Origin of the sequence: Amycolatopsis sp., from assembly GCF_035546795.1 — a bacterium.
Classification (GTDB): Bacteria; Actinomycetota; Actinomycetes; order Mycobacteriales; family Pseudonocardiaceae; genus Amycolatopsis_E.
Genome location: NZ_DASZWC010000059.1, coordinates 55,624 through 98,790 on the forward strand (window position 1 = coordinate 55,624; position 43,167 = coordinate 98,790).

A 43,167-nucleotide genomic window follows, 5' to 3' on the forward strand; every position below is an offset into this window, starting at 1 on the left:
ACAATGGACACTCCGGCGGCCGCCAGCGCGGCGACGTCGTCCCGCCCCGTCGCGACGCGGGAATGGGAGTCGACGTAAATACCGTGCGGGATCAGCAGCCGCTCGCCGAGCAACCCGGTGCGCCGCAACACCGCCAGCGGTGACTCACCCAGCTTCGCGCGTTCGCCGAGGCCCTGCAGGCAGTGTAGCCGCACCGGCACGTTCAGCTCCGCGGCCGCCGCGGCCGTGGCCTTCAAGATCTCCTCGGTCACGGTCTCGATGCGGCAGGGCAGGAATACCGGCCGCAGCAAGGGATCCGCCTGCTCGCGAGCCCACCGCGCGAACCGGACCGCGTCCGCGAAACCCGCTTCACCCTCGGCCTCGTCCCACAGCACCGCCGGGGTGCCGTCGTCGAGCACGACGTTGACTCCACTGCGGTAGCTGGGCCCGAGGTACGTCCGCAGGCCCAGTTCCCTTGCCGCGGCCGCCATGTCGACGGTTTCGTCGAAGGTCTCGGCCCAGCGGCTGTGTGTTTCCGCCGCTATCGGCATCGCCGTGGTGACGCCGTGCAACAGCAGCTGTGTGAACGCATACCGGCGCACGAAAGCCTTGTCCTGCCGGGAAAGCACGTCGAACCGGCCGTACCGGAAATGGTGCTGCGACCAGTCCAGCTCGCTCGCGCCGAAGGAGTCGTAGATCGCGTGGTCGATGTCGGCCAGCGCGTCGAGGTCGATCAGGCCCGGCATCAGCAGCGCGGTACCCAGGTCGGTCGCCGGGGCACCGGTGGCCGGCCCGGCCGACACGATCCGGTCGCCCTCGACCACCACCTCGCCGTCGTGCAGCAGGACGTGGTCGCCGTCGCGGTAGGCCAGCACCCATTCCGCGCGCAGCCGCATCACACCAGCTCCAGGTCGTGCGCGACGACGCGGCCGGCGTGGAGCACCGTGCGGTGCGGCAGGCGGTCCATCACGGCCGCCGCGGGCGTCTCGCCCGCGAGCAGCACGAGGTCCGCCGGGTCGCCCACCGCCACCCCGGGCCGGTCGCCGACCCCATGCAGCGCACGGAATTCCGGGCTGAACACCGAGGCGCCGCCCCACGTGCCGACGGCCAGCGCGTGTTCCACGACCTCGTCGTTGCGGAAGCCGTTGGTGAACGCCAGTTGCCAGGTGCGGTCGAGGAGATCCGCGTTGCCGTACGGGGACCAGTAGTCGCGCTGGCCGTCGTCGCCGAGGCCCACGCGGATGCCCGCTTCCGTCAGCTTCAGCAGCGGCAACGTGTTCGGGCCTGGCGGGGCGACGGTCGCGACCGAGATGTCCAGCTCGGCCAGTTCCGCCAGCACCGGGTCCAGCCGGGGCGCGGGGGTGTGGGCGAGGGTGAAGGCGTGCGAGATGGTGACCTTGCCGTGCATGTCCAGGGCGCGCGTGCGTTCGATGATCTTGCCGAGGCTGAACAGGCCCAGCTCGCCTGGCTCGTGCAGGTGCACGTCCACCGCGACGCCGTACTTCTCGGCCAGGCCGAACACGACGTCCAGATGCCGCACCGGATCCCCGTCCACCCCGCACGGGTCGAGGCCGCCCATCACGTTCGCGCCGGTGCGCAGCGCCTCTTCCATCAGCTCCGGCACGCCCGGCTCGCGCAGCAGCCCGGCCTGTGGGAAGGCCATGATCTCCACGTCGGCCCGTCCGGCGTGCGCCTCGCGGGCGGCGGCGACGGCCTCGAACCGCTCCAGCTTGCAGTCGGCGTCAATCTGCGCGTAGCCGCGAACGCGGGTGACGCCTCGCGCGATCAGCAGCTCCAGCATGCGGGTGGACCGCTCGGTCATCGGGACTTCGGCGTCCCGCCAGTGCGCACGGTCGTGCAGCATGTTGGCCCAGACCCCGCCGGGGGAGTCGTTGGGCCGCCACGGCAGACCGAGCCGGGTCGAGTCCAGGTGCACGTGGACATCGGAGAACGAGGGGATCAGCAGGCGGCCCTCGCCGTCCAGCGCGCCCTCCGGAACGACGCCGCCCGCCGGGCGGACCGCGGCGATCCGGCCGTCCTTGATGTCCACATCGGACAGATCGCCGCCCCAGGGCCGGACCCCGGTGAGGTGCAGCTCACTCATGCGGCCTCCTCTCCGGACGCGGCAAGCCGCGGCAGTATCACTACGTCGGCCGGCATGGCGCTGGATGATTCGCTCGCAAGCTCGCTCATGTCAGCTCCGGAAACGCTTGCAGGGTCGGGATCCGGCCACGTTCGATATGCGCGTAGGCCACCGCCTCGGCGACCCGCTCGTTGCCCGAGCAGATCGCGTCGAACAGTTCGTGGTGCTCCTGGCACGCGAGCTCCTGGTCGCGGCCGGAGGTGAGGTAGAACAGCCACACCATCCGGCTGGTCACCGCGCCGCCGAGGGAGGTGAGCAGCTCGTTGCCGGTGGTGCGCATGACTGCCTGGTGGAACGCCGTACTGGCCTCGGCGATGCCCAGCGGCGAGTGTTCGTCGAGCGATTTGTGCTGGCGGGAAAGCGCTTCCTCCATCGCCGTCACATCCGCGCCGGCGCCGACCCGGCGGGCCGCCAGCGCGGCGGCCGACACCTCCAGCGACAGCCGCACGTCGAACAGATCGTGGATGGCCTGTGTGGTCCAGGTCCACACGATCGCGCCGCGCCGGGGCAGGCTCTGTGCGAGCCCGTCAACCTCCAGTTGCTGGATCGCCTCGCGCAGCGGGATCCGCGACACCGACAGATCGATCGCGAGCTTCTGTTCCGGCAGGCGGGAGCCCTGCGGATAGGTGCCGGTGATGATCCGCTCGCGCAGCGTCGTGTAAACCTGCGCCGACAACGACTCCGCGATGTCCACTTCGGACGATCTCATGTCAGCCTCGCGATCAGCCGGTTGTCGATGATCGTGCGCAGCTCGCGGCGCGCGGTCTCCAGTTCGGCCTCGGCGCCGCCGGCCAGGCGGGTGTGCAACCGCGCGAGCACGTCGTCCGGACCGAGCCCGGTCGTGGCGAGCACGAAGCGGAACCCGAACCGCCGCTCGTACTCGGCTGCCAGTTTCGTGATCTCCGGCGCCTCACCGACGCCCGCTTCTTCGGCCGCCGAAGCTTTCGAGCGTGCACTGTCGTCGGGGACGGCCTCGCCCAGCGGATTGCAGTGGGCCAGCATCGACGGCAGGTCTTCGATCATCGAGACAGCATTCCACGCATTCTGGATCAGCGCGGCGGTATCGGCGTCGACGAGGGCGGCCTCGATCCAGGGCTCGTGCTGATTGGCGAAGGCGAGGGCGGCGCGCAGTTCTTCTCGCGTGCGCGGGGTGCGCAGCCCGGCCAGCAACTCGTGGAACCGGGCGGTGGCCTGGGCGGCGGTCAGCCAGCGGGGATACCGGGGCACGGCGGCGACGGTCGCGTCCATCGCCCGCCGCAGCACCAGGACCTCGTCCGTGGTGACGTCGACGCCTTCGTGTGCGGCCAGGGCACGCACCATCCCTTCCGAGCTGAGCCCGCTCCACACCCAGGTCAGTTCCTGCCCCAGCGCGGAGGGCACCAGCCCGTGACTGATCGGCGGAAAAGCGTGCTGTCCCTGGGAAATCGCGGCGGCCACGTCGCCGGGCATGTTCTTGAGGTACGCGTATCGGCCAGTCAGCGGTTTCAGCGCGGGCAGCTCGACACCCGACTCGCGCTCGACGACCCGCGCGACGTGCTGGATGCGGCCGAGGTTGATCCCGGTGTCCACGCCGTAGAGGGTTTCCAGCGCCAATACCACTTCCTCCAGCGGCGCGAACCCGCACCGGTAGGACATCCCGTTCATCGCCACGTCCGGCGCGGCCCCGGCGGTGGCGGCCGCGATCGCGCCCGCGGTGGCCAGTCCGAACTCGTCGTGGACGTGCATGGTCAAGGGCACTTCGCGGGCCAGCGCCGCGCGGAACCGGCGGACGAACACCTTCATCGCCTCGGGGGTGAGGCTGCTGGTGGAGTCCATCAGGTCCAGGCGGGTGGCGCCGAGGCGCACGGCGTGATCGACCATCGTGACCATCCGGCCGAAATCGCGGCGGCCCACCTGCGCGAGGGTGATCGTGGTTTCCAGGCCCGCCTGCGCCGCGTACTCGAAGTACTCTTCCAGCTCCTCGATCTGGCGCGCCTGCGCGGCGTCGTCGGGCGCTTCGAGGATGCCGGGCGCCGCGATCCGTACCCCGGCGGCGGCGAGTTCGCCGACGGTCTGCCGGGCCGAGACCGGCTGGTGGTCGCGACCGTTGCTCAGCAGTGTGTCGGTGTACACGTTGAGGCGGAAGGGAAACCCGCCTTCGACGATCGCCTCCAGCAGCGCCCACTCCTGCGGGCCCGGATGCGTGGCACCGCTCCAGTTGATGTTGATGCTCTCGTCCTCGATGCCGAGATCCACCAGTGCCTCGGCGATACGCTGGAACCCCAGCCGCGAGGTGGCGTGCCCGGCGGTGAACAGGGTCTTGCGCAGGGTGGAGTCGATGACGCGCAACGGTTCGGGGAAGTCGAACCCGTCGGTGACCTCGGGTTCGAAGTCGACGGGGCTGACCCAGTGGCTGCCTTCGACCAGGTGCTGACGCTGCGGATTGAGCACGAAACGCTCCTCGGTTAGCGGGATTCCAGCCGGGACAGGCCGGACACCGGCCAGCCGGGCCGGTGCTTGACGGACGAGGGCGGCGCGTACGGGCCGGTCTTGCCGGTGCGTTTTCCCAGGCATACCAAGGCTTCGCACAGTTTCACGGCGGCGGCGACCCCGTCCACCACGGGCACGCCGAGCGCCTTTTCCATTTGCACGTCCAGGCCGCCCATCCCGGCGCAGCCGAGCACGAGCACGTCGGCGCCCTCGGCGAGCAGCCGCCGGCCTTCGACGGTGAGCGCCGCGGCCGTCGCGTGCGGGTCTTCGTGCAGGTCCAGCACATCGACCTCGCACGCGCGCACCCCGGCGCAGCGCGCCAGCAGCCCGGCGGTGCGCAGGCTCTCCTCGATCGGTATCACCGCGGCGCCCACGGTGGTCACCACCCCGAACCGGCTGCCCAGCAGGCAGGCCAGCTGCGCGGCCGCCTCGGTGATGTCCACGACCGGCACGTCCAGCAGCTGCCGGGCGCCTTCGCGGCCGTGCTCGCCGAAGCCGGCCATCACCACCGCGTCGAAGGTTTCCGTTGTGGTGCTGAGCAAATCCAGGACCGCGGCGGCGGAGATGAAGCTTTCGTAGTACCCCTCCGCGGAGACCGGCCCCCAGGACGGCCGGGCGCCGATCACCGTGGTGCCCGGCGCGGCGGCGGACCGCGCGGTGTCCGTGATCGCCACGGTCATCTCCGCCGAGGTGTTGCAGTTGACTACCAGCACTCGCATGTGTCGCCTTGTCTCGCGATCGAACCCTGCCTTCCTGATTTGTATACCATTTTGCGGTTCTGGTCCCAAGTGAAATCCAAGGTCAGGGTGTTAACAGCGGATTTACAGAAGAGGCCTGGCGTTCTGATCGGAACGGTATACCGTCACGGCAACTTCTCCCAGACGGCGCCGTTGTGGTACCGCGCGCCCCGTGCCCCACCTCCCGAGGAGGACTTCGATGTCTCAGCGCCACCGCGCATTCCGGCGATGGAGCCTCGCCGCGCTCGCCGTGCCGTTGCTCGCCGCGACCGCCTGCACCGCCGGCACGGCGGCGGGCGGGCCGCCTGCGAAGCAGGACAGCCTCGTCTACGCCTACCGCAACGAGGTCACCACCCTGGACCCGGCGCGCGCCAGCTACCTGCAGGTGGACACCGCCGACCAGCTCTTCTACGACACCCTCGTCGGCTACGACAAGGGCGTGATGGTGCCCGCGCTCGCCGGCGAGTTCACCTACAGCGCCGACCTCACCAGCATCGACCTCACGCTGCGGACCGGGGTCGCCTTCCACAGCGGGAACCCGTTCACCGCCGACGATGTCGCCTACAGCCTCGATCGCTACCGTGACCTCGGCGTCGGCATCGCGAGCCTGATCAGCAGCTACGCCTCCAGTACCGTCACCGACGCCCAGCACGTGAAGATCAAGCTCAAGCACGCCGATCCGCTCTTCCTCGGCGCGCTCAGCCGCGTCTACATCCTCGATTCGGTGCTGGTGAAGCAAAACGCGGGCACCGACAAGGCGCAGTCGTGGCTGCTCAACCACGACGCGGGCTCCGGGCCGTACTCGCTCAGCTCCGCCGCGGCAGGTACCTACACCGCCACCCGGTTCGCGAAGTACTGGCAGTACAACGAAAAGCGGCCGCGGACCTTCACACTGCGCCGGATCGACGAGTTCGCCACCGCCCGGGACGAGCTCAAGGCCGGGAGTGTCGACGTCGGGCAGATCGACGCGCAGTCCGCGGCGGACGTCACCGCCGCCGGGCGCACCACCACGCAGATCCCGGGCGGCCAGGCGATCATCTACTTCAACACCTCGCACGGGCAGTTGGCGAACAAGGCCATCCGCGAGGCCGTGCGGCTGGCGTACGACTACCAGGGCGGGCTCGCGGGCATTCGCTCCGGGCTCGGCACCATCGCGAACGGGCCGTTGCCCACCAACATGACCTGCCGCCCGAACCTGCCCACCGCGGCGCGGAACCTCGACCAGGCGAAGCGGATTCTCGCCGGCGCCGGGCTTTCCGGGCTGACGCTGACGATGCGCTTCCAGCCTGCTTTCGCCGAGCAGGCCAGGGAAGCGACGCTGCTGCAGTCGGACCTGAAGGAGATCGGCGTGACGCTGAACCTGCAGCCGATCGCCTTCGCCGACTACCTGACCACACTGTCGGACCCGGCGACCGTGCCGGACATCATGCTGCTGACCGAATCCGCGCAGTATCCGGACGCCGGCGTGATGGTCACCCAGACCTACTGGTCGCAGGCCACCGGCACGAACAAGTCGGCCTACCACAACGACCAGGTGGACGCGCTGATCGAGCAGGCGAGCCGGACCCCGGACGCGTCCGTCCGATGTGGACTGTACTCCCAGGCGCAGACGATCATCGACGGGGACGCGGCCTCGATGCCGCTCTACACCACCAACAACACCTACGGAGCGCGCTCCGACGTGCGCGGGGTGGACGTGAGCGCGCCCGCGGGCGGTGTCGACCTCGCCGCGCTGACCGTTGGCAACTGAGGAGATCCGGATGCGATCGCAGGCGTACTTCCTGCTGCGCCGGTTACTCGGCGCCGCGGGCACCCTGCTCACGCTGGCCACCGTGGTGTTCTTCCTGCTCAAGCTCGTCCCCGGGGACGAAGCCCGGGTCGCCGCCGGCCCCGGCGCCACCCCGGAGCAGGTCGAGGCGATGCGGCACCAGCTCGGGCTCGACGAACCGCTTGTGCTGCAGTGGCTGAGCTTCCTCGGCAGGCTGCTGCACGGCGACCTCGGCACCTCCAGCTCCACCCACGGCCCGGTCGGGCAGGCGGTACTGGACGTGCTGCCCGGCACCGCGGAACTCGTCGTCACCTCGATCCTGCTGTCGATCGTGATCGGGGTGCCGCTGGCCGCGCTGTCGGCGCTGCGCGACCGTGGCGCGGGGGACTCGGCCCGCCGGGTGCTGGTGATCATCGCCGCCGGGCTGCCGGTGTTCTGGCTGGCGCTGATGGTGCAGTTCGTGTTCGGCGCGAAACTGGGTATCCTGCCGATCTCCGGGCGGCTCTCGGCCTGGTTCAGCGTCCCGCCGGTCACCGGCTTCACGGTGCTGGATTCGCTGCTGGCCGGGAATCCGGCGGCGGCCTGGGACGCGGTGCAGCACCTGTTCCTTCCCGCGCTCGTGCTCGCGGTGCCCCAGATCGGGATGACCTACCGGGTGGCCCGCGCCGAACTGCTGCGCGTGCTGACCCGCGAGCACGTCCAGATGGCCCGCGCGAACGGGGTGCCGCGGCGGCGGCTGATCTCGAAACACGTGGTGCCGCAGGCGATGAACCCGGTGATCATCCTGCTGGGCATGGAGTTCGGCTACCTCTTCGGCGGGGCCGTGCTCGTCGAATCGGTGTTCGGCCGGGACGGGCTCGGCGCGTTCCTCACCAACGCCGTGGCGCAGAAGGACACCGTCTCCGTCGAGGGCGGGGTGCTGGTGATCGGGCTGATCGTGGTGCTCACCAGCCTGCTCGTCGACCTGATCCAGCTGGTCCGCGACCCGCGGGTGCGGACAGCCGAGATGGGAGCCTGACATGTCCGACCTTGCCTCCGCGGTCCCGCGCCGCCGGGTCCGGCTCGCCTGGGGCGTGCGCCGCGGTTCCTCCTCCGTGCTCGACGCCGTGACGCTCGGCCTGGTCGCGCTGATCGTGCTGGTCGCGCTGGTGGGCCCGCTGTTCGCGCCGGATGTCTACGCCTCGCACATCACGGAGGCGGCGCAGGGCCCGGGCGCCGCGCACTGGTTCGGCACCGACGATCAGGGCCGCGATGTCGCGTGGCGCATCGTCGTCGGCTGCCGGGACACGCTGCTGTCGGCGATGCTCGTCGTCGCCGGATACGCGGTCGTGGGCACGCTCGTCGCCGTCGTCGCGACCCTGGGGCCGCGATGGGTGCGGGAGATCCTGATGCGGCTGACCGACGTCGTGCTCGCGTTCCCCGGCATGATCTTCGCCCTCGCCGTCGCGGCGGCGCTCGGTTCGGGCCTGCGGTCGGTGATCGTCGCGCTCGTGCTCACCGGCTGGCCGATGACCGCGCGGCTGCTGCGCGGGGTCATGGCGGAAACGATGACGCTGCCGTTCGTCGAAGGCGCCCGCACGCTCGGGGTTTCGCGGACGCGGCTGATGCTGCGGCATGTGCTGCCGAACTCGATGCCGGTGGTGTGGGTGAAATGGGCCGGCGACATCGGCAACACGGTGCTGGTGATCGGCGCGCTGTCGTTCATCGGCGCCGGCGCGCAGCCGCCGTCGGCCGAATGGGGCGCGATGGTCAACGGCGCCAAGGGTTTCGTGTCGACCTCGTGGTGGATGGCGTTGTTCCCCGGCCTGGCGATCGCGGTCACCACGGCCGCGTTCGGGCTGCTGGGCGATCTGCTGCACGTGCGCAGCGACCCGGCGTTGCGCCGGCGCGCGGAAGGAGTATGAGCATGAGCCTGCTGGAAGTCGAGAACCTGGAGATCACCGCGGGCGCGGGAATCCCGCTCGTGCGCGACTTTTCCCTGACGATCGGCGAGGGCGAGCGGGTCGCGCTGGTGGGCGAGTCCGGCTCGGGGAAGTCGGTCACGGCGCGGGCGTTGCTGCGCCTGGACGACGCGCTGCGCGTGGCCGGCAGCATCCGGTTGTCCGGTCGTGAGCTGCTTTCCTTGCCGGAGAAGGAAATGGCGAAGGTCCGCGGCCGCGAGGTCGCGATGGTCTGCCAGGACCCGTTGTCGGCGTTGAATCCGATCATGACCATCGGCGACCAGGTGGCGGAACCACTGATCGTGCGCGGAGTGTCCAAAAAGGACGCCCGTCGGCGCGCGGTCACACTGCTCGACGAGCTCGGAGTGCCCGGGGCAGCGCGGCGCGCGCGGGCTTATCCGCACGAGTTCTCCGGCGGGATGCGCCAGCGTGTCGCCATGGCGATGGCGTTGATCGGCGAGCCGAAGCTGCTCGTCGCCGACGAACCGACCACGGCGCTCGACGTCCGGGTCCAGCAACAGGTGCTCGACCTGCTCGCGCGCGTCGCCCGCGAGCGGAACCTGGCCGTTCTGCTGATCACCCACGACATCGGCGTGGTCGCGGGGTTCGCGGACCGGGTGATGGTGTTGTACTCGGGGCGCCCGGTGGAAACGGCCGGGGTGCGGGAACTGTTCACCGGGCCCGCGCACCCGTACACGCGCGGGCTGCTCGGTGCGGTGCCGACGATGAGCGGCGCGGGGCGGCGCCTCGAACCGATGCCGGGTAGCCCGCCGGATCCGGCACGGCGGCCGTCCGGGTGTGCGTTCCATCCGCGTTGTCCGGTCGCCATGGCCGCGTGCAGCGAAGAGCGGCCCGTACCGGCCGAAGTCGGCGACGGGCATTCGGCCGCCTGTCATCTCACGGTGGGAGCGCCGGTATGAGCCTGCTCGAGATCAGTGGACTGACCAAGCGTTACCGGTCCGTGCAAGCCGTCGAGGACGTCGGGCTCACTGTCGGTGAGGGCGAAGTGGTCGGGCTGGTCGGCGAATCCGGCTCCGGCAAGTCGACGGTGCTGCGCTGCGTGCTGAAGCTCGTCCGCCCGGACTCGGGCTCGATTTCCTTTGCCGGCAAGGATGTGCTCCGGATGCGCGGCGCGGCGGCGCGCGCGTACCGGCAGGACGTGCAGATGGTGTTCCAGGATCCCTTGGGCAGCCTGAATCCCAGGATGACGGTGGAACAGCTCGTCGGCGAAGGGCTCGTCGTGCACCGGCGGCTGCCGGACGCCCGCGCGCGGCGGGACAGGGTGGTGGAGCTGCTGGGCATGGTCGGCCTGCGGCCCGCCGATCTCGGCCGCTTTCCGTCGTCGTTCTCCGGCGGGCAGCTCCAGCGCATCGCGATCGCCCGCGCGCTGGCCGTCGGGCCGCGGCTGCTGGTGTGCGACGAGGTGGTGTCCGCGTTGGACGTCTCGGTGCAGGCGCAGGTGCTGAACCTGTTGCTGGACATGCGGGACGAGCTGGGACTGTCCATTCTGTTCGTGTCGCACGACCTCGCGGTGGTGAACTACCTGTGCACGCGGGTGGCCGTGCTGCGCTCCGGCCGGATCGTCGAGGAAGGCACACGGGAGCAGGTTTTCGGCCACCCACGCCACGAATACTCCCGGGAGCTGCTGGCCGCGGTCCCGGATCCCGAGCGCGTCTTGTCCGCGCGATCCCACTAGGAAAGGAGCCGCCGTGCGGCTTGGCAGCGATGCCCTGAAACTGCCCGAATCGGCCCGGTACAGCCCGGTCGAGCAGCTCGAACGCGCCGCGAAGGAAGGGCTGGAAGGACTGTTCTTCCGCACCATCCTGCACCTGAGCGCGGAGCTGGACCCCGGCGAGCTGCGCGCGGTGCGGGAGAAGGCCGACGAGCTGGGCATGTACCTGGAAGCCGGGCTGGGCAAGGTGAACCCGTACAACCTCGCCGAGTCCCCGGAACTGCGCGCGCTCGGCGACGGCGACACGGTCGCGGGCTTCCGGCGCATGATGGAGGCCGCCGCGGACATCGGGATCACCGAGCTGTGGGGCGAAACCGCGACGATCAAACCGTACGAAGGCCGCTTCGCCTACGACCGGTTCCGCACCGACGTGCCGTGGGCCGATCAGCTCGACGCCACCGCGAAGTTCCTGACACTGCTGGCGCCGATCGCCCGTGATCTCGGCATCCACGTCAACCTGGAGACGCACGAAGAGATCACCACGTTCGAACTGGTGCGCATCGTCGAGACGGTCGGCCCGGACACGGTCGGGATCACCTTCGACACCGCCAACGTGCTGCAGCGCGCCGAACACCCGGTGCGCGCGGCCGAGCGCATCGCGCCCTACGTGCGGCAGACCCACATCAAGGACGCCGGGCTGTTCCGGCTGCCCGACGGACTCGCGTTCCAGATGCGGCCGGTCGGCGACGGGGTGGTCGGGATGGCCGGGATCCTGCCGGTCCTGCTGGCCGCGAACCCGGATCTGCACCTGTCGCTGGAGGTGCGCGACTACGGGGGAGCGCCCGGACTGCCCAGGCGCGGCAAGGACAAGCGCGCGGCCATCTCGCTGTACGAGCCGGAGTGGATCGCGGCGCACCCGGACCTGACGGTGCCGGAGCTGACGGAGTATTTCCTGCTGCTGCAACGCTATGAGGAGCGGATCGCGGCGGGGGAGATACCCGGGCACGAGGAGTACGCGCAGGCGCCGTGGACGCTGGACGACGCGTGGGAGTACGTCCGGCGGTCCCGCGATCACGTGCGTGCCGTGGTGGATGCGGCGTGATCCGCGGGATCGTGCTGCGCGATCTGCCCGTCGTGCCGGACGGCCCGGCGGGCCTGCGGGCCGCGCTGGGCGAACTGGAGCTGTGCCAGCTGCCGGGGCTGCGCTGGTTCTCCCCGACGCTGGACGAGTCCACATTGGACGCACTCGCCGTCGAGCTGTCCGGCATCCGGCTCGCGGCCGGGCTCGGGGCGATCAACGCCGCCCACCCCGGACGTGCCACGGAGGCGATGGAGCTGGGCGACGGTGACCCGGTCCGCGGCTGGCGCCGGATGATCGACGCGGCTGCCCGGCTGACGGTGGAATCGCTGCATTTCACCGTGGGCACGCTGGAGGACCGGTTCTCCGGCGACTGGCCCCGACAGCTCGCCGCCACGGCGGAACTGGTGCGCCCGCTGGTGCGCGCGGCCGACGAGGTGGGTATTCCGCTGGTGCTCAAAACGCACGAGGAGATGACGTCTTTCGAACTGCTCCGCTTCGCCGAGGCCACCGGGGTCGTGGCCGGGTTCAGCCCGGTGAACCTGTTGACCCGCCTGGAACATCCCGTCGCCGCCGCCCGCCGTCTCGCGCCGCTGGTGCACACCGTGTTCCTCGACGACGCCGCGATCACCTGGACCCCGGCGGGGCTGGCGCGGCGGATGCGCCCGGTCGGCGAGGGGGTCGTCCCGTGGCCGGAGATCCTGGGCAGGCTGCCCGCGGTGCCGGTGGTGCTGGACCTGCACCGGGCCGAGCTCGACATGCCGTTCCACCGGGAGGACTGGGCGGTCACACATCCCGATCTGACCGTGCCCGAACTGCTGTCGGTGGCGTCGCTCGCGACCGCCGACGAGCCCGCGACACCACTGGCGCACCGGCGGGAACCGGGGCTGAAAGCGCTGCTCGGAAAATGAGCAACGGATCAGTACACTCGTGGGTCCGGCACTTCCCGTAGCGGAGAGTTGATGTTGTGATGCCCGATCGCGACCGTCCCGAGATGGGTCCGACGGTACGGCGGATGGTGCTCGGCGCCCAGCTGCGGCGGCTGCGGGAGCGCTCGGGCGTCGCGCGGGCGGAGGCGGCGCGCGAGATCAGGGCGTCGGAGTCGAAGATCAGCCGGATGGAGCTGGGCCGGGTCGGCTGCAAGGAACGTGACGTCCTCGACCTGCTGCGGCTCTACCGCGCGGACGACGCCGAGGCGATGGCGTGGGCCGTGGACATGGTGCGCCAGGCCAACGAAACGGGCTGGTGGCAGCAGTTCGGCGAGTCGCTGCCCGCGTGGTTCGACACGTACCTCGGGCTGGAGGAGGCCGCCTGGAGGATCCGCACGTACGAGATGACCTTCGTACCGGGGTTGCTGCAGACGCAAGCGTATGCGCGGGCGGTGACCTCGCACGGCGACCCGGCGCTGGAGGACGAGGCGAGTGCGGCCAGGGTGGCGGTGCGGATGCGCCGGCAGAGCCTGCTGACCAAACCGTCGGCGCCGAAACTGTGGGCGATTTTCGACGAGTCCGTGCTGCACCGCCCCGTCGGCGGCCCGCCGGTGCTGAAGGCGCAGCTCCGGCACCTGCTGGAGCTGCTCGAACTGCCGAACGTGTCGGTGCAGATCGTGCCGTTCGAGCGCAGCGGGTACGCCGGCGAGGGCGCGTTCACGGTGCTGCAGTTCGCCGAACCGGAGCTGCCCAACGTCGTCTACATCGAACACCGCACCGGCGCGCTGTACCTCGAACGCCGCGACGACGTGGAACAGTACGGCCGCAGCTTCGACCGTCTGACCGTGGACGCGCCGAACCTCGCCCGCAGCAAGGCGCTGCTCCACAAGCGCCTGGCCGAGATCTAGAGACAGCGGCTCCGCCGCCCGGGGAAAGAACCCAGTGCCGATGAGTTTCCGTCCCGGCCCAGGTCTGTCCTGACGACCGCGTCACCGAAGGAGGGCAGCACGATGGAAACCCGAAACCTCGCCGAGCTGTACGAAGCCCCGCCGATGGACTGGGCCCGGGTGCGTGCCGCGCTCGACGCCGGGATCGACCAGGGGCCCGGCCGCCACAGCTTCTGGCTCGCCACGATCAACGCCGACGGCAGCCCGCACGTCACCGTCGTCGGCGCGTTGTGGGCGCGCGACCGGTTCTGGTTCCAGACCGGGCAGAGTTCCCGCAAGGGCCGCAACGTCGCCCGTGACCCGCGGTGCGCGCTCAGCATCTCGGCCGAGCGGTTCGACCTCAGCGTCAACGGCACCGCGCGTCTGGTCACCGAGCCCGCCGTGGTCACCGAACTGGCCGCCCAATGGTCGGCGCACGGCTGGCCCGCGACACTCGACGAGTCCGGGAAAGCGATCACCGCGCCCTACAACGCGCAGTCCGCGGGCCCGCCGCCGTGGCACGTCTACGAAATCGAAGTGGCCACGGCGCACGCCGTCCAGACCGAGGAGCCCTACGGCGCCACCCGCTGGACCTTCTGATCCCGGCACGGGCCGCCGCCCGCTCAGGACAGGCCGAGGAACGCCGCGGCATTCCCGCCGAGCAGCCGGGCGCGGTCGTCCTCGCCGAGAAAACCGGCCTCCCGCACCACTTTCCCGACCGGGCGTTCCCCCAGCGGGTACGGGTAGTCGCTGCCGAGCAGCACGTGGTCCGGGCCCATCGTGTCGACCAGCAGGCGCAGCGCGGGTTCGCTGAACACCACACTGTCCACACTGAACCGGTCGAGGTAGTGCGAAGGCGGATGCTCCGAGGTCGCGATCACGTCGGGCCTGCCGTGCCACGCGTTGTCCATCCGGCCGACCCAGTACGGGAACGAGCCGCCGCCGTGCGCGAAGCACAACCGCAGCGACCGCGGCACCTTGTCGAGCACGCCGCCCAGCACCAGCGCCAGGATCGACAGATGCGTCTCGGCGGGCATCCCGGTCAGCCACTGGGCCATCCACCGGTTCAGCCGCGGCGAGCCCGGCATGTCCCACGGGTGCACGAAAACCGGGGCGCCGACGCTCGCGCAGTGCTGCAGGAACGTGACGATCCCCGCGTCGTCCAGATCGCGGTCGCCGACGTGGTTGCCGATCTCCACCCCGCGGTGGCCGGCGGCGAGGCAGCGCTCCACCTCGGCGCAGGCCAGGTCCGGATCCTGCAGCGGCACCTGGCAGAACGGCAGGAACCGGGCCGGCGCGGGGGCGCAGATCTCCAGCGCGAGATCGTTGAAGATCCGCGCGATCTTCGCGGCGGCGGGCCCGGAAGCGCCGTAGGAGAAGAAGACCGGGGTAGGCGAGACAACCTGGACGTCGACCCCGTCCGCGTCCATTTCGGACAGACGAGCCCCGGCGTCCCAGGATTCGTGCCGGATCCGGCGGAACTCACCCGAGCCGAGCATGATCGTGGCGTCGCGTTCGGACTCGATGCGCAGCCATGGCTTCGCCGCTTCGCCCGTCTCGGCACCCAGGTCGGGCCAGGCGCGGGGAACGTAGTGCGTGTGGACGTCGATGACCGGCACGCCTCAGCCCTTTCCCGGGTGCAGATGCCCGCACGCGGGGCAGGTGCGGAGCTTCTCGTCCTTGTAGAACTGCTCGAACACCGGCGGCAGGTCGGTCACGATGTCCCGCACCTGGAGCTCGGCCGCGTGCACCAGCGCGCCGCATTCCGGGCAGTACCACTGGAACTTCTCCAGCGTGCCCTCTTCGCGGATGCGCTCCAGCACGATCCCGATCGAGCCGGGTTCCGGGCGCTGCGGCGAATGCGGCACGTTCCCCGGCAGCAGCCACATCGAGCCTTCGGAGATGTGCACCGTGCGCGGACCGTCCTCGGTCACGATGTTCACGTGCATGTTCCCCTTGTACTGGTAGAACCATTCCTCGTAGGGGTCGACATGGAAGTCGGTGCGCTGGTTGGGACCGCCGACCACCTGCACGATGAAATCGCCGGTGCCGGTCCACACCTGCTTGTTGTTGACCGGGGGTTTGAGCAGATGCTCGTGTTCCTCGATCCAGCGCGGGAAGTTGATCACCGGGTTGATGTCCGCCATGGCCGGGTCCCTTCGCTCGTCGGTACACACGATGCTTCCGCACCGGGACATGCCTGACCACGGACGATTCTCGCTCGCCGCGACCGCGACCGCTAGAGCGGCTGGGGCAGCAGCGCCACCGCCTGGATCTCGATCAGCAGGTGCGGGTGGGGGAGCTGGTGCACGGCGACGGTGGTGCGGGACGGGCCGCCGGCCGCGAAGTACTCGCCGTAGACCTCGTTGTAGCCGCCGAAGTCGTTCATGTTCACCAGATACGACGTGACCTGCACGAGGTCCTCCAGCTCCGCGCCGACCTCGCCGAGGATGTCGCGGATGTTGTCCAGCACCGCGGCCGTCTGCTCCCGGATGTCCAGGTGCGTCGTACCCAGCTCGTCGACCTCGGCCCCGGCGATGGTGTTGTCCGCCCGCCGGCTGCTGGTGCCCGAGACGAACGCGAACCCGCCCGCCACCTTCACATGCGGGTACCGCCCGCGCGGGGTCGCCTTGCCCGCGATCACCTTGCCTTCACTCACCGCGTCCTCCTCAGCCGTTCAGAGCCCTGCCGGCTCCCACACGAACCCGTCCGGGTCGGTGAAGGGCGCCGAGTCGCCGCCGATCACGATCCGGTGCGAGCCGGTGCCGTCGATAGTGACACCCGCGTCCTTCGCGACGGCCTTGCGGCTCAGCAGGGCGAGCTTGACCGGGCTCGACGGGTCGGCGAACTCGACGTATTTGCGGCCGAAGCTCTTCGTCACCTTGAGGCCGCGCTCGACGTAGAACTTCTTGCTGGCGGCCACATCCGCGACACCGAGCAGCAGCACGATGTCGTCGATCCGCCGGTTGGGCGGGGTGGTCTCCTTCTTGGACGAGGTCGCGACCTTCCAGATCGTCCCGTCCGGCGCCTGCACCACGCCGCCGTGGCCCCAGAACGATTTCCCGGCGGGCTTGATCGAGGTGGCACCGGCGGCGAGTGCGCTGTCGATGAGGTTGTCGACCGTGGAGGGCTGCGAGACGGTCAAGGAGAGCGTGAACCCGCGAAAGCCGGTCGACGGCGCGTCGGAAGCACGCAGGCGGATCTGCTTGTCCAGGTCGAAAGCCTTGGCGTAGAAGGTTTCGGCGGCTTCGGGGTCGGTCACTTCGAGGGTTACCGTTTCAAGGGAAGTCATGACCATGACGTTAGGCGGGGGCCGGCCGGCGCGCTTCTCGATTCCTGACCGGTTGGGTGCGGCCAGACGGGCGGCTCCCCTCGGCGAAGCCTCCTACCACGGTCCGAATTGGACAGTCCAGGCCACGTGGACTCGTGGCGTCGTCATCCGGTGCTGCGGGCCAGGGTCCGCCGGGTCATCGCTCACCGCGGTATCCCGGCGAAGTCCGCGATCAGCCCCATGTGGTGCTCGAAGTACTCCGCGCGTGCCTTGATCGTGTCGTTCAGGCGGCCGAAAACCTCGAAGTCGAGCAGGCCGAACAGGTGCGTCCAGCCGATAAGCACGCGATCGAGCCGTTCCTCGGACAGGTCGCCGGGGTACTCCTCGATGAGGCGCCGCAGGTCTTCGCGGACCGGGGCGGGGATCGGCGACGACACCGGCGCCAGCCGGTCCGCGCCGTCGATCACGATTTCCGCGAGCAGGAACACCACTTTCGACGCCGGCGCGACGGTGTCCTGCGGCGCGGCGTAACCGGCCACCGGGTTGCCGTACAGCAGTCCGTATTCGGCCGGGCGCGCGAGCGCCCACGTGCGGACCCCGCGGCAGGTGGCGAGCCATCGGCCACGCAGGTCTTCACGCGGCACCGCTGTTTCGGCCACGGTCGCCGCCGTGCCCATCGCCTCGTAGCCGTCGATGATCAACGCGGTGAGCAGGGCGTCACGGCTCGGGAAGTACCGGTACAGCGCCGAAGCCACGATGCCCAGGTCCCGGGCCACCGCCCGCAGGGACAGGTTCCCGCCGTCGGTGGCGAGGCGTTTGCGGGCGGCTTCCTTGATCTCCTGGCTCATCTCCGAGCGGACCCGGGCGCGCAGCGACGGTGCGGACATGCCCCCAGTGTCGCACACATCGAGAACCCCGTACCGGGCCGAGAACAGTGTTCTTGACCGGAAAGCGAACCTATGAGTACGGTGTGCTCATCAGAGAACAGTGTTCTCGGGGGAAAGGAACTTCGGACATGTCCCTGCACGTCATCGTCGGCGCCGGCCCGGTCGGCTCCGCCACCGCGCGGCTGCTCGCCGGCAGAGGCGACGAAGTCCGGCTGCTCACCCGCAGCGGCAGCGGCCCGCGGCAAACGGGCATCGAGCGCATCGCGGCCGACGCGAACGACCCGGCCGCGCTCGCCCGGCACACCGAAGGCGCCGTCGCCCTGTATTGCTGCGCGGGCCCGGCCTATCACCGCTGGCCCACCGACTGGCCGCCGCTCGGCGCCGCGCTCTTGCACGCCGCGGAGAAGGGCCGCGCGGTGCTGGTCACCACCGGCAATCTCTACGGCTATGGCGAGGTCGATGCGCCGATGACCGAAGAACTGCCGCTGCGCCCCAACTCCGTGAAAGGCGAAGTGCGCGCGAAACTCTGGACCGACGCGGTGGCCGCGCACGAAGCGGGCCGGATCCGCACGGCCGAGGTCCGCGGGTCGGACTACCTCGGCGCGGGCGTGGTCACCGCGTTCACCGTCATGGTCCTGCCGAAGGTGCTCGCCGGCCGGCGCGGTTCGCTGCCCGCCGACCTGGACGCTCCGCACAGCTGGACCTACGTCGGCGACATGGCGCGGACGCTGGTCGCCGTCGCGGCGGACGAAAACGCCTGGGGCCGCGCGTGGCACGCGCCCACGCCACCGCCGATGTCCGTGCGCGCGCTCGCCACCCGCGCCGCCGAACTCGCGGGGGCCCCGGCGGCCCGGGTGGCCAGGATGCCCGGTATCGCGCTGCGCCTGGCCGGGCTCTTCAACCCGGCGGCGCGGGAGATGATCGAAATGCAATACCAGCTGCAACGCCCGTTCGTGCTCGACTCGTCCGCCGCCACCGCCGCCTTCGGCATCCAGCCGACCCCGGCCGACGAAGCGTTGCGGGAGACCGTCAAGGGCTGACCCGGCGGCGCAGCGTGGTCTCTCGCTCCACATTGGACAGTTTCTCGGGGTTGCGCACGACGTACAGCCCGGTGACGAGCCCGTCGTCGACGCGCACGGTCGGTGCGCTGTCGATCTCGCCGTCGAGCCGCACGACCAGCGCCGGATGACCGTTGACCTCGGCCGGCCGCAGCGACCTGGTGGCGAGGTTGCCCAGCCCGGCCGTCAGCACCCGAGCCACGTCGCCGGCCCCGACGACAGGCTCGAGTGACGCCGTCACCATCCCCGAGGAAGACGACATCCGGTGCGAGAATGTCCAGCAGATGCGGCTCCTACCCGGCCGGTGCGAGGCCTCCAGCGCCAGCAGCATCGCCATCGACACGCTGTCGGCCAGTTCGACGTCGTCGGCCACGTCGGGGGTGGTCAGCAGCGGCTCGGGCAGCCACGGGCCGAAATAGGATTCCTTGCGGCGCACGGAAGTCCGCAGCCGGATGAGCGCCTGGCGGGTGGTGATCCGGGCCAGGTACGCGCGCTGGTCCCGCACGATGCCCGGATCCACGCACATCCACCGCGGCCACGTTTCCTGCAGCACGTCCTCCGCGTCCGCGGTCGAGCCGAGCATTTCGTACGCGACGGTGAAAAGCAGGTTGCGGTGGGCCAAGGCGTGTCCGACGAGACCTCGCGCCCAGGTGCGCAAGCACTACGACGACGAGCAGACCGCCGCGCTGGTGTGCCTGGTCGCGCAGATCAACGCCGCCAACCGGATGGGCGTGATCGTGCGCAACCAGATGCGGCTCCTACCCGGCCGGTGCGATCGCCTGATCCCTCGCCGAGCGCCGCGGGTCGCCGCCGTCACCCCGGCGGAGGTCAGCCCGACAACGCGGCCATGATCGTGTTGAGGTCGAAATAGTCCCGCCACGCCGCGATCCTGCCGTCGACGATCTGGAAGGAGCCCATCACCGGCAGCGGGGTGACCGTGGTGCCCTTGCGAAGACTGTCGGTGCGTTCGTTCAGCACGAACCCGCCGCCGCTGACCTGGCGGTGGATCTCGAAGTCGATCCCGTCGAAACCCTTGAGGAAGTTCTCGATGAACTCGCGGATCGCGTCGCGGCCGTGCACGGGTTCCATCGGGATGTTGTGGTAGACCGCGTCCGGGGTGAAGTACCCGGCCAGCACGCCGGGATCGGGGCTGGACCAGTTCGCGCAGAACTCGGTCACCAGGTCTTCATCCGATGTGGACATTCGCTTCCTCCGATTCTGTTGCTGTGCTGAGTTTCTGTGCAGTCCGGCGCAGACAGGAGAGGTAGTGCTCCCGCCGGGGCCGGTCGACGGCCGCCTGCAACGGGCCGATCTGGAGTTCCCACCTCGCCACGCCCGCGGTGTCGAAGACCGGAGCGGCGAGGTAGCTCAGGGGAAGGGCGGCGTCGGTGGCGAGATCGCTTGCGGTGTAAGGCTTTCCGCTGATACCGGCGAGCAGGCCGAACACCCGCTGGCGCAACCGGTGCGGCGCCGGGCTGCCGCCGAGATGCTCGACGACGTCGGCGAGCACGTCGAGCGCGGCGGGGTCGGCGGCGTCGATACCCCAGGCGCCGACGCCCGTGGACCGGATGAGCGCCAGGGTTTCGCCGAGCCGCTCGTGCTGGCCGGCCGGGGCGGTGGCAAGCCATTGCTGTTGCTCGGCTTCGGCACGGAAAGCCACGACGGCCGCGCCCGCCGGGGCGCGCAGTGGCAGCACGGTGTCCGGCGTGATCCCCGCCGGCACTCGTCCTTCTCCGGCCAGCACCGACACGAACGTGAGCTCGGTGGCGCCGACCAGGCTCAGCGCGGCGCCGCAGCCCACGGCGCCGGCCAGTTCCCGCAACGACTGCCGCGTGTTCGCGGGCACCGGGAGGGTCCCTCGTGCCCGCGTGACGAGCGTGGCCAGCCGCGCCCCCGGCCGGTACCGCAGATCCGGCGCGCGCGAGATCCAGCCGTGGCCGGTCAGCGTGGTCAGGATGGCCAGCGCGGTCGAACGGCTCAGCCCCAGCTCATCGGCGATCTGCGCCGCGCTGATACCGGACGCGCGATCGGCGAGCAGTTCGACGACGGCGATCACGCGCTCGGTCGGCGGCGAGGGTGAGCGCTTGTCAGGCATGACGGAACTCTCTACCGTTCTAGTACGCATAGTCAAGTCGATAATACGAATATTCGAATCGCCCGAGGAAGGGTACGGACATGACGACCTCCCCGCCGGCCGCCGCTGTCGATTTCGAAGGCATCGATTTCGCGTTCGACGACACTCCGGAGCTGCACGAGATCCTCGCCGGCCTGCGCGCCGCGAAGCCTTACGCCGTCGTGCCTTTCGCCGGTGTGCGGGCCGTCCTGCTGCTCACCCACGAGTTGGTCAGCGCGGCGTTCAAGGACGAGGAAACGTTCCCCGCCTCGGCGGTCTACCCGCTGACCACCGGCCCGGTGCTGGGCCGCACCCTGCAGTGCATGACCGGGCGGGAGCATCGCGTCAACCGCGCGATCGCGTCGCCGCCGTTCCGGCGCAGCCGTGTGCAGGAGTACATCGACCCGGTCCTCGCGCCGTTGGCGCACGAGCTGATCGACGGGTTCGCCGGCCGGGGCGAGGCCGAACTGGTCGCCGAGTTCACCAGCCGCTACCCGGTCCTGGTCATCAGCCGGCTGCTCGGCCTGCCGCCCGAGGACGAGCGCACGGTCCGCCGCTGGGCGAACGACCTGTTCCACTTCCCGTTCGAACCCGCGAAAGCCCTTGCGGCGTCCCGGGAATTCACCGGCTACATCATCCCGGCCCTGCGGCGGCGCCGAACCGATCCCGGCGACGACCTGATTTCCCTGCTGGTCACGGAATCGGCCGAGGGGGAGCGCCTCACCGACGAGCAGGTGCTGTCCTTCCTCCGGCTGTTGTTCCCGGCCGGTGCCGACACCACCATGCTCGCACTCGCCAATACGCTCACCGCCCTGCTGGCCCACCCGGACCAGCTCGAGCTCGTGCGCTCGGACCCGGACGAACACCTGCGGTGGGCAGTGTGGGAGGGCCTGCGCTGGGAGCCGCCGGTCGGCCTGCTTCCGCGTGCCTGCCCGCGGGCCACCACCTGGCGCGGTATCGACATTCCCGCGCGGACACCGATGATCTTCTCCATCAACGCCGCGCTGCGCGATCCGGCCGTTTACCCCGAGCCGCACCGGTTCGACCTGACCCGCCGCGAGACGGCGATGCTGGCCTTCGGCCAAGGGCCGCACGTGTGCGTCGGCACGTGGCTCGCCCTCGCCGAGCTGAACACCGCGTTGCGCATCCTGCTCGACCGCCTTCCCGGCCTGGAACTCAAGCAGGGCACCGAAAACGAGGCACGCATCCGCAGTCAGGTCGGCGTGGCCCTGCGCGGGCCCGGCGTCCTGCCCGTACGGTGGATGAAGTGATCCTCACTGCTCCCAGGTGGTTCTGGTGATCTCGTACTCGGCCTCACCTTGATCGACGCCGGGCACCTGAGGTCGGCCTCGCCCGGGACGTGAGCCGCCCGGTGGGCAATGTGGGCTGCGCCATGCTGCTCAGAACCAATGCAGACAGTGCGGGGCGCGCTCGCCGCGGAAGAGGGCGTCCGCGAGACTGGCCGCGCCCGGGCGGTGGGCCCGGATGTGCCCGGCACGCGCGAGCGTGCTCGGCGCGGTGCCGCCCAGGTACACCGAGCCCAGGTCGCTCACGTCCAGGGACAGGTCGGGCTCCCGGTCCGTCGGGCCGCATTCGGCCTTGCCGTCCCGGACGGTCAGCAGGTAACGGCCACGCTCGCCGGGAAACGGGTCCTCGACATCGAGGACGAGTTCGCCATCGGTGAACCAGCCGCGCGAGGTCAGCGCACGCGGGACGTCCAGCAGCCGCACCCACAGCCAGTCGGTGTCGTCGCTCACCTGGCCGGCACGGAAGTCCGCGAGCTGCCAGCGCAGCGGGTGCCCGGGCGGGAAATGCTTGAACACGACCTCGGTGACGAGATCGTGTCCGAGCAGGAACCGCGCCAGGGCCGCGAAAACTGTGTCCTCGGTGGTGATGGTCTCGTCGACGGTCAAGGTGCCGGGCTCGCCGATCGAGTAGCTGGCGTACCCGTCCGGGACACCGTCGGCGTCACGGTGGACGGCGACATAGCGCGGCGCCTGGGAGATCGGAGGCTGCCCGGCGCCCAACGCCCACCATCGGTGCGGCCGGGAAAGTGCTCCCGGCTGCGCGCGGCGATACCGGTCGTAGACCTCTTCGAGGATTTCGCCGCATTCGTTACGCCGCAGCAGCTCGACCGAGCCGGTATCCGGGCGGTCGATCCCGCGCGCCGGGGCAAAGCCGGCTTGGTGACGCGGCACCGTCAGCCGCCGCGTGTAGGTCGCCGGTCCGTAGCCGAACCTGCGATAGATCAGCGCCTCGGACGCCAGCAGCACGGAAAGGAACTCCCCGCGGCCCCGCAGCTCGTCGAGCTGATGTCGCATCATCGCGCTGAGTACACCCCGGCGCCGATGCGAAGGCAGGACGCCGACAGCCGTCACCCCGGCGGCCGGGGCGAGGATTTCACCGGGCAGCGTGAGCTCGAACGAGTGCGCGCCGGCGGTACCGACGGGCCGCCCGTCCGCCACGGCGAGCAGGCCGCGGTCCATCTCCAGCGCCGACCACCAGACTCCGCCGCCGTCGCCGGGGCGGTCCGGGAAGCGCCCGAACGCGGCGTGGAGCGTGTCGACGAAGACGTCGAGGTCCTTGTCGGTTGTCGCACGGATTTCCATTGCTGCCATTGCCTCCCCGGATGGTGTCCTGTCAGAGTGCACCGTCGACCCGGAGCCGGGGCAAGCGAATTACGCGCGCAGGAGTTCAGGGCCCGCTCCTCGTCGGCAGCCGCCGTAGCGAGTGCCGCAGGTGGTGCGGTGGACATCTCGTCGTCCAACGACTATCGGGCGACCGTCTCAAGAAGCAGCTTTGCGGCAATCGTCGCCCCGTCGGCGCGGATCGTGCCTGCCACGGCCTCAGCCTGCGCTCCGGTTTCCCGGCCCAGGGCCGTAGTGAGCGCCGAGGACAGGGAGGCGACCGTCGGGATCCGGCCTTCGTGCGCCGCACCGATACCCAGCTTGGCCACGCGCGCGGCCCAGTACGGCTGGTCCGCGATCTGGGGCACGATCACCTGGGGCACACCCGCCAGCGCGGCCGTCGTCGCGGTGCCCGCGCCGCCGTGGTGCACGACGGCGGCCACCCGGCGGAACAGCTCCTGCTGGTTCACCTCGCCGACCACGAAACAGTCGTCGGCGTCGTCGATCGCGCTCAGCCCGGCCCAACCACTGCCCAGGACCACCCGGCGTCCCTGCGCGCGGATCGCCTCGATGGCTACCGGAGCGAGGTCCTCCGGCGCATAGGCGGCCATGCTGCCGAAGCCCACGTAGACCGGCGGCTCGCCCGCACCCAGGAACGCCTCGAGCCCGTCCGGGAGCGGCCGGTCGTCGGGCAGGATCCACGCCCCGGTCTGCACGAGGTCGAGGTCCGTCCTGCCTTTCGCCGGACACAGCGTCTCGTCCGCCGCCAGCCACGGCCGGTCGGTGATGACGTGACCGCGCACGTTGCCCACCGGCGGCAGGCCGATCGCCGCGCGGTGGCTGTTGAGTGCTTCGCCGTACAAGGCGTTCACCCGCTGGCTGTCCTGCTCCCACAGCACCCGGTTGTCCGTCTCGCCCTTCGGGGACGGGGTGCCCGGCCGCGACCCCGGCGGGAAATGCCGCGACGGCATTCCGAGAATGTGGAAGCACGCGAACACATAACGGATGCCCAGCCGCTCGGCCACATCCGGGGCGCCGGCCGGCATCAGGCCCGTCGCCAGCAGCGCGTCACACCCTTCGGCTGCCGTGCCTAGTGTCTCGACCCGCGCCGCGACAAGCTCGGCAGCGAGCCGGAACGCGTCGTTCGGCGATTTCGGCTTCGCGACCACCGACCGCACCGACGGGCCGAGCGGCACCAGCGGCACGTCCGCACGCGCCAGCAGGTTCACGAAATCCTCGTCCGGCGGCGCGCACACCACCGCCTCCGCGCCGAGCCCCCGCACGGCGACCGCGAGGCCCACCAGCGGCTCGACGTCCCCATGCGATCCCCACGTCGACAACAACACGCGCATTCCGTGACTCCCCGTTTCGCGAGTTCCCGCTTCCGGCGGGCAAGTCTGCGGGACGACCCGGGTCTTGCCGCAAGCCCCCCGGTCCGCTATAGATTGAAGTGGGAGGGGAATGGGGCCCCTCCCTTCCTCCATTTCGGACCGGCCGCGGCTGCTCAGCTGTAGGCGACCGGGAGGGCTCCGTTGCCGCTGTTCCAGCTGATGGTGCCGTGCTGGAAGCCGTGGCGCCGTCCGCCGGCGGGTCTGTCCAATGTGGACGTTGCGGTGCAGTCCGTCCCCTCGGTGGCCTTCAGGTAGACGAACGACGCCCCGTTGTTGACGGCAGTGGTCCAGTCCACTGTGCCTTCGTGTGTGGCCACGGTCGAACCGAGGTGGGCAAGATCCGGCAAGAGATTGGCAAACCGATGTCGCGTGGCCGCGCGGGGTATCGTCGGCCGGGAACGGATGGGAGCGCGCGCCATGACCGGAACCGATCACCACGCAGTCGTTTCACTGAGCGTGCTCGCTACCGAACTGCTCGAAGAGGCCCGCGCGCATCACTCGCGGCGTACGGCCAGGACGATCGTTTCGGGCACCTCGATGCGCGCCACCGTCATCGCGCTCGCCGAGGGCGCCCAGCTCGCCGAGCATGACGCGCCCGCGGCCGCGACCGTGCACGTCCTGAGCGGCCGGGTCCGCCTGCACACCGACGAACGTGAGTGGCTGCTGGACGCCGGCGAAGTCGTGCCCGTCCCGCCGCAGCGTCACGGCCTGGACGCGCTGACGGACTGTGCGGTCCTGCTCACGGTCGCCTTGCGGTGACAGACTGCCCGAACCGGGCGCGGAGCTCGTGCTTGACCACCTTGCCGGCGGCGTTCCGCGGTAGGGCGTCGACCACTTCGAGCGCGGTCGGCCGCTTGTAGGAGGCGAGCCGGTCGCGGCACCAGTCCGCCAGATCCGCCAGGGTCGGAGGTGCGGCGGCGTCGGCGGGGGAGACCACGGCGAGCGGGGTTTCGCCCCAGCGTTCGTGTTCGATCCCGATCACCGCCACGTCGCCGACGGCGGGATGGTCCGCGAGGACGTTCTCGACCTCGGCGCAGTAGATGTTCTCGCCGCCGGAGATGATCATGTCCTTCTTGCGGTCGACAACGTAGACGAAGCCCTCGTCGTCCACCCGGACCAGATCGCCGGAATGGAACCAGCCCCCTTCGAAGGCGTCGGCGGTCGCTTCCGGTTTGTTCCAGTAGCCGGCCATCGTGCCCGGGCCCCGGTAGACGATCTCGCCGACCTCGCCCGGTGGCAGGTCGCGCATCGTCTCGTCGACCACGCGCGCGGCGACCGTGGGGACCGGCTTGCCCACGGACCCGATCTTGCGTTGCGCGTCCTTCGCTTCCAGCACGCAGGTCACCGGCGACATCTCGGTTTGGCCGAACAGGGCGACGATCGCGGCATCGGGGAACGTCGCGGCCATGCGCCGCAAGAGGTCGACGGTCGCGGGTGCGGCGCCCCAGCCGGCGGTCCGCAGCGAGCGTGCGCGGTGGCGGGTGGCCGGGTTTTCGCACAGCAGCTGCCATTGCGCCGGCACGAGGAAGGTGCTGGTGACCTGCTCGCCCTCGACGAGATCCAGCGTGCCGGCGGCGTCGAACCGGCCGCTGGGCATGATGACCGTGGTGCCGCCGATGAGCAGGATCGGCGCGACACCGCCGAGCGCGCCGATGTGGAACAGGGGCGAACCGCAGAGGAACACCTCGTCGTCGCCGTACAGGCGCCACGCCCTGATGACGGTCAGCGACTGCATCAGCAGGTTCAGGTGCGAGAGCATCGCGCCCTTGGGGCTGCCGGTGGTCCCGGACGTGTACATGATCAGCGCTGTGTCACGTTCCCCGATCGCGGTCACGGGTGGCGTGGCCCCGGCGTTGATCACGTCCTCATAGGATTCGCCGGTCACCAGGACGATGGGAGATTCTCCGGTCTGGTTCGCCAGGCCGGGTTCCGTGATCAGCACGGAAGCTCCGCTGTCACGCAGGATGTACGCGATCTCGGCCGGCGCGAGCCGGAAGTTGACCGGCACCGCGATCGCGCCCAGCGCGTTCGCCGCGATCATCGCTTCGAGGAACTCCGGCCGGTTGGACAGCAGGATCGCGACCCGGTCACCCTTGCCGACACCGCGCAGGTGCAGCCCGCCGGCGAGCGCCTGGACCCGCTGGTGCAACCGCCTCCAGGTGATCGAGGTGCCTTCGAAGCGCACCGCGATGGCATCGGGGCGGGTGAAGGCGTGCCGGGCGAGGTGATCGCACCAGTGCGCCCCGTCCCAGACCTGCGGGCCCATCGATCCGGACATCCGCGTCCTCCTCGTTCTACTTAGCGCTCGCTAATCTATGGGCGCGAGACCGGATCGACAAGCCCCGACCGGGCCTCGAAGGCAAGATTGTCCACAATGGACGCTGGAAGGCTCGGAATCCGTGCACCGGCCGGTTCCGGGACGCGAGCCGCACTGGTGCCCATGACCTGCATCACACGCGCCGGCATCCAGGCGCGCCCCGCTGCAGGGCGGGGCGGACGTGCGCTTGCCCGATCGGGTGGGGTCGGCGGAGTCCGGGCATAAGAAAGGCCCTACGCTCGTTGTTCGGCGTAGAGCCTGTCCGGGGTGGGCGATACTGGGATCGAACCAGTGACCTCTTCGGTGTGAACGAAGCGCTCTCCCGCTGAGCTAATCGCCCCCGTGCGGTACGAGTAAGAACTCTAGCGGACGCGTTTCGGGCTCTGACAAACGGGTGGTCTTTAGGGCACACGTTCCGCGTTCGCGCAGGTACGGAGCGAACAACCCGGAGGTAACCGGTGTTGTTCTGGTGCCGGGGCGAGCGATGTCACCTGCGACATCGCCAACGAGACGCTGTCGTTCGGCGACTAAACCGAGCAGTATGTAAGCGGTGGACGATCACGGGGCCGGACACCGAGGCCGCGCGGGCCGGGGTGATGATGGCGGCGTGCTGACCGGAAGGAACTCTTACGGGTGATCTCAGGTCGAAGGGTGAGCGAATGGGCCCACTCGCGCGTCACACCACCAGAACCCGGCCGAGCGGGCCGTGGAGGGAGACGAAAGGTAAGACGATGCGTAACGATCACGTGACGCTCCGCTCGACGGCGGTGTTCGATCTGCTGGCGCCCCGCACTCCGGCGGTCCCGGTGAAGGTGGAGCTGCGCTACGACACCCGCGACCCGTACGCGGTCGTCGCCGCGTTCCGCACGGGCCGGGCAGGCTGGGTCGAGTGGGTCTACGCCCGCGACCTGCTCGCCGACGGCCTGCTCGCCGAGGCCGGCGACGGCGATGTCCGGATCCGGCCTTCGGTGGAGGATCCCGAGTCCGTGCTGATCGAGCTGAACTCGCCGTCGGGGCACGCCATGTTCGAGGCCTCGGCCCAGGAGCTGGCCGATTTCCTCGACCGCACCTACGACGTCGTGCTGCCCGGCAACGAGCACCTCTGGGTCGATGTGGACGACGCCCTGACCCATCTCATCCCCAATGATCTGGGCTGATGACACCGCGCGACCGGAAACCGCACCCCCCTGTGATCGCGGTTTCCGGGGTTCGATATGGTTTTGCCACACCACGACGACGGGTTGAACAACGCGGAGTCGGTAGGTAACGCGGACGTAGCGCAGCTGGTAGCGCATCACCTTGCCAAGGTGAGGGTCGCGGGTTCGAATCCCGTCGTCCGCTCTGAGCGGCCCCCACGCCGGGCCGCCCCTGGAGCGAAGGCTCCCGCGGGGTCGGCCTCAGGTCGTCGATCCCCGAAGACAAGTTCCGGGAAACCAGGCGCGGCGGAGTGGCCGAGTGGTTTAGGCAAGGGCCTGCAAAGCCCTGTACGCGGGTTCGATTCCCGCACCCGCCTCAGCCCCGAGGACACCTCGGCGAGCTAGGAAGGCAGTACCCCGGGCGGTTGGCGCAGTCTGGTAGCGCGCTTCCCTGACACGGAAGAGGTCACAGGTTCAAGTCCTGTACCGCCCACCGAAGAATCCATAGCGCAGATGTCAGATATTCGCCCAAAAATGATCACGACGGGCCATAGCCGACCGGAGCGTTCTGGGCCACGGTGAAGCCATGAGCTCACCGCTGCCCCGTCTGGGCCATCTCGAACTTCCTCGCCAGAGCGAGCCGGTGGAGCCACCGATCCAGCGCCCGAGTCCTGACTTCTACGCCGAGCTGCTCGAAGCCGCCCCCGACGGCATCGTCGTCGTCGACGACCGGGGCACCATCCGGCTCACCAATCGCAAGGCAGAGCTGCTGCTGGGATGGACTCGCGAGGAGCTGGTCGGGAAGCCGCTCGAGACACTCGTGCCGCTGCGGGCCCGAGCCGGGCATCCGCAGCATCGCGACGGCTACGTCCGGGATCCCCGCAACCGCCCGATGGGTACCGGTCTCGAGCTCACCGCGCTGCGCGCCGACGGCACTGAGTTCCCCGTCGACATCAGTCTCAGCCCGCTCGTCACCGACGAGGGCACCTTCGTCTCCGCCGCGGTCCGCGACGCGAGTGACCGCAAGCGCAAGGAGCAGGAGCTGCGGGATGCGAATGCCCAGCTGCAATCCGCGGTCATGGACCTCGAGGCACGGTCGCGGGACATGTCTGCACTGTCGCGGGCGAGTCAGGTACTGCAGAGCTGCGCTCGGCTCGACGAAGCGATGCAGGTCATCGCACGCGCTGGCGCGGGACTGTTCGAGGGAGTTCCTGGCGGCGTCTTCGCGATCCTGCCCGACCACGACGGGCTGGTGCCCGCCGCGACGTGGGGCGGGCTCTCGCCGGCCGAGCCGTTTCGAGCCGAGGACTGCTGGGCGCTTCGCACCGGGCAGGTACACCAGCTCGGCAATGACGCGCTCACCCTGCCGTGTCCGCACATGCCAAGCGACACGGCTTGGTCGGTGTGCGTGCCGTTGATCGCGCAGAACGAGGCGATCGGTGTCGTTCACGTCCGCGTCGCCTCACACGATGACGCGCCGCCGGCCCTGCACCGCATCGAGGAACTGGCGAATCTCGTCCGCGATCAGTGGAGCCTCACCCTGGCGAACATCCGGCTGCGCGACACGCTGCGGGATCAGTCGATCCGCGATGCGCTCACCGGGCTGTTCAACCGGCGCTTCCTCGACGAGTCCTTCGACCGCGAGCTCGAACGTGCCCGCCGCCGGAAGCAGCAGCTCTGCGTCGCGGTGATGGATCTCGACCACTTCAAGCTCTTCAACGACACGTACGGGCACCACGGCGGCGATGTCGTGCTTCGCAACCTCGGTCGCTTCCTGCTGGAGTCAACCCGCGGCGAGGACGTGGTGGCGCGATTCGGCGGCGAGGAGTTCGTCGTGATCATGCCCGACACCTCACTCGCAGACGGCATCAGCCGCGCTCAGCACCTCGCTGCCGAGTGGCAGCGGCGTGGGGAGACCGCCGGCGGCGTCCTGCAGCCCTTCCCGACACTCTCGATCGGGGTTGCCGAGTATCCATCGAGTGGGGACGGCAAGCGGGACCTGTTCGCCGCGGCCGATGCCGCCCTGTACGAAGCCAAGGCCCAAGGCCGAAACCGCGTGGTCGGCACGCCGGCATCCGCCTGAGAGCTCTATCCGTAGTGTGCCGCGAGCAGCACGACGACCACGATCGCGGCGATCACGGCGAGGGCCCAGAGCACCAGGCTGCGGTCGCGCAGATCGCTCGTCGCCTGCGCCGTCCCGCCCAGCGGCACCGCCGCACCCGTGCGCGCGGGCGCTTCGGCGCTGGTCGAGGTCAGGACCGACCCGGCCGCGGCAGGTGACGCGCCTGCAAGGCTTGCCCCGCAGCTCGCGCAGAACTGCGCTCCGGGCACCGCCGGCGTGCCGCACTGTGAGCAGAACATGTGCCCCTCCCGACGGCCGGGGCCGCACGCCGCGGCCCGCCGTCCAGGCTGAGCGTAGCCAGATGCAGGCGTAGCGCTAGCCCAAGACGGCGAGCAGCACGACGGCGACGATCACAAGCGCGATCCCCACCATGGCCCAGGCCGGGATGAACTGAGCCTTCTGTGCCTGCTTCGCCTCAGCCACGCTGGGGCTCGGCAGGCGATGCGGGTCGGTCTTGGTGTCAGGCACGACGGGTGAAGGCGTGCGCGATACCGATGATCACGGCGAGGATCAGGCCGAGCCACAGCACGTGCGCCACGAACCCGAGGCCTCCGAAGAGGAGCAGCAACACCAAAGCGAGTACCAGCAACATGACAACCTCCCGATCGATTCACGGGATTGATCACCAGAATCAGCGCGAGTAATCTCCGCCGATCAGGTGCAGGGCTCCCCGCCGATGGCGCCGAGCACCGTGATCCGTGCCTCGTCGACGCGTCTGGCGGCGTACCGCGTACGCCCGGCACCCCGTCCTGAGGTGAGCTCGACGAACGCGCCGAGCGACGAGCTTCCGGTGCGCTTCGCCAGCTGCGGCCCGAGGTAGACCGCCTGCTGGCACTGCGCTGCGGTGAGCGCGTAGACCAGGTGCTCCGGCCCTGGCAAGACGGCGTGCCGGATAGCGGCGAGCGCGATCTCGGCGGTCAGTGGCGGAGAGAAGTGCAGGTACGTCGTCTGCGCGTTCCAGCTTCCGGCCGGGCTCGCCGGCGGCCTGGTGATCTCGGCCGCCAGGCGCGCCGCCAACCGGTCGCATCTCTCGCCCGGGAAGGCATCGGAGGCGAGGACCGCCTCGGCCGCGGCACGCGGCGCGCCGATCACGCCGGTCGCCTGCAGCGGCTTGGCGAGGCTCTCGACGACCGCCACGACGTCCGGTGGCGAGTTCGCCTTGCACACCCGGCGCAGCCGCAGCAACGGCACGAGGTAGGTCGCGCGTCGCGCGGGCCGACTGTCCTCTGCGGCGAGCTGCAGGGCGAGGCGCGGCAGGCTCGCCGCTTGCGGTGACGGCGTGGCACCGAGGCCGCGACCGGGGGTGGTGCCGGTCGACGTGGAGCACGCGCCGGCGGCGAGCAGCGCGAGAGCAGCGACGAGCGCGAACCGCCTGGTCAAGCGAGGCGCGTGGTCAGAGCTGCTACTTGCTGTCGGTGGCGGCGCCGAACTCCGAGACGGCCTCCATGATCCCGGCGAAGTAGCCGGCGAGGCAGCCGAGGACGAAAAGCCCGATCCCGACCCAGAACAGCGGCCAGTTCCAGTAGATCAGCGCAATCCCGCCGACGATCGTGCCTGCAATGGCGACGTACACCGTCAGCCAGATCGCGAGCGATGCGTTGTGCCCACCGGACTGGCCGGCCATGCGTCCTCCTCGGTCGAACCCTTGCCTAGAGCCTAGAGGCCCTCTCTTGCGTCCGCGGTCTCGGGGCGAGGCCAGAGCCGATCGATCTCCGCGTTCAGCTCCGCCCCGAGCAGGATCGCGAGGGCGGTGAGGTACAGGAACAGCAGTACGGCGACGGGCGCCGACAGCGGGCCGTACGTCGCGGTCTTGCGAAACGCCCAGTCCAGCCATGCACGCAGCAGCGTCGAGCTCGCCACCCAGAACAGCACTGCCAGCAGCGCTCCCGGCAGCGCCCGGCGCCACTGTGTCCGGACCGGCAGAGCCTGGTGGTACAGCGTGGCGATCAGCGCCAGCGACAGCAGGATGAGCACCGGCCAGAAGCCGACTTCGACGAACGCGTGCACCGCAGCGTGAAGCCGCGACGGGAAGGCGGACTCGACAGCTCCGGGGCCCAGGACCAGCAACGGGAGCAGCACGATCAGTCCCAGGACGAAGATCAGGTACATCCGGAGCGCCAGCAGCCGGCTTCGCACCGCGCCGCGGTGGCTGCGCAGCCCGTAGGCGATCGTGATGGTGTTGACGAAGGTCGCCATCGCCGACGAGCCGGTCCACAACGACACCACGAAGCTGATCGAGACGACATCGGCCCGGCCGTTGAACAGGATCCGGTGCAGCGCCGGGGCGACCGTCGAGTTGACGGCGCTCGGCACGATGACGTGCCGGAGGCCCTTCTCGATCGAGTTCTGCAGCCGGTCGAGGTTGTCTGCTCCCAGCAGGCCGTTGAAGTAGCCGATCACCCCGAGGACGGCGAGGATCAGCGACGGCAGCGACAGCAGCTGCCAGAACCCCGCCTCCGCCGACAGTCCGAGCACACGGTCGTGCCAGGCGCGGCGGACGGTCGACATGGCGAGCTCACGGACCGTCGCCATCACGAAACCGTACGGCGATCTGGCCCGAAGATCCTGCTTCACTGTTGCCATGGCCGACACCCACCTGGTCACCAACCAGCCGCCGCCCCTCGTCGACTACGACGTCTTCACCACCGACCTGGCTCTGGTCGAGGGAGTTCAGCGGCATCAGGCGGCGTGGGCGCTTGACCTGCTGACCGACCTCGGGCACCGCGCCGGCAGCGCGCAGGCCCAGGAGTGGGGACGCCTGGCGAACGTCTACCCGCCCCGGCTGGTCACCCACGACCGCTACGGGCACCGCATCGACGAGGTCGAGTTCCACCCGGCGTGGCATGAGCTGATGACCGTCGCGATCGAGAGCGGTTTGCACTCGAGCTCGTGGACCGATCCGAAGCCTGGCGCCCATGTCGCCCGGGCTGCGGCGTTCGCGGTCTGGTCCCACACCGAGGGTGGCCACGGCTGCCCGATCTCGATGACCCATGCGGCGGTGCCGGCCCTGCGCGCAGACGCTGCGCTTGCGGCGGAGTGGGAACCGCGCCTGATGTCGCGCACCTACGACCCGGGTCTTCGGGTGCCTGCCGAGAAGGCCGGGTGCCTGGCCGGGATGGGCATGACGGAGAAGCAGGGCGGCTCCGACGTCCGCACCAACACCACCGTCGCGACGCCGGCCACCGATGGCACCTACCGGCTGACCGGCCACAAGTGGTTCACGTCGGCACCGATGTGCGACGTGTTCCTCGTGCTGGCCCAAGCCCCCGGCGGGCTGACGTGTTTCGTCGTACCGAGGATCCTGCCGGACGGGACGCGCAACACGTTCCGGATCCAGCGACTGAAGGACAAGCTGGGAAACAAGTCCAACGCGTCGAGCGAGCCCGAGTTCGACGACACCGTGGGCTGGCGACTCGGCGACGAGGGCGCCGGCGTACGCACCATCATCGAGATGGTCACTTCGACGCGGCTCGACTGCGTGATCGGTACCGCGACGCTGATGCGCGAAGCCGTCGCGCAGGCGACCCACCACGCCCGTCATCGCCAGGCGTTCGGCCGCTACCTCGCCGATCAGCCGCTGATGCGGATGGTGCTTGCCGATCTGGCGATCGAGTCCGAGGCCGCGACGACCCTCATGACCCGGCTCGCGGCGGCGGTCGACGACGAGGAATCCGCCTTCAAGCGGGTCGGCCTCGCCGTCGGCACGTACTGGGTCTGCAAGCGCGGTCCGGCCGTCGCGGCCGAGGCGCTGGAGTGCTTCGGCGGCAACGGGTTCGTCGAGGACTTCCCCATGGCGCAGATCTACCGCGAGGCTCCGCTGAACTCGATCTGGGAGGGCTCGGGCAACGTCAACGTCCTCGACGTGCTGCGCGGCCTGGCCCGGACCCCCGAGGCGTGGGAAGCGTTCCGCGACGAGGTCGCCCTCGCCCACGGCGCCGATGCCCGCCTCGATGCCGCAACCAAAGCGCTCGAGGCGGAGCTCGCCGACACCGCCGACATCGAGGTACGGGCCCGGCGCGTGGTCGAGCGGATGGCGCTGGTGCTGCAGGGCTCGCTGCTGGTGAGGTTCGCGCCGCACTTCGTTGCGGACGCGTTTTGCGCGTCGCGGCTCGGCGGCGACTGGGGCCATGCGTTCGGGACGCTGCCGCCCTCGGCCGACACGGCCGCGATCCTGGAGCGCGCGACTCCCAAAGTCGGCTAGCCCGACCCCCGAGCACATGGCACATGCGTATTGCTATGGCGATACGCATGTGCCACCGGTATCGCTAGAGCAGTACCTATGTGCCATGCGCTCTCACATGTGGGGGTCGGTCTTGCTCTCGTCTGGTTCGGCCGGGAACTTCGTGTCCGCGCCCGGGGCGTTCAGCAAGTCGTTGGCGAACAGCGGGCACGCACCGTCTTTCGACAGGTACGTCGAGCCAGGCTTGCCCAGGGTGTCGGCCGCCCCGCGCAGCAGCGAGCACTCGACGCGGGTGCCGAGCGTGAACGAGACGTTGAAGAAGAAGTTGTCGTTGCCGACCGGGTCGGGGCAACCGATCGAGACGCCGAGCACCTTGCAGGAGGGGTCCCCCGCCGGCGGCGGGTCACCCGAGAGCAGCGACCGGCGAATCGGCTCGGGATAGGACGACAGCGGCGCGATCAGATAGCCCAAGAAGTCGCCCGCCGTCCCGATGTTGAGGTAGCCCTGCATCCCGGGCACGTCCCGGCGGACGGTCTGCACGATCTGCGGATACATCTCCCCCGGCCCGCCGCTGACCAGCAGGTCGCCGATGTGACCGGAGAACGTCGTCGTGCCGAGGAGATTCGCGGTGAACCAGGGATAGCCGAGAGCTCGGGCACCGGGTGCACCGACGAGCGAGCCGGCGTACTCCACTCCCAGCAGCACCGGTGAGTCGATCAGGTCCTCGATCAGGTAGCTGGACATCCCGACCGTCGCGGGTCCGCGCACCGGCTGCGAGTGCCGGATGGCGTACTCGACCCCGAGCAGCACCCGTCCGGCGTACTCGTCGAGCTCGCACAGCTGCCTGGCCTTGAACGCCTTCAGGTGCGGTTTGAGGCACTCGGCGCGGTTGGGCTGAGTACGACCGAGGGTCCCGACCTGGTCCATGGCGAACCCGCCGAACGCTCTCGTCATCGCGTCGTCGAGGCGCCCGACGTAGTCGCCGGTGACGTAGGTGTTGTCGGAGTCCAGCACGGTGGGGTGCGAGGAGTAGTTGGTGTAGGTGTCGAGCACCTTGCCGGTCTTCGGGTCGTGGGCCTGGATCACCCGGATCTCGTCGTCCATCGCCTGGTTGCGCGGGTCGCTGGAGAACTGGTTGGTCAGCAGCGGGTCGCCGTTGACGCTCGGCGGGTACTCCTTGGTCTCCCCAGCGACGCCGGCATGCGCGACGCCGTACGTGAGTGTCGCCGGACGCATTGCCTGCCAGGCCTCGACCAGCGCCTTCACCGTGCGGTCACGGACGAGCTCGAGGTACGACGTCGGGTCGCCGCCCCAGACCCCGACAGTGTCGGGTCCGCCGTGGGTGTGGTCGGAGTCGACGAGGATCTCCGCCGCGGTCGGCACCGGCGCGTGCCCGGGCTCCTTGGCGGCAAGCTTCGCGATCTGTGCGGCAGCGTCCTTGCGGATGTCCTCGATGCCGAACGGGCCCTGCTTGTAGGCGATGAAGTAGCCCTGCGTCTCGATCTGGGCGAAGGCGATCGTGTGGCGCCGGTCGCTGAACATGATCGCCCGGCTGTGCGAGCCGTCGCCGAGAATGCCGGTCGCATAGCGTCCGACGGTGTCCGGGATCTGGAACTTGCCCGCGATCTTGTCGTCGCCGAAGCCGTAGCCGCCGAGGTAGAAGTCCTTGTGCGCCAGCATCGCGGGCGTCGGGTTGATCGACTCGGCCGCGCCGCCGACGAGGTAGATCGCCTGACCAGCGGGCTGCGCGACGGTCCGGGCCGACGCGAGGGCGGCAGGGGTGAAAGACCCCGCGCAGACGGCGGCAGCGAGCACGGCAATGGCGGGTCGACGTCGCATCCGGAGAGGTTTCGCCCGCGCGGCGGCGAAGTCCTGCCGCATGCGACGAGCGGTTACCGCAGCCGTCGCCGCCGTGCCCCTCCTGCTCGGTGCGGCCATCGGCTTGTCCGACGCAACCGCCGCGTCAGCGCGCGCCGTGCGACCGGGCAGCGGCGGCTGGCACGGCCTCCGGGCCGGTGCCGCGGTGGTGGACGCGACCTGGCATGTGGGCGCCTCCGCGGGGCAGTACGCCAGCCAGGTGGGACCGAAGGACATCGAGGGTGAGTGGGATCCCAACGTCGCCTCGGTCCTCAAGCGATCGTCGTACGGCGTGGCCTCCCGGCTGTCGATCAGCGCGATCGTGCTGCAGGACGGCAGCGGCGACGCGCCCGTCGCGCTGGTGCGTGACGACAACTACCTCGCCCAGGACATGCTGGTGCGCCGGGTCGGCCAGATCCTCGCCGCCGCCCACAGCCCGGTCACCTACGACCACATCCTGCTGTCGGCGCTGCACGACCACTCCTCGCCGTACTACTCCACGCCCGCTGCCGGCGTCTGGCTCTTCCAGGACGTCATGGACCTGCGGATGTTCGAGTACCAGGCACGTCAGATGGCGACGGCGATCGAGCAGGCCTACGCCGCGATGCGGCCGGCCCGGGTGGGCGCGACCACCGTGCAGTTCGCGGGCTTCCAGGGAAACATCGCGGGCGCCGACGTCAACGAGGACGGCTCGCCCACCGGCTACCCCCAGGAGGACAACGATCACGAGCTCACGGTCATGCGCTTCGACGACATGACCGACCCGTCGCATCCGATCCCGCTGGCGACCTGGGTCGACTACGCCGAGCACGGCGAGTCCCTCGATGAGTACGACCTCATCAGCGAGGACTGGATGGCGCCGTTCATGCGCTACATGACGGACGCCACCCACGCGCCCATGGTCTTCAGCCAGGGCGGCGTCGGGTCCGCCGAAGGACCGTACGAGCACGCCTACCCGCCCGGCCACATCCCGACCCTGAAAGACCACGGCCAGACGGTCTACGAGATCTACGGACACATGGGCTATGCGCAGGCCGAGCGCGGCGCGCACCTGCTCTTCGAGCACGCGATCGCCGCCTGGCGGGCGATCGGCGGCGCGCACAACGGCATCCGGGTGGATGCGCCGTACCGGACGAACCCGACGGTCGCGATGCTCACCCGCTGGTACGCCGGCCCGCTGAGCCACCCGTACCCGTCGGTCAGCAACTGCCGAAGCACCGCGACGTTCAGCGGCAACGTCGGCCTGCCGGTCGTGGGCCTGCCCGACTGCGAGCGGATGACCGACGTCGGCGTTCCGACGCTGCCGCTGTCGCCGAAGCTGTTCCACCAGCTCAAGGCGGCAGGGCTGCCGATCCCCGACAACTACGACGCGCCCTCAGCACTGCTGGTCGAGGAGAACCTGCGCCTCAAGCTGCAGGCGGTGCGGATCGGCGGGATCCTGCTCGGCTCGTGCGCCTGCGAGCCGCAGGCTGATCTCACCCGCAACTTCGAGACCCGCACCGACCGCAAGACGGGGAACGAGTGGGACGGCTTCGACTACGGCAACCAGGCCGATGTCGACGAAGGTTGGCCGGTCGGCTACGACAACGGCCTGCCGAAGAAACCGGTCCGCGCCTGCTACCGGTCCGGCACCAGCGACTACTCCTGCCCGGACCCGCGAGACCCGATCGGCATCGCGCGGCTGACCGTCCCCACCGCGGCGTACCGGCACATGGAAGCCGAGATCAACAACAACGGCGCCGGGTGGAACACGCTGAGCTATCTCACGAAAGCCGACTCCGAGCCGCTGTCCGACGCCGCGATCAAGGGCAACTTCACCCACACCGAGCTCGGCGCCGGCAAGTACGCGAGCTGTCCCGGCTACCGGCTGTCGGTCGCGCTCGGGCACACCGGCGACTACAACGGCTACACCGTCTCCTACCGCGAGTACGAAGCCCGCGACTCCTACCGCAAGGCCCTGACGGCGTACGGCCCGCACAGCGCCGACTACTACGTCACCAACCTGCTCGGGATGGCTGCCCACCTGATGTGCGGCGCGCCGATCCCGACCCAGCCGACCGACCCGATCGCGACGCTCGACGAGGCCCGGCAGTCATCGGAGGCCGTCGTCCTGGGCCGGATCAGCTCGGCCGAGTACCGCCTCTGGGACGCCCGGGTCCCGAACAGCGCCGGGCCCGCGAAGGTGATCGCACAGCCGAGGAACCTCACCCGCTTCGACGACGCCACCGTCACCTGGGTCGGCGGCGACAACTGGACCGACGACCCGACGGTGACCGTGCAGCGCAAGGTCGACGGGGCATGGCGGCCCTACGCCGACCAGAGCGGGCAGATCCAGGTCGTGCTGGACCGACGCCCGGCGCTGACGACGGCTGCCCTCAACGAGCTGACCGGGCGGCAGCGTTGGACCTGGACTGCCTCGATGGAGGTCTTCGACTCCTACCCGCGGGCAGACGTCCCCGGCGGGCAGGTGCCGGACGGGCAGTACCGCTTCGTGATCGACGGCGACATCCACCTCGACGGCAAGAAGCAGGCCTACCACCTCGACTCGCGGGCATTCCGAGTCAGGCCGTGGCGAGGCATCAGGATCCGCGACCTGCGAGCCCACGACGGGACCGCGTCGTTCACCGTGGCGCCGATCCGCTACCCGCGACTACCGATCCATGTCCCGCCGGCGCTGGATGGCTTCTACAAAGACAACGGCGGCGGCACCGGCAAGCCCAACACCAGCGTGATCTGCGAGACCTGCAGCTTCCAGCCGTGGGCGACTCGAGGTCATCTGGCGAGCGGCGAGATTCAGATCGTCGACCGAGCTGGTGACGTCGTCGCGACTCTGCCGGCGCACCGGCTCGGCGGGCGTACGTGGGGCGCACGCGTCAGGCTGCGACCGGGCGAGCATCTCGTCGTACCGGCAGGCGGGGTCCGCGACACGTACGGCGAGACGAACGCCCGAGGCCTGGTCGGCCGGTAGCGGCGCCCAGTCGCGGCGCCGCCGTACGTGGGTCAGTCGACGGCGACGACGAACAGCCGCGACCCGGGCGGCGCGATCGCCCCGTAGTCCGCGGCGGTGGCCTGACCCTGCTCGGACCCGAGCGCGCTCTGCAGCGCAGCCTCGTCGTCGAACCACAGTTCGGCGATCCGGTACCAGCTCAGCTCACCGCCGTCGGCTGCGGCGACGAACCGGCCGCTCTCGGCGCGCTGCAGCCCGGGGATCGCCGCCACACCCGTCATGTGCTCGCGCAGGTAGTGATCGTCGAACGCCTCAGCGTCGTCGGGCTGGGTGTAGAGGACGACAAGTTTGACCGCCATGGGTCGCACTCTATGCACAGCCCGCGGAGTCAGCGCTGACGAGGCAGGCGCGGGCAGCGAGCCTGCACCGGTTGATCCCACCCGACCGGAGGTTGTCTGTGCCCTCGATCCGTACCGCCACCATCGCCGCGATGAGCACGGCCATCGCCATCGCCGCGGCGCCGCTCGCCACCTCGGCGCATGCCGCCGCGCCGAAGACGACGCGGGACCAAGTCGTGTGCAAGCACGCCGGGACGGCCCGAGCACGATGCTTCGCGATCCGCGTCGACCATCTCGTCCGCAGCCACCTCCACCGGGCGAGCGCTCCGATCGGCTACGGGCCCGCCGATCTCCAGGCCGCGTATGCACTGCCCGCCGCGACGAACGGCGACGGCGATACGGTGGCGATCGTCGATGCCTACGACGACCCGACCGCCGAAGCGGATCTCGGGGTCTACCGCGCGCAGTACGGCCTGCCGCCGTGCACGACCGCCAACGGCTGCTTCCGCAAGATCGACCAGAGCGGCGGCAGCGACTACCCGCCCGCCGATCCCGGCTGGGCCGAGGAGATCAGCCTCGACCTGGACATGGTGTCGGCGGTGTGCCCGCGCTGCTCGATTCTGCTGGTCGAAGCGGACAGCGCCTCGATGACGAATCTCGGGACCGCAGTCGACACGGCGGTCGCGGAGGGAGCCGACGCGGTCAGCAACAGCTACGGCGGGCCGGACGCGAAAGACGCGACGTACGGCCGCTACTACCACCACGCCGGAGTTGCAGTGACCGCATCGGCCGGCGACAACGGGTACGGCGTCTCGTATCCGGCCAGCAGCAAGTGGGTCACCGCGGTCGGCGGCACGACGCTGACCCGGTCGCGGTCAAGCCGTGGCTTCACCGAGAGCGCCTGGGATTCCAGCGGCAGCGGCTGCTCGACGCTCAACACGACTACGTGGCAGCTGGCGACGACGACCGGCTGCGCCGGGCGGGCAGTTGCGGACGTGTCCGCCGTCGCGGATCCGCAGACCGGGGTCGCGGTCTACGACAGCACGCCGTATGAGTCCGCGGCCGGCTGGCTGACGTTCGGCGGGACCAGCGCCTCGTCGCCGATCATCGCGGCGACGTTCGCGCTCGCCGGCAACACCGCCGACGTCGAGGACGGCTCGTACCTATGGAGCCACGAGACCGCTGCCAGCCTGTGGGACGTCACGAGCGGCAGCAACGGCTCGTGTCCCACGACGCAGTGGTGCGCAGCGCGAGCCGGCTGGGACGGCCCGACGGGTTGGGGCTCGCCCCACGGAGTAGCCGCCTTCTGAGGTTGTGAGGCCGCCGCCGCGTCCGGCTGCGGCGGCGGCCTCACAAGGTGGTGGAATCACCGGTGTGAAGCTGCCGGTGATGCCGCCCGTCTCCCCCATGCTGGCCAAGGCGGTTCCGGAGGTCCCGGAGGGCGGGTTCCTGTACGAGCCGAAGTGGGACGGCTTCCGCTCGATCATCTTCCGCGACGGCGACGAGGTAGAGGTCGGCTCTCGGAACGAGAAGCCGATGACGCGGTACTTCCCCGAGGTCGTGGAGTCGGTCAAGGCGGCGCTGCCGGACAAGTGCGTCGTCGACGGCGAGATCGTCGTACCGCTCGGCGGGCGTCTCGAGTTCGAAGTCCTGCAGCAGCGGATCCATCCGGCCGACTCCCGCGTCCGCAAGCTCGCCCTCGAGACCCCCGCCCACTTCGTCGCGTTCGACCTGCTGGCAGTCGGCGACGAGTCGCTCATGGGTACGCCGTTCGGCGAGCGCCGGGCGCGGCTCGAGGCAGCCGTCACGCGCACCGCCGACGTACACGTCACCGCCGCGACCCGGGACCTGGCCGAGGCCAAGCGCTGGTTCACCGACTTCGAAGGGGCTGGGCTCGACGGCGTGGTCGCCAAGGGCCTCGATCTGACCTACCAACCCGACAAGCGGGTGATGTTCAAGATCAAGCACGCCCGTACGGCGGACTGCGTGCTAGCCGGCTTCCGGTGGCACAAGAGCGGCCCGATCGTGGGCTCGCTCGTCCTCGGCCTGTACGACGGGGACCAACTTCGCCACGTCGGCGTCGCCGCGTCGTTCCCGATGAAGCGCCGCGCGGAGCTGGTGGACGAGCTGGCGCCGCTGCGCGAAGGCGCCGACATCGACCATCCGTGGGCAGGCAACGAGTTCGGCCCCGGCGGGGTCCCGAACCGATGGAACGCCGGGAAGGACATGAGCTTCGAGCTGCTGCGCCCAGAACTCGTCGTCGAGGTGGCGTACGACCAGATGGAAGGCCACCGCTTCCGTCACACCGCGCAGTTCCGGCACTGGCGGCCAGACCGCGACCCGAAGTCGTGCACCTTCGCCCAACTCGAGCGCCCGTTGAAGTGCGCCATCGAGGAGGTCTTCGAGGCCTAGGCTTTTCGCGGCCTGGGTTTCAGGCCGCCTTCAGGTTGCGGCGGTTGAGTTCATGAAGCAGGGCGTACTCGCCGGAGCAGCTACCGATCCGGCTCGTCCAGCCACTCCCCCCGGAGGCTGGACCCGGCGAGTACGTCCTCGCCCAGCCTCCGGGGTCATTCAGCCGAGTACGGCGAGCAGCACGATCCCGACGATGACGAGCGCAATCCCGCCGAGCGCCCATCCGGGTATGAACTCGGCCTTCGCCTCTTGCTTGGCTTCGGCGCCCGTCACGCTCGGTAGTCGATGCGGGTCGACGCGAGCGTCACGGGGCATGGCGGGTCAGGGCAGAAGCGATCGCGACGACCACGGCGAGAACCAGGCCCCACCACAAGACGTGGGCGACAAATCCGAGGCCGCCGAACACGAGCAGAAGCAGCAGTGCCAGTACCAACAACATCGTGAGCCTCCTGGGTGATCCGTGCCTGATTGATCACCCAGGAGACGCAGCCCAAACCCCAGGAGTGGCAACCCGCCGTCCTACTCGATCGCGGCGTAAACCTCGAACCGCGAGACACTTGACGGCGCCGGCCGATGGCGGTCCGGGTCCGAGGCGCGCGCCTCCCCGACTTTGGCCATGCCCGCGTCGTACGCCTCCTGGCTGTCCCACACCATCACCGTCATCCGCCGGCCGGCCTCGCGGTCGACAAGCCAGAACCCACGCAGGCCACCGGCCTCCTGCAACGCCGGCACAACCTCGTCGTTGACGTGCTCGATGCCGGCCGCCGTGTCTGCGGCCGACTCGCCGTCGAATGCCAACACCACTGCGAACACGTCAGTCGCCCTTCAGCTCGTTGCTTTCCACCGACGACCAGAACGTCGCGCGCGGCT

At 69.9% G+C, this 43,167-nt stretch carries 44 protein-coding genes, 4 tRNA genes and 2 pseudogenes (1 of these 50 only partly in view); 22 read left to right on the forward strand and 28 right to left on the reverse strand.

The window, feature by feature from the left end; translation table 11 throughout:
* The 5 genes from VHD82_RS30835 to VHD82_RS30855 form a co-directional block, all read right to left on the reverse strand.
* A protein-coding gene (locus VHD82_RS30835; protein WP_325712127.1) for a chlorohydrolase family protein crosses the window boundary here: on the reverse strand, positions 1-875 show its 5' portion. The gene continues 553 nt to the left of window position 1, outside the view; 875 of the gene's 1,428 nt are visible here — the first part of the coding sequence; its start codon is at positions 873-875; its stop codon lies beyond the left edge, outside the window.
* Complete coding sequence (locus tag VHD82_RS30840) at positions 875-2,083, reverse strand: amidohydrolase (protein WP_325712043.1); 1,209 nt, start codon at positions 2,081-2,083, stop codon at positions 875-877. Before VHD82_RS30840 ends, VHD82_RS30835 begins: the two co-directional genes overlap by 1 nt.
* A gap of 85 nt (positions 2,084-2,168) precedes the next feature.
* Positions 2,169-2,831: a GntR family transcriptional regulator gene (locus VHD82_RS30845; protein WP_325712045.1), complete on the reverse strand. Its 663-nt coding sequence runs from the start codon at positions 2,829-2,831 to the stop codon at positions 2,169-2,171.
* Positions 2,828-4,552 (reverse strand): 2-oxo-4-hydroxy-4-carboxy-5-ureidoimidazoline decarboxylase, encoded by a 1,725-nt coding sequence (locus tag VHD82_RS30850; RefSeq protein ID WP_325712046.1) that lies wholly within the window; start codon positions 4,550-4,552, stop codon positions 2,828-2,830. Before VHD82_RS30850 ends, VHD82_RS30845 begins: the two co-directional genes overlap by 4 nt.
* 14 nt (positions 4,553-4,566) lie before the next feature.
* Positions 4,567-5,310 (reverse strand): aspartate/glutamate racemase family protein, encoded by a 744-nt coding sequence (locus tag VHD82_RS30855; protein ID WP_325712047.1) that lies wholly within the window; start codon positions 5,308-5,310, stop codon positions 4,567-4,569.
* Positions 5,311-5,527: 217 nt separating this feature from the next.
* Here VHD82_RS30855 and VHD82_RS30860 point away from each other — a divergent pair, with 217 nt between their 5' ends.
* From VHD82_RS30860 to VHD82_RS30900, 9 genes are all read left to right on the forward strand, one after another.
* Positions 5,528-7,078, forward strand: a complete 1,551-nt coding sequence (locus VHD82_RS30860) for an ABC transporter substrate-binding protein (RefSeq protein ID WP_325712048.1) — start codon at positions 5,528-5,530, stop codon at positions 7,076-7,078.
* A gap of 10 nt (positions 7,079-7,088) precedes the next feature.
* Positions 7,089-8,114, forward strand: a complete 1,026-nt coding sequence (locus VHD82_RS30865) for an ABC transporter permease (RefSeq protein ID WP_325712050.1) — start codon at positions 7,089-7,091, stop codon at positions 8,112-8,114.
* A gap of 1 nt (position 8,115) precedes the next feature.
* Positions 8,116-9,000 (forward strand): ABC transporter permease, encoded by an 885-nt coding sequence (locus VHD82_RS30870; RefSeq protein WP_325712052.1) that lies wholly within the window; start codon positions 8,116-8,118, stop codon positions 8,998-9,000.
* Between the two features lie 2 nt (positions 9,001-9,002).
* Entirely contained in the window at positions 9,003-9,956 is a 954-nt protein-coding gene (locus tag VHD82_RS30875) for an ABC transporter ATP-binding protein (protein ID WP_325712054.1), read from the forward strand.
* Positions 9,953-10,732, forward strand: coding sequence for an ATP-binding cassette domain-containing protein (locus VHD82_RS30880; RefSeq protein WP_325712056.1), 780 nt, complete (start codon positions 9,953-9,955; stop codon positions 10,730-10,732). The genes VHD82_RS30875 and VHD82_RS30880 overlap by 4 nt, the downstream gene beginning before the upstream one ends.
* A gap of 13 nt (positions 10,733-10,745) precedes the next feature.
* Positions 10,746-11,810, forward strand: a complete 1,065-nt coding sequence (locus VHD82_RS30885) for a sugar phosphate isomerase/epimerase family protein (protein ID WP_325712058.1) — start codon at positions 10,746-10,748, stop codon at positions 11,808-11,810.
* Positions 11,807-12,697: a sugar phosphate isomerase/epimerase family protein gene (locus VHD82_RS30890; protein ID WP_325712060.1), complete on the forward strand. Its 891-nt coding sequence runs from the start codon at positions 11,807-11,809 to the stop codon at positions 12,695-12,697. Before VHD82_RS30885 ends, VHD82_RS30890 begins: the two co-directional genes overlap by 4 nt.
* Before the next feature lie 83 nt (positions 12,698-12,780).
* Positions 12,781-13,623: a helix-turn-helix transcriptional regulator gene (locus VHD82_RS30895; protein WP_325712062.1), complete on the forward strand. Its 843-nt coding sequence runs from the start codon at positions 12,781-12,783 to the stop codon at positions 13,621-13,623.
* 102 nt (positions 13,624-13,725) lie between these two features.
* Entirely contained in the window at positions 13,726-14,241 is a 516-nt protein-coding gene (locus tag VHD82_RS30900) for a pyridoxamine 5'-phosphate oxidase family protein (protein ID WP_325712064.1), read from the forward strand.
* A 23-nt stretch (positions 14,242-14,264) separates the two neighbouring features.
* Here the strand turns inward: VHD82_RS30900 and VHD82_RS30905 are convergent, their stop codons facing one another.
* The 5 genes from VHD82_RS30905 to VHD82_RS30925 form a co-directional block, all read right to left on the reverse strand.
* On the reverse strand, positions 14,265-15,260 hold the full coding sequence (locus VHD82_RS30905; RefSeq protein ID WP_325712066.1) for an amidohydrolase family protein: 996 nt from the start codon (positions 15,258-15,260) through the stop codon (positions 14,265-14,267).
* A gap of 3 nt (positions 15,261-15,263) precedes the next feature.
* On the reverse strand, positions 15,264-15,788 hold the full coding sequence (locus tag VHD82_RS30910; protein WP_325712068.1) for a 3-hydroxyanthranilate 3,4-dioxygenase: 525 nt from the start codon (positions 15,786-15,788) through the stop codon (positions 15,264-15,266).
* 92 nt (positions 15,789-15,880) lie between these two features.
* Positions 15,881-16,300 (reverse strand): RidA family protein, encoded by a 420-nt coding sequence (locus VHD82_RS30915; RefSeq protein WP_325712070.1) that lies wholly within the window; start codon positions 16,298-16,300, stop codon positions 15,881-15,883.
* An 18-nt stretch (positions 16,301-16,318) separates the two neighbouring features.
* Positions 16,319-16,933 carry a glyoxalase gene (locus VHD82_RS30920; protein ID WP_325712072.1) on the reverse strand — a complete coding sequence of 205 codons (615 nt, stop codon included), beginning with the start codon at positions 16,931-16,933 and terminating at the stop codon, positions 16,319-16,321.
* A gap of 182 nt (positions 16,934-17,115) precedes the next feature.
* Positions 17,116-17,799: a TetR/AcrR family transcriptional regulator gene (locus VHD82_RS30925; RefSeq protein WP_325712074.1), complete on the reverse strand. Its 684-nt coding sequence runs from the start codon at positions 17,797-17,799 to the stop codon at positions 17,116-17,118.
* 128 nt (positions 17,800-17,927) lie between these two features.
* Here VHD82_RS30925 and VHD82_RS30930 point away from each other — a divergent pair, with 128 nt between their 5' ends.
* Positions 17,928-18,839: an NAD-dependent epimerase/dehydratase family protein gene (locus VHD82_RS30930; RefSeq protein ID WP_325712076.1), complete on the forward strand. Its 912-nt coding sequence runs from the start codon at positions 17,928-17,930 to the stop codon at positions 18,837-18,839.
* On the opposite strand, the pseudogene VHD82_RS30935 reads toward VHD82_RS30930, so the two are convergent.
* Positions 18,829-19,440, reverse strand: a pseudogene (locus VHD82_RS30935) (sigma factor). The gene VHD82_RS30930 and the pseudogene VHD82_RS30935 overlap by 11 nt on opposite strands.
* A 36-nt stretch (positions 19,441-19,476) precedes the next feature.
* Here VHD82_RS30935 and VHD82_RS30940 point away from each other — a divergent pair.
* A pseudogene (locus VHD82_RS30940) lies at positions 19,477-19,640 on the forward strand (carboxymuconolactone decarboxylase family protein); the annotation flags it as partial.
* Between the two features lie 45 nt (positions 19,641-19,685).
* On the opposite strand, the gene VHD82_RS30945 reads toward VHD82_RS30940, so the two are convergent.
* Entirely contained in the window at positions 19,686-20,060 is a 375-nt protein-coding gene (locus tag VHD82_RS30945) for a limonene-1,2-epoxide hydrolase family protein (protein WP_325712078.1), read from the reverse strand.
* Positions 20,044-20,952 (reverse strand): helix-turn-helix domain-containing protein, encoded by a 909-nt coding sequence (locus VHD82_RS30950; RefSeq protein WP_325712079.1) that lies wholly within the window; start codon positions 20,950-20,952, stop codon positions 20,044-20,046. Before VHD82_RS30950 ends, VHD82_RS30945 begins: the two co-directional genes overlap by 17 nt.
* An 80-nt stretch (positions 20,953-21,032) precedes the next feature.
* On the opposite strand from VHD82_RS30950, the gene VHD82_RS30955 reads away from it, so the two are divergent.
* A complete protein-coding gene (locus VHD82_RS30955) occupies positions 21,033-22,241 on the forward strand; it encodes a cytochrome P450 (protein WP_325712080.1) in 1,209 nt (402 codons plus the stop codon).
* Between the two features lie 129 nt (positions 22,242-22,370).
* Here VHD82_RS30955 and VHD82_RS30960 read toward each other — a convergent pair whose 3' ends face one another.
* From VHD82_RS30960 to VHD82_RS30970, 3 genes are all read right to left on the reverse strand, one after another.
* A complete protein-coding gene (locus tag VHD82_RS30960) occupies positions 22,371-23,579 on the reverse strand; it encodes a GNAT family N-acetyltransferase (RefSeq protein WP_325712129.1) in 1,209 nt (402 codons plus the stop codon).
* Between the two features lie 161 nt (positions 23,580-23,740).
* The gene (locus VHD82_RS30965) at positions 23,741-24,949 is read right to left on the reverse strand and encodes a glycosyltransferase (protein WP_325712082.1); all 1,209 of its coding nucleotides are present in this window, start codon (positions 24,947-24,949) and stop codon (positions 23,741-23,743) included.
* A 152-nt stretch (positions 24,950-25,101) separates the two neighbouring features.
* Positions 25,102-25,305: a GH25 family lysozyme gene (locus VHD82_RS30970; RefSeq protein ID WP_325712084.1), complete on the reverse strand. Its 204-nt coding sequence runs from the start codon at positions 25,303-25,305 to the stop codon at positions 25,102-25,104.
* A 100-nt stretch (positions 25,306-25,405) separates the two neighbouring features.
* Here VHD82_RS30970 and VHD82_RS30975 point away from each other — a divergent pair, with 100 nt between their 5' ends.
* On the forward strand, positions 25,406-25,747 hold the full coding sequence (locus VHD82_RS30975) for a cupin domain-containing protein (protein ID WP_325712086.1): 342 nt from the start codon (positions 25,406-25,408) through the stop codon (positions 25,745-25,747).
* Here the strand turns inward: VHD82_RS30975 and VHD82_RS30980 are convergent.
* Complete coding sequence (locus VHD82_RS30980) at positions 25,728-27,266, reverse strand: AMP-binding protein (RefSeq protein ID WP_325712088.1); 1,539 nt, start codon at positions 27,264-27,266, stop codon at positions 25,728-25,730. The two genes, VHD82_RS30975 and VHD82_RS30980, sit on opposite strands and share 20 nt — an antisense overlap.
* Positions 27,267-27,573: 307 nt before the next feature.
* Positions 27,574-27,645 (reverse strand) — tRNA-Val (locus tag VHD82_RS30985).
* 391 nt (positions 27,646-28,036) lie between these two features.
* On the opposite strand from VHD82_RS30985, the gene VHD82_RS30990 reads away from it, so the two are divergent.
* From VHD82_RS30990 to VHD82_RS31010, 5 genes are all read left to right on the forward strand, one after another.
* Positions 28,037-28,462: an SsgA family sporulation/cell division regulator gene (locus tag VHD82_RS30990; RefSeq protein ID WP_027945617.1), complete on the forward strand. Its 426-nt coding sequence runs from the start codon at positions 28,037-28,039 to the stop codon at positions 28,460-28,462.
* A gap of 111 nt (positions 28,463-28,573) precedes the next feature.
* Positions 28,574-28,646: transfer RNA gene (locus tag VHD82_RS30995), tRNA-Gly, on the forward strand.
* Between the two features lie 100 nt (positions 28,647-28,746).
* Positions 28,747-28,818 (forward strand) — tRNA-Cys (locus VHD82_RS31000).
* Between the two features lie 42 nt (positions 28,819-28,860).
* Positions 28,861-28,934 (forward strand) — tRNA-Val (locus tag VHD82_RS31005).
* A 93-nt stretch (positions 28,935-29,027) separates the two neighbouring features.
* Positions 29,028-30,524, forward strand: coding sequence for a diguanylate cyclase (locus VHD82_RS31010; RefSeq protein WP_325712092.1), 1,497 nt, complete (start codon positions 29,028-29,030; stop codon positions 30,522-30,524).
* A 5-nt stretch (positions 30,525-30,529) separates the two neighbouring features.
* Here the strand turns inward: VHD82_RS31010 and VHD82_RS31015 are convergent, their stop codons facing one another.
* The 6 genes from VHD82_RS31015 to VHD82_RS31040 form a co-directional block, all read right to left on the reverse strand.
* Complete coding sequence (locus VHD82_RS31015) at positions 30,530-30,802, reverse strand: zinc ribbon domain-containing protein (protein WP_325712094.1); 273 nt, start codon at positions 30,800-30,802, stop codon at positions 30,530-30,532.
* 76 nt (positions 30,803-30,878) lie between these two features.
* The gene (locus tag VHD82_RS31020; protein ID WP_325712096.1) at positions 30,879-31,031 is read right to left on the reverse strand and encodes a hypothetical protein; all 153 of its coding nucleotides are present in this window, start codon (positions 31,029-31,031) and stop codon (positions 30,879-30,881) included.
* Complete coding sequence (locus VHD82_RS31025) at positions 31,024-31,155, reverse strand: hypothetical protein (protein ID WP_325712097.1); 132 nt, start codon at positions 31,153-31,155, stop codon at positions 31,024-31,026. The genes VHD82_RS31020 and VHD82_RS31025 overlap by 8 nt, the downstream gene beginning before the upstream one ends.
* 62 nt (positions 31,156-31,217) lie before the next feature.
* Positions 31,218-31,943 (reverse strand): hypothetical protein, encoded by a 726-nt coding sequence (locus VHD82_RS31030; protein ID WP_325712099.1) that lies wholly within the window; start codon positions 31,941-31,943, stop codon positions 31,218-31,220.
* Positions 31,944-31,965: 22 nt separating this feature from the next.
* On the reverse strand, positions 31,966-32,187 hold the full coding sequence (locus VHD82_RS31035; protein ID WP_325712101.1) for an HGxxPAAW family protein: 222 nt from the start codon (positions 32,185-32,187) through the stop codon (positions 31,966-31,968).
* A gap of 32 nt (positions 32,188-32,219) precedes the next feature.
* Positions 32,220-33,095: a YihY/virulence factor BrkB family protein gene (locus VHD82_RS31040; protein ID WP_325712102.1), complete on the reverse strand. Its 876-nt coding sequence runs from the start codon at positions 33,093-33,095 to the stop codon at positions 32,220-32,222.
* Between the two features lie 49 nt (positions 33,096-33,144).
* Here VHD82_RS31040 and VHD82_RS31045 point away from each other — a divergent pair, with 49 nt between their 5' ends.
* Positions 33,145-34,764, forward strand: a complete 1,620-nt coding sequence (locus VHD82_RS31045; protein ID WP_325712103.1) for an acyl-CoA dehydrogenase family protein — start codon at positions 33,145-33,147, stop codon at positions 34,762-34,764.
* Between the two features lie 93 nt (positions 34,765-34,857).
* Here the strand turns inward: VHD82_RS31045 and VHD82_RS31050 are convergent, their stop codons facing one another.
* Complete coding sequence (locus tag VHD82_RS31050) at positions 34,858-36,582, reverse strand: hypothetical protein (protein WP_325712106.1); 1,725 nt, start codon at positions 36,580-36,582, stop codon at positions 34,858-34,860.
* Between the two features lie 40 nt (positions 36,583-36,622).
* Between VHD82_RS31050 and VHD82_RS31055 the strand changes: the two genes are divergently transcribed.
* Complete coding sequence (locus VHD82_RS31055; protein ID WP_325712108.1) at positions 36,623-39,568, forward strand: hypothetical protein; 2,946 nt, start codon at positions 36,623-36,625, stop codon at positions 39,566-39,568.
* A gap of 32 nt (positions 39,569-39,600) precedes the next feature.
* Here the strand turns inward: VHD82_RS31055 and VHD82_RS31060 are convergent, their stop codons facing one another.
* Positions 39,601-39,906, reverse strand: a complete 306-nt coding sequence (locus tag VHD82_RS31060; protein ID WP_325712110.1) for an EthD family reductase — start codon at positions 39,904-39,906, stop codon at positions 39,601-39,603.
* 131 nt (positions 39,907-40,037) lie between these two features.
* Here VHD82_RS31060 and VHD82_RS31065 point away from each other — a divergent pair, with 131 nt between their 5' ends.
* A complete protein-coding gene (locus VHD82_RS31065) occupies positions 40,038-41,195 on the forward strand; it encodes a S53 family peptidase (protein WP_325712112.1) in 1,158 nt (385 codons plus the stop codon).
* A 64-nt stretch (positions 41,196-41,259) separates the two neighbouring features.
* Positions 41,260-42,297 carry an ATP-dependent DNA ligase gene (locus tag VHD82_RS31070; RefSeq protein WP_325712114.1) on the forward strand — a complete coding sequence of 346 codons (1,038 nt, stop codon included), beginning with the start codon at positions 41,260-41,262 and terminating at the stop codon, positions 42,295-42,297.
* Positions 42,298-42,601: 304 nt separating this feature from the next.
* Here the strand turns inward: VHD82_RS31070 and VHD82_RS31075 are convergent, their stop codons facing one another.
* Positions 42,602-42,736 carry a hypothetical protein gene (locus tag VHD82_RS31075; protein WP_325712116.1) on the reverse strand — a complete coding sequence of 45 codons (135 nt, stop codon included), beginning with the start codon at positions 42,734-42,736 and terminating at the stop codon, positions 42,602-42,604.
* An 80-nt stretch (positions 42,737-42,816) separates the two neighbouring features.
* Positions 42,817-43,110, reverse strand: coding sequence for a hypothetical protein (locus VHD82_RS31080; RefSeq protein ID WP_325712118.1), 294 nt, complete (start codon positions 43,108-43,110; stop codon positions 42,817-42,819).
* Positions 43,111-43,167: the final 57 nt, after the last annotated feature.

Bases quoted from the DNA above. Each gene is read 5' to 3' on its own strand.
- VHD82_RS30950 (WP_325712079.1), bottom strand. From the start codon at position 20,952: ATGCCTGACAAGCGCTCACCCTCGCCGCCGACCGAGCGCGTGATCGCC.
- VHD82_RS30930 (WP_325712076.1), top strand. From the start codon at position 17,928: ATGTCCCTGCACGTCATCGTCGGCGCCGGCCCGGTCGGCTCCGCCACC.
- VHD82_RS30875 (WP_325712054.1), top strand. From the start codon at position 9,003: ATGAGCCTGCTGGAAGTCGAGAACCTGGAGATCACCGCGGGCGCGGGA.
- VHD82_RS30925 (WP_325712074.1), bottom strand. From the start codon at position 17,799: ATGTCCGCACCGTCGCTGCGCGCCCGGGTCCGCTCGGAGATGAGCCAG.
- VHD82_RS31025 (WP_325712097.1), bottom strand. From the start codon at position 31,155: ATGTTGCTGGTACTCGCTTTGGTGTTGCTGCTCCTCTTCGGAGGCCTC.
- VHD82_RS30965 (WP_325712082.1), bottom strand. From the start codon at position 24,949: ATGCGCGTGTTGTTGTCGACGTGGGGATCGCATGGGGACGTCGAGCCG.
- VHD82_RS31050 (WP_325712106.1), bottom strand. From the start codon at position 36,582: ATGCGACGTCGACCCGCCATTGCCGTGCTCGCTGCCGCCGTCTGCGCG.
- VHD82_RS30920 (WP_325712072.1), bottom strand. From the start codon at position 16,933: ATGACTTCCCTTGAAACGGTAACCCTCGAAGTGACCGACCCCGAAGCC.
- VHD82_RS30910 (WP_325712068.1), bottom strand. From the start codon at position 15,788: ATGGCGGACATCAACCCGGTGATCAACTTCCCGCGCTGGATCGAGGAA.
- VHD82_RS31060 (WP_325712110.1), bottom strand. From the start codon at position 39,906: ATGGCGGTCAAACTTGTCGTCCTCTACACCCAGCCCGACGACGCTGAG.
- VHD82_RS31055 (WP_325712108.1), top strand. From the start codon at position 36,623: ATGCGACGAGCGGTTACCGCAGCCGTCGCCGCCGTGCCCCTCCTGCTC.
- VHD82_RS31015 (WP_325712094.1), bottom strand. From the start codon at position 30,802: ATGTTCTGCTCACAGTGCGGCACGCCGGCGGTGCCCGGAGCGCAGTTC.
- VHD82_RS31040 (WP_325712102.1), bottom strand. From the start codon at position 33,095: ATGGCGACGGTCCGTGAGCTCGCCATGTCGACCGTCCGCCGCGCCTGG.
- VHD82_RS31075 (WP_325712116.1), bottom strand. From the start codon at position 42,736: ATGTTGTTGGTACTGGCACTGCTGCTTCTGCTCGTGTTCGGCGGCCTC.
- VHD82_RS30855 (WP_325712047.1), bottom strand. From the start codon at position 5,310: ATGCGAGTGCTGGTAGTCAACTGCAACACCTCGGCGGAGATGACCGTG.
- VHD82_RS30865 (WP_325712050.1), top strand. From the start codon at position 7,089: ATGCGATCGCAGGCGTACTTCCTGCTGCGCCGGTTACTCGGCGCCGCG.
- VHD82_RS30990 (WP_027945617.1), top strand. From the start codon at position 28,037: ATGCGTAACGATCACGTGACGCTCCGCTCGACGGCGGTGTTCGATCTG.
- VHD82_RS30900 (WP_325712064.1), top strand. From the start codon at position 13,726: ATGGAAACCCGAAACCTCGCCGAGCTGTACGAAGCCCCGCCGATGGAC.
- VHD82_RS31065 (WP_325712112.1), top strand. From the start codon at position 40,038: ATGAGCACGGCCATCGCCATCGCCGCGGCGCCGCTCGCCACCTCGGCG.
- VHD82_RS31035 (WP_325712101.1), bottom strand. From the start codon at position 32,187: ATGGCCGGCCAGTCCGGTGGGCACAACGCATCGCTCGCGATCTGGCTG.
- VHD82_RS30880 (WP_325712056.1), top strand. From the start codon at position 9,953: ATGAGCCTGCTCGAGATCAGTGGACTGACCAAGCGTTACCGGTCCGTG.
- VHD82_RS31010 (WP_325712092.1), top strand. From the start codon at position 29,028: ATGAGCTCACCGCTGCCCCGTCTGGGCCATCTCGAACTTCCTCGCCAG.
- VHD82_RS30945 (WP_325712078.1), bottom strand. From the start codon at position 20,060: ATGTCCACATCGGATGAAGACCTGGTGACCGAGTTCTGCGCGAACTGG.
- VHD82_RS30980 (WP_325712088.1), bottom strand. From the start codon at position 27,266: ATGTCCGGATCGATGGGCCCGCAGGTCTGGGACGGGGCGCACTGGTGC.
- VHD82_RS30870 (WP_325712052.1), top strand. From the start codon at position 8,116: ATGTCCGACCTTGCCTCCGCGGTCCCGCGCCGCCGGGTCCGGCTCGCC.
- VHD82_RS30845 (WP_325712045.1), bottom strand. From the start codon at position 2,831: ATGAGATCGTCCGAAGTGGACATCGCGGAGTCGTTGTCGGCGCAGGTT.
- VHD82_RS30895 (WP_325712062.1), top strand. From the start codon at position 12,781: ATGGGTCCGACGGTACGGCGGATGGTGCTCGGCGCCCAGCTGCGGCGG.
- VHD82_RS31045 (WP_325712103.1), top strand. From the start codon at position 33,145: ATGGCCGACACCCACCTGGTCACCAACCAGCCGCCGCCCCTCGTCGAC.
- VHD82_RS30975 (WP_325712086.1), top strand. From the start codon at position 25,406: ATGACCGGAACCGATCACCACGCAGTCGTTTCACTGAGCGTGCTCGCT.
- VHD82_RS30840 (WP_325712043.1), bottom strand. From the start codon at position 2,083: ATGAGTGAGCTGCACCTCACCGGGGTCCGGCCCTGGGGCGGCGATCTG.
- VHD82_RS30955 (WP_325712080.1), top strand. From the start codon at position 21,033: ATGACGACCTCCCCGCCGGCCGCCGCTGTCGATTTCGAAGGCATCGAT.
- VHD82_RS30960 (WP_325712129.1), bottom strand. From the start codon at position 23,579: ATGGAAATCCGTGCGACAACCGACAAGGACCTCGACGTCTTCGTCGAC.
- VHD82_RS30860 (WP_325712048.1), top strand. From the start codon at position 5,528: ATGTCTCAGCGCCACCGCGCATTCCGGCGATGGAGCCTCGCCGCGCTC.